The organism is Flavihumibacter profundi (assembly GCF_020076305.1).
GTDB classification, from domain to species: Bacteria; Bacteroidota; Bacteroidia; order Chitinophagales; family Chitinophagaceae; genus Flavihumibacter; species Flavihumibacter profundi.
On record NZ_JAIQXE010000001.1, the window covers coordinates 1 to 57671 of the forward strand.

The following is a 57671-nucleotide window of genomic DNA, read 5'->3' on the forward strand; positions in this document are numbered from 1 at the left end:
GAGCGACTTACCGGTTCGTAATTGCTCCAGCGCCTTTTTCTGAAGGCGTTCATAATCAGGGTGTTGTTTGTCTAGCATAAAAAACTGCATTAAAGTTAACCTTTGACACAGTTCATTTTACAGCCTCGGTATCCGGGAAAAACGGAGATGAAAGACCATTTGATGCCACAAACCTTGTCGTTGGCGCAGGTATAGTGTTGCAGTTGGCGCAGTTTTGACTAGGTTTTTTAGCACTTTTCAGGCACTTTCTACTAGGTTTTGCGTAGGTCTGCAGGCTTATTGCGGCGCTTTGTTATCAGTTTTTAGGCAAATTCCCGGCACTATCCCGGCTCTTTCCCGGCTCTTACCCTATGGTTACCTTGCTGAATGGATCGTTCCCCATTTGCAGTATTGAAGAATACCTCATGTTAATTCTGTGCTGGGCGCTTTTTTCTTTGAATAGTACGTAGTTATTTTTCATAAACAATTTTGCTATAATTATACCTCCCCGAAAATTAGCCACCAAGTTTTTTTAACAATCTGGCAAAAGAGGGTAATAATCTGCATTGATCAGGTAATAATCTGCATTTCTCCCCCTTAAGATTTTTCAAAGCCAAACTGGTCCGCCTCGCTTCTATCCCGACCACTTATACCAGTAAGTTTTTTAAGAAGGAGGTTGTTAAAAAACAAGGTTATATAAGTTTAATTTATTTCAACAAGCCTGCAGCCCATTCCATACTATATTTTGCCTTATATAGCTTAACGGAAAGTTCAATCTGTTTTTGCATAAGTTCTACAAGTTTTGTTTCCCGGCTATTGACCAGGAAAAGGGAACTTTCCCCTTGTGCATATTTCAGTTCTTCATTGCGTAATAATTGCTGATAATTACTATACATAAGTTGGATTGTTGCTAATTGTTGTTTTAGCGCATTGTATTGATTGAAATAAGTTCGAATCTTATTTTCTATTTGCTGCCGTTTAAATTGTAATTCCAACGTCGTCTCTTTGGCTTTGAGTTGAACAAGTTTATAGCTACCCCGGGCTTCACGCAAAAACAAAGGCATTTTAAATTCTATCCCCCATTTATTATTATTTTGCAAAAATCCGTTGTTCACATTTTTAAATACATTATAGTCCTTATTGAGCAGGTTTGCTTTTACAGAAAAATAGGGAAGCATATCCTGGTATTTAAGTTTCCTTTCAACTTCAAGACTATTCAATTTATAATCATATACTTTAAATAAAGGATTATGAACTGTTGATTGCTGAATGAGATAATCAGGGTCTTTAAAATCTGTATCAATAGATGCCGATAATTTTTCCGGGATGTGATTTTCCTGTAAAATGAACGGAGTGTCATTTTGCTGCCACAAATAATTTGATAATTCCAGTGCATCGTTTTTCCATTTCAAAAAGGACTCTGACTGCAATAATTGATAATTTTGGAATTGGGTATAAGCTTCTGTTGTATCCATTAGCGACCTGTCACCATTCATAAAAGCAATGCGTACCAGCCGCAATCTTTTTTCTGCTATATCAACAAATTTTGAATAAGTTTCATACAACTGGTAGGCGCCGGCCCAATTCCAATAAGCCATATAAGAATCGAAAAGAAGATTATTTATGATCACTAAACGCTCCTCAGCGCTTTGTTTTGAAAATAATTTCGCCTGTTGTAAAACTGCTCTCCTTTTATCCAGCACCAGGCCTTTTGCCAATGGTAATTCTACACCCAGGTAGCTCGATTTTCCCATTGTTGTTTCCGGGGATAAATTATCTCCGCCATTGTTTTCAAGGCCTGTCCTGATATTACCAATGGGCAAGGGAACCATTAACTCCGGATTATTATAATAATAATAATTTTTGCCATCGAATGTTTTATTGGAAGCATCCATCCCAAAAAATGGATCAAAATTCCCCCTTGCCATCATTAACCTGGCATTGCCTAAATCAATCTGGATATTTGCCTGTTTTGCTATGGGATGATTAATTCTTATCAGGTTGATAAAGCTATCCACCAGAAATACCTGCTGATTGGCTGATTGCCCGAAAACAGGGGAAAAGAAAATAAAGACGAGCGAGGCAACACCAATGATTTTTTTCATGATATGTGCTTTATTCAATTTTCTTTCCGCCATTATTTTCGGGTGAATAATACTCGGGTGGGAAGCCATTAATGTTACGCCAGATTTCATAATAAATGCTTACGTTTTTAAGTAAGGAAATACCATTAGCACCGCTGCCCATTTTTAATTGTTGGGGCCATTTTCTTTCAGCGGGATCCTCAGCTACCAATACCCTGAATTTGCCATTAGTGCTGACAGAAGTTTCAATGGCAGATACCCTGCCACCAAAAGTGCCATAACTGCTACTGGGCCAGCCGCTAAAAACAATGGCCGGGAAACCATCAAAAACAAACCTCACTTTCTGACCTGTACTGATCAATGGCAGATCCATGGGCTCGACAAACATTTCAACGGCATATTGTATGACTGTTGGCACGATTTCCACGATCATTTCCCCTTCCTTAAGCATTTCATTAATACCCGCCTTCTTAGCTTTAATTACCTGGCCGTCTTGTGGTGCCAGCACATAGTATAATTGATTTCTTGCATCATAATTAGCATAGAGGTTCCGTAATTTGGCAACCTCGGCTTCCGTAGCTGCAGCATTGGACAATGCAGAATATTTATCACCCTCCGTTTTTGAGATTTTTTCGGAATAATCCTGTATAGCGCTATTCTTTTCAATCCTTAAATTGATCAGTTCCTGCTTGCTTTGTAATAACTTATTTTCAGCACTGGTTCGTTTAGCCAGGCCCGTTTGAAAGTTTACCTTTCTTTTTTCAAAATCAACCAAAGAAATAACGCCGCTATCCAACATTAGCCTGGCGGCTTCAATCTGCCGCTTGTAAATGAATAGCTCATTATCGATCGCAACGAGGTCTGCGCTGTCACTTGAAACCTTCAATTGCTGTTGTTGGATTTTATTATCCAGGGATTGCAGTTTTAAACCTCTTCCTTCTGCTAAGGCCCCCGCCTGTTTTTCGGTAGTGGCCGCTTTCTTCAAATAGCTTTCGGCACTTTGCTCTTTAGCAATAATCTGCTGCCGGGTCCTGTTCAGTAACTCAGGGTCAAAATAATCCATCTTTACTTCCCCTAACTGTAAAATAGTGTCGCCTTTACTGACATAATCGCCCTCCTTAATATACCATTTTATAATGCGGCCTGGAATAATGGTATTCATTTCCTGTGGTCGTTGCTCCTGCCTCAGGGTGGTTACTTTTCCCTTGGCCCTGATATTTTGTGTCCATGGTAAAAAAAGTATGACAAGCATTGCAGCAAATATTCCCCAAAGCCATCTGGCTATATTCCTTTTTTTATCAACGCCGTATACTTTCCTGAATGAAAGTAATGCACTGGTTTTTGCCTGTTCTTCTATATTGGCAGTTATAAACTTTTCCATGGGTAAATCTGGTTATAGTTCATTTTTTAGCGATAAAATGGAATTGCATCCGGGGAGTAATCTTTCCTTTTCAGTGGCAATAAGGACTGTGGTGCTTCGCTTGCCCTTTAAACAGGCCACCAACGCATTAGTTTCTTTTTCTGTTAAATACTTAAATGGTTCTTCAAGTAATAGCAACCGGTTATTGCCAATTAATGCGCGCAATAACAATATCTTTTGCCTGATATGCTTTGGCAGTTTCTTACCCGTTGCATCCAGTTGCCTGTCAAAACCCATCGGATCTGCATGGACAAAATGGAGTAGTCCAATTTTATCGGCATAATCTGTCACTTCCTGCAGTGATACCTGATCATTCCCTATATTAATGTTCTCCCAAACTGTTCCTTCAAAAATATCCTGGCTGCTTAACAAAATACCTGTTAATGACCTTAAGCTTTCCAGGTTATAAGAACCGATAGGCTGGTTGTCAATCAGGATGCTTCCACGGAAATTTTTGTAAGCACCGGTAAGTAGTCTCAGCATTGTAGATTTGCCTGTTCCTGATGGTCCGCTTATTTGAAGCCAATGCCCGGGTTCAATAGAAATATTTATGTTATCAAGTATTTCACTGCCGTTGGGGTATGCATAGCCAGTATTGCTGAATTGAACAGCGACACCTTTATCAGATCCCGGTAAAATAAAATTTCCGCCATTTTCGATCCTGGCTTCAGTTACTTTGCCTAATTTCTCAACAGAAACCATGGCATCATACACTTTATCAAGGCTCAAAATCAGTTTCTCAACTGAACCAATAATAGAAATGATGACAATATCGGCAGCTATAAACTGGCCAACATTTATTTGCTGTTCTATGAGCAGGTATGTGCCCACAATAAGCATTGATGCAGTAATGATAACTTTAAAACTGATAAGGCTCCAAAATTGCACCAACAGCACATTGAAATAGCTGGTCCGGGCTTCCAGGTGGTTACCAATTAGTTTATCAGTTCGGGTAACATGGAAAGAACTGTTCGCATATTTAAACGACTTAACTAAACGGGCAGTTTCCTGCAACCAGGCTACCAATTTGTATTTTTCATCACTCGACCGCATGGCAGCTGACAGGCCATTGGCTGAAGTGGTGCGAATAATCAGGATAATGATCGTCAGGAGTGCAATTCCAAAACCAATAAATACAGGATGATAAAAAGATAACAATAATAGGCCTAAAAAAATCTGTATAACAGCCGTTGGCAGGTCTAATAATAATTTTTCCAAGCCTTTTTGCAAGGAAATAGTATCAAAGAAACGGTTCACTAATTCAGGTAAATGATAGTTGTCTAATTCCTCGATGTCCAGCCTGGGAAGACGGTCGCTGAATTCAAGGCCATGCCTGAGGAATATTTTTTGCTTTAATTTTTCAATTACACTTAATTGTTTAACCTGCAACAAGCCAAATAAAAAAGTACCAGTAACAACCAAAGCAATTAAAACCACAATTGATGTAGATACAGAACCGGCCATTACAAAACCAATAACACTCTGAATGCCCAGCGGTAAAGATAACTGCACCATTCCTGCCAGTATAGCAAACATATATATTGCTGAAATGTCCTTCCGGTCAAGTTGCAGTAGTTGATATATTTTACTTAATGATCCCCCGATCGATATGTTCTTTTTTTCAGTCATTTTTATTTTTTCAATAATTAAAATATATTCCAAACGCGCGGTATAGCCTGGTCAGGCAACTTATTAATTTCCTTAAATACTATTTATTATCACTGAACTTTTTGGATGTCAATAGCCCGAATTGGTGAAACAAAGTAAAGATTGCCAGTGCTCTTATAAGATGAGCAATGATAATATCGACGACATAAAAGGAAAGGGAAAAAACTGAAACCAACTGAAGCGAATTCAGCAAAAACTTTAGTGAAAATGGCATCTCTTAAATAATTATATAGTTATTGAAATCAGAACCTATTTAAGATGAATTAATGACGCCAGATCAATAGAATTCCCATTGTTTCATATGGACCCAATGGCGCCCTCTATGAGTTGTATAATCATGATATTGTTGTTTGTATTCTATCGCCCCTGCCCGGGTGAAAATACGGGTTTGCCTTCTGTAAATTATCCAATATGTGGCTTTTTTTGAAATCATCTCCATTTTTCTTTGTAAACCGGCATCGGCAATGATCAGTACAAAAAATTTTTTCAACACCCTCCCGCCGGGAAGATGCTTACTGTGGCAACCATAATTTCAGGTCCTGGGCCATCTCCCTTTGCGACTGTTATTCTTTTCACAGATGATTATTTAGTGTTGCAAAATTGGCACAACTTATTCATATACTATTATTTATCTTTATTATAATATACATAAATATAATTTATGAATTTCACCCTGCATCAACTGAAGGTTTTTATGACTGTGGTTGAAAATGAAAGCATCACCAAAGCCTCGGAAGAATTACACATGACCCAACCTGCAGTATCTATACAGCTTAAAAACCTGCAGGCGCAGTTTGATATCGCAATTACAGAAGTGATTGGAAGAAAACTTTATGTTACAGATTTTGGCAGGCAACTTTACCAGGCTGCAGAAAGAATCTTAAATGAAGTTTCAGGAATTAGTTACCAAACGCAGAGTTTCAAAGGAATGCTTTCAGGGAGGCTTAAATTATCAGTCGCTTCAACCGGAAAATATGTAATGCCGTATTACCTTAAAGTCTTCCTTAAAGAAAACCCTGCTATAGACCTGGTCATGGATGTAACCAATAAAACAAAAGTGGTAAAAAGCCTGGAAAATAATGAGGTGGATTTTTCCCTGGTTTCCATATTGCCCGAAACACTGGAGATTGACCAGGAAATCTTACTGCCCAATAAATTATTTCTTACCGGGCCGGCAGACAATTCCTTTAAAATAAATAAGCATGCTTCAAAAACCATTTTTGAAAGTATCCCATTAATTTACCGGGAAGAAGGATCCGGTACAAGGGTTACCATGCAACGGTATTTCCAGAAAGCTAATATTGTGCCGCATGTGAAACTGGAATTAACATCGAGCGAAGCTGTTAAACAGGCTGTATTAGCCGGACTTGGATTTTCCATACAATCTCTGCTGAGCATTAAGAATGAATTAAAGCAAAATGAAATTAAGATTATTCCGGTTGCCGGTTTGCCACTCACGGAAAACTGGCGGTTGATATGGCTTAAAAAGAAAAAAATGTCGGAAGTAGCAAAGGCTTTTTTACTTTTTATAAGGGAACATAAGCAATCCATTTATAAAGAAAACTTTGCCTGGATAGAACAGTATGATAAATAGGCATATTCCTTATGCCATAAATGTAAGCTCCCCAATACCCGGTCATTGAGTTTGGAGTTGCCCGGTGTTTTTCAGGAAATTGTGAAATACAGTAAAAGCTTTGGGGAAAGTCGGATTTGTTATCAATATTTAATGTGTCGCTTGTTCCATATTTATGATAAGTCTTTCTGAACGCTAATGTTTTAAAGTTGTGATTCTGTTTCGATCCATCCGGTGGTTAAGGTATTTTGGTACGTATTACCTCACCACCACAATTGTCTTCCTTAGAATCCTGTTCTCTTCCACCCAAACCAACTGGTAAATACCGGCTGATAATTCACCCAAATGCATTGTTTCCTTAGTTGCCATTTTGGGTACATCCATTTGCCTGACAACCCTGCCTGTGGCATCTATTATTTGGATATGACTGATTTTCACAGCAGCAGGATGCTTCACGGTAATCTGGTCGTTTGCCGGATTTGGATAAACATGCAATAGCCTCTCGGATTCACTCTGGATATCTCCGACAGCAGTTATGGCATCGAAGGTGAACCCGTTAAGTGCTGCGGTACCGTCGGCGTTTGTTACTTTAACCTCACCTGTAGCTCCATCACCCACAACTGCCGTAACCTGGTTATATGAATCAATGGTGAAAGATGAAGCGGGGCTACCGCCAAAGCTAACAGCCTGGGTATTGTGCAGGTTGGTTCCGGTGATAACGATTTTGCTGCCTTTCTTGCCGGACTGGGGGCTAAAAGAAACTATACCAGGTATTTTGGTGAAGGTGAACCATTCGGATACAGCTCCACTGGTTATGCCAGCTAAAGCAATAGGGCCATCATTGCCTGTTTTTGCCTTAACCATTATAGTCGTGCTGTCTATAAGAATAATTGAATCAGCGGCCATGTCACCAAAGTATGCAGCAACCACTTCATTTAAATACCGTCCCTTCAAAGTGACCCAGGTGCCTGCCGGGCCGGTTTTGGGCGTGAAGCTGGTGATGATGGGTGTTTGATGATATATAAAGCCGCCAAGGCTTCCTTTGCCGTATAAGTTGGTTACTTCTACCGTTCCAGATGCACCTGCTGCCCCAGGTTTTGCTACAATAGTGGTGGGTGACTCCACAGTAAAACTTTCGGCATCAATCCCACCGAAACTCACATTACTGATGTCTATGAAATTTTGGCCTGAGATAGTTACCAGGTCTCCCGGGTAAGCTACAGGTGGATTAAAATAGTTTATCACTGGAGCCTGATAAGGTATAAAGCTAAAACCACCCAGCGAATCTTCCCCGCCAGGATTAGACAAACTGATATTACCACTGTTACCGTTACCAATGATGGCCACTATACTGTCATCAGAAATGATGTTGAAATGTTGGGCGGGAATACCTCCAATGAGAACACTTGTTACCTGGGAGAAATACTGTCCCTTGATGCCAATTATATCATTCAGGGTTCCTGATTTTGGATTGAATGAATTGATCCTGGGTGCTGCAGGCATGGGTTCCCCGACCCGGTTCCTCAGGATCCGGAGCATCTTCGCCGCTGGATCAATATAGCAGATCTCTGGTTTTCCATCTCCATCATAATCGCCCGAGATAATTTTACGGCCGTACTGGTTGAGTTTGTATTCCGGGGCGAAGCTTACTGTTGATCCATTGGAAGTATTCCTGGCAACATTGATCAGGTTAGTAATGAAATCGCTTCCAATAATTTCCGGTTTCCCATCACCATTGAGGTCCGAAACCACAGATACAGCCGTACTATTCGTACGGGCAACTTCATTATAACCGAAATTTCCCATCCTGTAAATAAAGCGGCTGGCCAGGACTTCGGTTTGTTTTTCCGAAGCAAGGTTGGCAACCTGGGGCGTTAGGCTGGAATAACCGTTAAAGGTTGATATATCTCCAATGGCACTATTATTGAAAGTAGCAAAGCCTCCCTGGTTGGTCGTGTTTTTCATTAAGATTACCGCCGAACCAGACCATAATCCCACCAATATGTCGGAAATGCCATCCCCATTGAAGTCGGTGACAGTCATTCCGCTTGAGATTCCGACCGGGTTCTGGAAGTTGAAATTGCTTAACCTGGGACTTTCGAAGGAGATGTTTCCGGTACTGCTGTTATTTATTGCTATGAAAACACCGCTGTTTTGCAAGCCGCAATTTGTACACAACATAAGCAGGTCTGGTTTTCCATCGAAATTGATATCTGCGGTTTCAATGGCACCTATATTGGCTAAGAAGCCATATAAGGTGCTGGCCATTTCGAATTTTGGGTTTCCCGTACTGCTTTTGTTTTTGTAGACCCAGACAAGTGAATTGCTATTAGCACTGCCATTAATGTCGTTTGAAAGAAGCAGGTCCAGTTTCCCGTCCCCGTCTACATCTGCCAGGTTTAGACTATTGAGTTGATCCTGCAGGGGATAGTCTATTCGGGGCGCGAAGTTCAATTGTCCAGGGCTGCTCCTGTTAAGGTAAATGGAATAAAATTTGCCGGAATGGTGGATAACGACCAGGTCGAGTTTTCCATCCCCATCAATGTCTCCTTGTTTTACATCATATGGTTCATTGCCAAGGGTATATTCAAGTTTGCCTGCAAAGGAACTGTCATTAAAGGCGTTATCACCACCCGGAAAGGTGACATTGAACCGAAAGTCAGATGTGGCGGTTAGTCCGTTTGAAAGGCAGGTGACTGATACCGGCTGGTAAGTCGCACCTGGTGGAACCAATACCTGGATCTGGTTACTTGTTGCAGATAGTACACTGGCAGTAACGCCACCGAACCGAACGATACTGCTTGCTGTTCCGGGTTGGAAATTTGCGCCTTTTATGGTTATAGTGGATCCTATCGGTCCGGAGCGCGGCGACATTTCTGTAATAACAGGCGCCTTGCTTGATATGAACCAGCTGCCGCTGCCTTTACCGGCAACAGTTGTGACGCTGACACTACCAGTTGCGCCTCCACCCACCACTGCCATTATGCTATCATCTGAAATTACGGTGAAAGACCTTGCGGCTGAATCACCGAACATTACTTGTAAGGCATTAGTTAAGCTTAACCCGGTAATGATTACTTCCGTACCTGGTCCTCCGATATGAGGTGTGCAGTCGGTGACCTGGGGCTTCCAGATAAAGACAAAACCATCCAGGCTGCTGCTTCCCCCGGGGGTAGTAACCGTAACAGCTCCGCTTGAGCCTGAACCGGTCCTGGCTTCAATCGTATCAGAACTGACCACTCTGAAAGATATGGCTTCCGTACCCCCAAACTTCACACTGGAAACGTTGTTGAAATTTTTCCCGGTAATTATAATAGTTGCATCCTGCGGTGCAGAAGCAGGTGAAAATGAACTGACTGCAGGCGGTGGAATATAAATGAATCCACTTGCCGAATTGCTGCCAAAACTATTGCTCAGTTTCACATTGCCAGTTGCGCCATTACCAACAACAGCCTGAACCGTATTAGGATCCACAACAATAAAAGAAGCAGCCGGAACGCCACCAAAACTGACACTGGTGGTACCTGTTAAGTTTAATCCATGGATGGTCACGGTTGCTCCGGTAGGAGCCTCAGCAGGTGTGAAGGATTGAATAACTGGCACAGGAAAATAGACAAAACCAGTTTTGCTACCCATCCCATATGGTGAAATAACTTCTACATTGCCTGATACTCCTGATGGTGTATAAGCCTCAATGGTGTAGGGGTCAAGTAAACTAAAAGAAAGGGCGTCAACGCCACCAAAGCGAACAGCAGTTACGCCAATAAAATTTTGTCCCTTTATGATTACGCGGGTACCCATGAAACCAGTATCCGGACTGAATGAATTGATTACCGGTGGCCCCTGGAATATAAAAGTTGAAAGCGTATCGAAGCCAATGTTATTGGTCAGTTTCAATTCACCAGAAGCGCCAGGCCCAACAATTGCTTCAAGGCTATTCGGGCCCGTGATGTTAAAGGAGGCTGCAGGTATCCCTCCGAAGCTAACGGCATTTATTGCTGAAAAGTTTTTACCGTTGACCAATACCTTTGTTCCTGTAACTCCGGTATTCGGTGAAAAGGAAAGGATATCAGGAGCGCCGCAGTTATTCGGAAATACCTGCACTTTGTCTGAGCTAAAGAAACTGCTGATCAATTCAGGTTTCCCATCATTATCCAGGTCAGAAAGGTTGATGGCATATGGTGAGTTTGCATAAAGTTGTCCTGCAACCGAAAAATTGAAACTTCCGGATGTGCTGTTATTCTGGAAAATTTGTACCTGGTTGTTGGTGGTATTGGCCATCACGAGGTCAAGTTTCCCATCACCATTAATATCGCCGGTAGCTGCATGGTAGGCATAGTTAGTGCCACCAGGAAGTGTATTTTGCATTATGAAATTAAGGGCACCCGGATTTGATGTATTCCTGAAAAGTTGCAGGCTGGTTGTTGCATTTATACCTGATTGAATAACGGTCACAATATCAAGCCTGCCATCCTCATCAAGGTCGGCAACCAATACGCCGCTGCCGCTTTGTGCAGTGCCCAGGTTAAGGTCCATACGGTTTTCCATAACCAGGTTGCCTACGGTGCTTTTGTTACGAAACAGGGAGATGGTGTTGTCGGATTCATTAGCCACAACGAGGTCGGGCTTGCCATCCTTATCAAAGTCGCCAATAGCTACACTGTTGGGCAAAAGGCCAGTGTTGAAACTTATCCTGTTTGCGAAGGAAATATTACCCGGACCGGTACTTTTGTTGAGATAAATGGCAAGGGTATTCTCAAGCGCATTCACCACAACAATGTCGGAAAGGCCATCACCATCAATATCCCTGATGGCAATCGCATACATACTACCCGAGCCCGTAAGTTCGCTTTTGGCGGCAAAGCTGATATTGCCTTGCATACCTGTATTCCTGAAAATGGAAAGCGTCTTGTCTGCGATGCTACTGGAAACCAGGTCGATCATGCCATCGCCGTCGAGGTCGCCTGCTGCGATTGCATAAGTGAGCACGCCAGTGCTAATGTCTTGCTTATTTGTGAAAACTGGTTTTCCTGGAGTACTTGTGTTGCGGAATAAAGAAATAGAGGCAGGGGAACCTGAGGTGCTGTAATTATTGGCAGTAGCAAGATCGCTCTTGCCGTCGCCATCCAGGTCCGCAACAATAAGATCGTTGGGGTGCAGGTCGCTGGTGAGGGATACCGGATCAGCAAAAGAGTTGTTGCTGATGTCGCCACCGCCGGAAAAAGTGGGGATATAAGGTTTGAATGAAAATGCGGTTTTACCAGATGTGGTGACTGTTATGGGTTGTTGGTTGGCCCCTTTGGGAACTGTTACTACCAGGTTATTTGCGCTGGCAGTATTAACAGTTGCCCTGGTTGCCCCGAAGTACACAAAGTTGCTGGTTGTGGATGTACTGAAATTGCTTCCAGTAATGGTGACCTGATTTCCAACCGGTCCGGCTCCCGGGGAAAAGGAACTGATTACGGGCTGTGCCTTTAGATAATGGACTGTTAATATAACGAGGAAAGTAAAGATCGTTTTTGTAAGACTTCTCATAGTGTTCATTGCCCTGAGTTATTTTGTATACTTTAATACCCTGCCATCAGCTATACAGGCTCAGCCATGATTGGCATCCACAAAATGAATTTTAATGATTTGGGATTTAACAAGGCCAACTACTGTTGTCTCGCTCCATCCGTTGGTTAAGGTATCCTGGGACGTATTATTGTTGTTGTTATCCTTGTTGGGTGCGCTGCTTGTTTTACCGAAGGAAATACAGGTTGAGAGGATAATAAAAAGTGTTGCCGTTGTGAGAATTTTTATCATAAAAGGAAAAGGTTAAATTATATAGTCTTTACATTGCTATTTTATACATGTCATACTACAATGAATAGTGGACAAATAAATTAGTTTGATAGTCCATATTGTTTAAAACTTTCTGCTGCTAAATATCCTGAAACCAAAGTTCGGTCAATTAATGTCCCTGCATAAATTGCCAGCATCCTTACCAACCAGTTTCGATACCACGAATTAGCATATGAAACAATCGAAAACAGGCAGTTGAAGAACAGGGATATGCAGCCCGGTCACATATAGCCGAAGTTTATTTCCTTAAACATATAAATTATTATTCAATTATTTAAGCGGGGAATCGCGTTACCATAAACAATTTAGTTTTTACCACCAGTGCTAATGGAATCAGGAGATTCCAGCCTGCTATCACTTTCACCTATGTTCCCGTCGGGGTGCAACCGGATTGGATAACGGGTCGCCTGGTGGTAGGGGAGCTGCAGTGAGTGATTGAGGAGAACATAACGGTGGGCGGATACTCGCTTTTTTCAAAAAATATATTTATGTTATTCCCCGTCTTTCCGCTGGATGGAAACCTTATTTTAGGTACCCGGTTCATCCTTAAATAACCCAAATGAAAAACAGCATTTTACTGGTTGTTATATCTTTTATTTCGATTGTATCCTTTGCGGAGCAAAAGCAGGCGCCGCTTCCAAATGCCAAAAACAAGTTTGTTGTAATTGCGCATCGAGGGAATCATGTACAGGTACCCGAAAACGCCGTGGTACATTTCCTTATGTTTTTACGGAATATGGCGTCCTGCTGATAGCCAATTTGTTAAAGAGTGAGCCACCTCAGGTGCCGCGGACCCGCATTGGTTTTAAAAGAAAGGGAGATGTTTAAAAGGATACAATACTGAATTTGTTGTATTGACCCCCCTAAATAGCTGGATTACTTTGACTCTTATTAAAAGATTATTTTTTTTACAAGACGAGTAATGATATAAGTGGATATGAAAGCTGGCAAACTAACCCATCAGGATTTTGGCCAGATGGATTTTAATGTCTGTTGGCTAAGTATAGTTTGTTGAATGATAGCAAACAGATATTTGCTTCTAAGTGCAAATTGTACCTGCCGACTGAAGAAGAGTTGCAGCGGGAATTGCATAAGGAACGGGATCTTTTGGATCGGGAGATAAGACTTTAAGCCTGGCAACTGCCCCATAATTTATCCGCTTACTGATGCCTGGATATTCAGTTAACTTATGTCAGGCACAGTTTTTTAATTTCGGATACAGCAATATCTTTTTGTTCCGCAGCAAGAATATCTTTCTGGAAACGAACCGCATTTTGTTTGAAAACAGGATCCTGCAACAAACGAACGATAGCCTTCCTGATTGTTGAGGCACCTGATTTTCGGCCCAGATTGATCCCGCATTGATGGTACGCCACTTTAACCGCATTATCAAACTGGTCCCTACCCATAGGCAGACAAATTAATGGTAAACCGTTTGCGAGAGCGCGCATGATGGTTCCATGGCCGGCATGTGTAATCACCAGGTCGGCCAATGGAAACACCTGGGAATGGGGTGCCGACTTTACAATGACTACATTATCCGGGGCATCAAAAATGGCATCCTCCATGGCCATGCCCAGGGTGACAAGTCCCCTTACCTCAAGGCCACGCAGGGCATCGATGATTTCTTGAATGGTCTTCGCCTGGTTCTGAAAAGTGGATGACAGTGAAACCACCACCAATGGACGTTTATCATTTTCCGGCCATGGATTGGTCCAGGCCGTGGTCCAGTCCGGATCATCCAGTACAGGACCGGTATATCTCACGTTGGCAGGTGCTGGCTCAATGGGGAAATCAAAACGCCCCAATGTCTGTATCAACCTCAGATCAGCCTGGTGGATCAAATCCGTAACCGAATGCAACGGGGGTAACGCATAGGCATTCCTGATCTGATTCAGCTTTGATAGATTTTTATTCAGCACCTTGTTAAATACTTTGCTCAGCAATTTGTCCCTGAGCTTTCCGAACAATCCCTTTCCGGGCAAAAGGCCCATTACTCCCGGCGGCCTGTTGGGCCCGGGTAGGTATTCCGGAAAATGAAATACAACAACCCTGGGAATCTTTAAAACTTCAGCCGCCATAAGTGCGGGTAGCAGTAAACAATCTACCACCAGGAGACCGATATTATTTTTATTGAGGGCTTCAAGTGTTCCTTCAACCACTACTTCAGCCGGACCAAAAACAATTTTGTCCAGCGTGGGATTCGATAAGGCGGAGGAATTCCAGTCGTTGAAAAAATCTTCTTTCCGGTTACTCCTGGTAAAATATTTTTTGAAGGGGGTAAATCCAAAACCATAAGCACTTACCATTTCTTCCATACAGGGTTCACTAAGTACGTGTATGTTGAATCCCTGTTTTGCCAGCCGCCTGGCTAAACCCATCACGGCAGGAATATTTCCACCTCCGTCAATGGTTACGAACAATACATGGGTTGGCTGAATCATGATGGTCCTATTTTGTTTTTGTTTTTTTTTGGATCAAGCCCTCAAGAAGATTTTGAATGACTGCCTGCGCCTGTGGATAAGAAAGCTTCAAGTCCCTCCGGAGTAATTTCCATAGGTAGACATCTGTAGCGGCGACAAAGGCCATGAGTTTTATTGGATGATCCTTAGCCCTTGGGCCCGGCAAAAAATCTTTGAATACCCTGGCACACCATGTTTTGTGATAAGACCGGCCGGTTGCAAGCAGCTCCCTGGCAATTGCCATTTCATTTTCAACTACAAGTGTCCGGATCACCGCATCTCCAGTTTCTTCGTACTCCGCGAAGAGGTCTTCCAGTATTTTGGGGATATCACCTGCGGGTGTCTGGTCACGTGTTTTCATCATGTTGCCGGATTCCTGTTCAATACAGGCCTGGAACAGTCCTTCCTTACTGCCAAATTTCCGCAGGATGGTGCGTACGGTTACGCCCGACAACTCCGCTATTTTTTCAAGAGAAATCTCGCTGATGGACAAGTCTTTCCACAAGGCTACCGTGGCTTCAAGGATATTCTGATCGTTTTGCGCAACGAGCTTCGAACGGTTCGTGGAAATATAGGACCTTTTTTGACCTTTTGATTTCATGTCATAAATATAGACATTAAATTGATTAATGTCAATATGAGTGACATTAAATATTTTAAGCTCCCCATTTTTCTGTGTATAATAAAGTATAATAGTGCGATGTAACAGGAGATTACCAGCTGATCTTAATCCCGGCCCCGGCGCTTTAAAATAATTGTAAATCACAAATCATTCCATTAAATTAGTCCTATGGTAGTCATAAAAAGTCATGCAGAATTCGAATCGTATTTAGGCAAGGAAATCGGCGTATCACCCTGGCACAAAATAACCCAGGAACAGATCAACAATTTCGCAGATGCCACTCTCGACCATCAGTGGATACATGTGGATGCAGAAAGGGCCAAAACTGAAAGCCCTTTTAAAACAACCATAGCACACGGCTATCTCACCCTCTCCCTTGTGCCGTTTTTCTGGAAACAGATTGTTGAGATGCAAAACCTTAAGATGGAAGTGAATTACGGCATCGAGCAGCTCAGGTTCGGGCAGGCCGTTCTTGTAAACAACGAAGTACGCTGCAGGGTTTCGCTCAAAACCATCATTAATCTCAGGGGCACCACCAAGGCAACGCTCTACATTCAACTGGAAATAAAAGACCAACCAAAGCACGCCTTTGCCGGCGACGTTGTATTTCTCTACCATTTTATTTAAGGAGATTATTTCCCCCCAATGGTCAAAGCATATATAACTGTCAATTGGCGCAAGTATGCGGTAAGTCTGTAAAGCAAATGGCAGAGAATAATAAGGCCCAAACTCGCCAATACCGGGTTAGCGCGTAAGATGATCATTTTTAAAAGGTCTTCTAAACCTGTGGCAATCCATTTTTAGCTGCTGCCTATCTTGGTTGAACTAAAGAAGCCTTTTTTTGTTGCAAATACGTGCGAAAAATAAATGGTTTTTCGACCATAAAATAAAATAAAAAAACAAGCATTTGATTCACTACTCCAAAGATGATTCCATAAATAGAATTATAATAAATAGCGATTCCATAAATTTGAAGTTGCCCGATACCATACATGGGATTATTGAAATATTTATACGGTCCGGTTACAGAGAAATCGCAAACTTTTTTTCCTAAAAACATATCTTTCCAGTAATATATTGGAATGCCCACCACATAAGCTGACCAAATTTTAATACCCCAGCCTGTCGTAAATAAAACAACAGCCAATACCATAGTTACTTCCACCGGAATATTTACAAAGAAACTGCTGCCTGCTGAAGTCTGGCTGATAAAACTAGATCCAATACCGTTGTGAAAAAAGGCAAATGCAAGGAATGCTTCATATTTTAAATATGCTCCTTCCTCTCCAAATTTTTCAATAAGTTTTAAACGAAAACCTCGTTCAGGAAGAACAAAAAATAAGAAGCCGATGTATAAAATCGTACTGCATACATAATAGGCAATGGCATAATCCAATTTTTTATACATTGGAAGCAGGAAAACTGATGCCAAAACAGAGCCTAGCATAAAAAATAATCTCGTCGGTGTCATATGTTCAGGAACAAACCCTGAAATGGACAGTGCGATATGAATTATTTTTTTAAATTCTTTCTTAATACGTTTCATGTACTTCCTGTTTCAGTTCTTTTGTGATAAAACAAAACTCCGGGTTAATGAGTCCCATTAAGTACGGTCAACATTTGTCTGCAGCTAAAGATTTGCAGCCAGGGGAAGGCAGGGAATAAATATTTTTTTGCCTGGCTACATCAGGGTGTCCAATAATTATGGGACAGGATAATTAGATTCAGCATTTTTATACTGTTGTCGTAATAATCGAACTCTTTTAGTTTGAAGTTAACTATGTAATCCCATAATTTATTCAGCCATTCCTGGTTCCTGGTGTCTACCATTGCGGCTATTGAAAAAGGGCAAATAAAACTCAACGCCTCAAAATTTCTTGTTTTCAGGTCTTCCCCTGATAAGGTATAGCCTGCTGAAATATTATCTGGATTATTTTCAGTAGTCTCCCTTATCCATTTGTTTATAGGTTCGACAAATTGTTTTGCACGTTTATCTCCACTTACAATATAATCCGTCGCAATACGCCAGGGAACCCTGCAGGCATTGTAGTTATAGACGCCGTCGTATTTGCCTTCTAAATAGAATTTCTTTGCTGGCTTTGGTTTAGTACGGATGTCCTGGATAAAATCAGGAACCAGTCCTGCTTCTTTACTGTAAGTTTTTTGTAAATAGCTGAATAGCTTGTAACTGTTATCAAGTACGCTGCCCCAGGTTTTATCACCAGTATGCATAAATGCCCTTATTTCAGAAGGCATGAAGTCGGATGAACGCATATCAAAATAATCCTTGCTATCATATTCTATTGAATTACTCTGCAAAATGGTAAAAGTCTTCCCGTTAACTTCCTGGTTTTTTATGGCATTGATAATATTATTTGCCTCCTGGATATAATTTATCTTTTCATTACTTGTCCATTGGGCGTTAGCCAGCAATAGAGAAAAGGCGATATCAATATCTCCATCAGCAGCAGAACTTTCTTCAAATTTTAAGCAGTCTTTGCCTTGGGCCCAGGACATCAGGTACTTACTTCTTTTACTGGGATGCGCCCTGTAATACCTGAACAAGCCATCAAAAATATTTTGTGCGGCGGTATCATTTCCAGCCATCAAGGCAACTATAATCATTCCGTACCCTTGTCCTTCGGAAACACATTGATAGTTACCGGCATTATTTTCAGCCCAGATATAGTAGCCGTCGGAGCAATTGCTTTTTTTAAGGTATGTCCTTTTCCATTGGTTATAAAAAGACCCAACACTGTCATCTGCTTCCTTTTGTGAAAGATGGCTTGGTGTTATTACCCCGTCAGCATATTTAGCATGCTGGGGAAATGGCCGCAAGGGAATTTGCGAAAAAACTGAAGTGGAAACAAACAGTATGATGAATGAAAATATTACTTTCAAATTTTACTTTCTTTGTTGAAGCGTCTAAAGAGGCCGACAGCTAACAATCGGGTATTTGCCAGGGTGGGGACCCAATTGTAAAATTGTTTTTGAAGTTAAGGCTAAATGCTGAAGTTATATTGTCAATCCCTGAGACAACGTACCGAAATCCCCATTTGCTTATTGAGTGGGTCCCTGTTGACGTCGCCCAGGTTGTAGTGCAGGTCGCAGATCCAGGCGGAAGTAGCATCGATCTCTGTAGAACTCCACCAGTAGCCGTTGGTGCCAGCTTCACCGAATACTCCATTCCAGCCAAAGATGCCACCTGGACGGGCTGTGAAATGGCTGCTATTGGTGGCTCCGGTGTTTGGTGCTAACCAATATGTGGTACCGGTTTCTTTCATTGCACCACCGGCAACGGCATCCCCACCTAAACCCGTTGAAAGTGTAGTCCATTCTGCATTAGTAGGTACATGCCAGCCTGTGGGAGCTAAACCTCTGGGATCATTAACAGCATACCAATTGTATAACCTGCCGTATACAGCAGCATAATGAGCAGAATCATTATTATACCAACACCATGCACCTGTAGTTAATCTGGACCAGGCATTTGGGTTGGTTACGTTTGGTATAAGGTCCCCATTTCTGTAATGAGCGGACTTCAAATTTTGTTTCATCCAGAATTGGGTGCCGATTTTTACAGTATCATAATCATTTCCATCAATATCAGTTAAAGGTGGAACTGGAACAGGGGCAGGTGTTGAACTTTTATTACATGCAACGATTGATATAATCACGGCAAGCAGGGCAATTATCTTGTTCATGTTGTTTAATTTATTTTCTTGTGAGCGTATACTTCTTTTATGTTTATGAAGATGTTACCTCATTAATGTCACTGTTCCTTTCATAACTATGTTCTGGGGATTATTTGATTTTTTAAAGGTACAATACCAGACATAAACTCCGGTTGGCTGTACTTGTCCTTTAAAATTTCCAGGCCAGCCTTTTGTATAATCGGTGGTTTCAAATAGGGCCTGCCCCAACCGATTAAAAACAACAAGGTGGAAGTCCTTTACGTTATATGCTCCCAGTACTTTGAACAAATCATTCTTGCCATCATTATTCGGTGTAAAAGCAGACGGGAAATGTATATCGCATATACCATCTGTGATTACAATTTCATCCCTTGCAGAGCCGCAATCATTTGTTACCACCACTGAATATAATCCCGGTTGCTTAACTTTAATACTATCTTGCGTAGAACCATCCTGCCATAGGTAAGTACTAAATTGCCCGGGGTAAAGGGTCAGCCCGTCGCCGGGACATATTTTTTTGTCTCCTCCTAAATCCGGAGCAGGTTTTTGCTGCACTGAAAGCTCCAGTGTTCTTATACTATCGCATCCATTTGCCGCTATCAGTGTGTCAATGTAAGTGCCACTTTTGGTATAACCTGAATAAGACTGTCCTGAGCAAATGGCCTGGTTGATATTGCTAAAAGATTTTGGGAGTATTGTCAGATGCAGTGTAACAATACTATCGCATCCATTCGAAGCAATCAGTGTATCAGGATAATTGCCACTTATTGCTAAGGTTTGGCCGTTCCACAAATAACTACTACAGGCTGTTTGATTAACAGTAACTGCTGATTTTGCGCTGGTGATAGTTAAATTAAGTGTTACAATACTGTCGCAACCAACAGCATTTGAAAGTATTTGTGTGTATACCCCGCTGGAAGTGTAGGTTTTACAACCTGATGTATAGGAACCGCAAGCTGATACGGTTATTATTGAAGAAGTGCTATTTGCACAGGGGCTCATTTTATGTACAAAAATATCATAATCTCCAAGCGAACTGAGGTTGTAAATACCTTTTCCCGGATCAAAATCAGCTGTACCGGAAAAGTTCCCTGTTGTATAAACATTTCCTGGACCGTCTACTGCAATGGAACGCCCTTCATCTCTTGTGGTTCCTCCCATTTGCTTGACCCAGGCAAAATTTCCCGCTGCATCTAATTTGATGATAAAAATATCATCATCACCAAAAGAATTAAAGTTGTATGTGCATACTCCCGGGTCAAAATTAACTGAGTTGTTAAAATAACCTGTGGTATAAACATTGCCTTGGGCGTCTACCGTTAAAGAGAGTCCCTCATCGTTTTCAATTCCGCCGATTTGTTTTGCCCAGTCGAAATTGCCGGCCGCATCTAATTTGGATACAAAAATATCCTCTTTGCCAGCAGAACTAAGGTTGAACACGCTGGCACCCGGATCAAAATCAGCCGTTCCGGAAAAGTTCCCGGTTGTATACACATTTCCTGAACCATCTACTGCGATGGAAAGCCCCCCTTCAGCGCCAGTTCCATCGCCCATTTGTTTTGCCCATACCAGGTTGCCAGCCGCGTTTAATTTGGAGACAAAAATACCACCTGGGCTAAGGTAGGATACGCCTGCGCCCGGATCAAAATCAACTGTACCACTAAAAGCTCCCGTGGTATAAACATTTCCTGAACCGTCTACTGCGATCGAGTAACCACTTGCATCGTCTGCAGGTCCTAGTCCTCCCATTTGCTTTGCCCAAACAAAGTTACCAGTCGCATCTAATTTGGAAATAAACGCATCCATGGATTGGCCATTGTTACCAGAAGTCATGTTGAATACTCCCGTGCCCGGATCAAAATCAGCTGTACCGGAAAAAGTCCCTGTCGTATAAACATTTCCTGAGGCGTCTACTGCTATTAAACGATTTTGTTCAATTGCAGCAACAGTTAGCATTTGCTTTGCCCAGACAAAATTGCCAGCCGCATCTAATTTGGAGATAAAGGTAGCAGCGGAACTGTTGAGGTTATATGAGCCTGGCCCGGGGTCAAAATCAACTGTACCAGTAAAATACCCTGTAGTATAAACATTTCCTGAGGCATCTACTGCTATTGAAAAACTATCCCCACTACCGGTGCCAGTTCCAGCGCCCATTTGCTTGGCCCAAATTAAATTGCCTGCAGCATTTAGTTTGGAGATAAATACATCTGGATATAAACCATTGCTGCCAGAAACCAGGTTGAAAACACCCGGCCCCGGGTCAAAATCAATTGTTCCAGTAAAAAAACCCGTAGTATAAACATTTCCTGAGGCATCTACAGTTACTGAATAGGCTCCATTCCCCATTCCGGTTCCAGTGCCCATTTGCTTTGCCCAAACAAAATTTACATTTTGCGCAAGGAGTATTTTTGCGTGAACTATGACGAGTATTATGAATAATATCCTCTTCATATTTTATCACCTATAGGTTGATATGCACTTTCAAAGTGCAATATGAATGGCCTTGATAAGAATATATAAATTAACCTATTTCCAGGCAATATCAAAATCAATCATGCTGAGGCTTACAACTGCCAATTATTATTATGAGAATCAAAATTTTACTTTCATGATATTAGCTGCATAACCTTTAATCACATGCTTGTAATTCTATGAGGTAAACAAGAGGTATATCAATGCAATTGCGGCAATTGTCATTAGTATTAGCGTAATAAACCCAAGGATATTCGAAAGTTTTGAATTTGTATGCTCTTGCATTATTTTTTTGTTATTGCCAATATGAAGTATAATGGCAATCAGTACAGGGGCTGTAAGTCCATAAGATATGGCTGTGTAAAGCAATGCTTTTATAGGGCTAACCCCTAAAAAATCAAGGGACAGTCCTATTAATAAAGAAATAATTATAGCAACATAAAAGGCTTTAGCCTGGGGGAATTTTTTGTCTAAGCCGGCATCCCAGCCAAAAGTTTCTGCTAGCATATATGATTGTGCACCTGCCAGTACAGGTATGGCTAAAAGCCCGGTTCCCATTACCCCGATCGCAAAAATAAAATAAGTCAGTTTGCCTGTCAGCGGTTCCAATGCCTTTGCCGCCTGGTCAACAGTATTTATTTGTTTTATGCCGGCAGGAAATAAAACACTTCCAGCAGTAAGTATGATAAAAAACATTACCACATTGGATAAAAACATACCAATGTTTACGTCTGTCTTCATATCGCCCAACACCTGTTTATTCACAATTACGGTTGGTTTGCTGTGTGCTATATCTTCTGCTTCCATGGTGGCCTGCCAAAAAAACAGGTAAGGCGAAATGGTTGTTCCAAGTAAGGCTACTAATATTGAAAGAAAATCTTTATTAAATTTTATTGTTGGGATAAAAGTGTTTTTTACTATCAAGCCCCAATCCTGTTTAACCATAAACGGGACAACCATATAAAGTAATAAAGAAAGGCAAAGCCACTTTAAAATCATGGCTATTTTCTGGTAAGGATATTTTATGATTGCGAACATTAATATGCCTGTAAATCCTATACAAAAGACCGGAACTGGTATTGCAGGGAAAATCATATTTGCTACAGCTCCCATGCCTTGAATGTCTGCACCAATGTTTAAGGTAATTGCAGGGAAGCTGAACAATAGCATTACGTAAAGTAATGGTTTGGAATAATATTGCTTTAAGGTTACGGTCAAACCCTGTGAAGTAACAAGGCCTATTCTTGCACACATACCCTGAATGGCTGCCATTAAAGGAAAGGTGAGCAAAGCCGTCCATAAAGTAGAAAGTCCAAATTGAGCACCTGCCTGCGAATAAGTTGCAATACCAGAAGGGTCATCGTCACTGGCACCGGTTACAAGACCTGGTCCTAAAATGCCAAGAAATTTTTTAATCCTGGCTGAATATTTTACAGATCTGGCCATTTATTTTTTAAGAGTTTCCACTTTCTTTTGGTAATAGTCAGTAAATATATCATTATTATCAGGTAGCATAGTCTCAATCGTATGCTTTTGTTTATTGTTGCAACAAATCAGTATTGTCTTGCACCATAAATTAATATGAAAGGGCATCAGCTGCATTTTCCGGTTCCGGTAAATAGAAATTACCAATTCATTTGTTTATAATAATTTCCAGTATGACAAAACTTATCACGATTCCCATCGTGCTGGCAATCATTATTGTATTCATAAACACTTCCGTTACAGCGCAAAAGCAGCCTTTGGTTATAGCTGTTGATGCCACTGTAAAAGGGTCTTTTATTTCCCCACTTTTGTTTGGGCATAACCTTGAAATGACCCGCCGTGGTTCATGGAGTGGCCTGAGTGCTGAAATGATTGCCAATAGAAAATTTGCCGCCACCTCCAACCAGTTCCCAAAGCATTGGAAAATCCTGGGTGATCCTCACAATGTGCGCATGGATACAACCATCGGCTTTGCCGGAAAACAATCAGTCCGAATCAACTCGCCTAAAAATGGTATACCTGCCGGTATCTCGCAAAAGCAGCCCATGCTGGCGTTTACAAAAGGTAAATCTTATGCCTTCAAAGTTTGGTTGAAATCAACGGCCAAACGCAGCATACGTTTGCAATTGTTCGATCAGCGATCAAAACCGGTTTTTGACAAAACGCTTGTGGTGGAACCAGGATCCTGGTTTTTAGAAACAGCGGAATTTAAGGCAAAGTCGACCCTCACCAATGCTGAATTCAGGATAACAACAAAAGATCAGGGCAGTGTGTGGATTGGAGCCATATCATCGATGCCCAATAATGCTTTTCACGGCATGCGGCGCGACGTGGTTGACCTGCTAAAGTCCCTCCAACCTGGCTGTCTCCGTTTCCCGGGCGGGTGTTACGCTGAGTTTTACCAGTGGAAGGATGGCCTTTTACCGCGGGACCAGCGGCCACCTATTTACAGTACAGGACTCGACTTCCTGTTGCGGGATACAGACGATACCGACAACCACGAAATCGGTATTGATGAGTTCATGGCACTTTGCGAGGAACTCGGTGCAGCGCCTGTGATTACGGCAAGGCTGAGTGAAAATACACCCGGTAATGTAGCCGACTGGATTGAATATTGTAACGGGGATGCTTCCACGCCCTGGGGCAGGCAGAGAACAGACCGCGGACATGCAAAGCCCTACCAGGTTCGTTGGTGGTTTGTGGGCAATGAATTGTATTATTTCGGGCGTGGGGAAGCTACGGGTGCTGCCAATGCTGCCAGTCTAAGTGCTATATACAGTCGGGCCATGAAAAAAGCAGACAGTTCCATTCAATTAGTAGCCACCACCAAATTCGGTAACGGGGAATTATCCCGCGACTGGAATGAACCTTTACTGACAGCAACAGCAAATTCCCTATCTGCGGTTTCTACGCATCAATACCTGGACGATCAAATAAGCCTGGACCAGTTAACTGATCTCTCCACTTTGATTAGTGCCCCTATGCGCAATACCCTGCCCATGCTAAGCCATGTGCGTCGCTATATCGATAGCCTGCTTCCCGCTAAACAACGGACAGCCATCATCTACGACGAGTGGAATACCCGTTGGGGTATTCCAGGCAATGTCCCCATGGGATTATATACCGCCAGTATACTGAATATGCTTTGCCGGGAGGCCGGACCACTGGGGGTGGAGATGGCCTGTTATTTTATGCCGGTCAATGAAGGAGCAATCACCGTGAAACCATTGTCTGCTAGCCTGGATGCTGCCGGCTACGTATTTGAGTTGTACAAAGTACACCAGGGCAATTACGGACTGCCAATAGCACAACCGAAAGACCTGGATGTATTTGCTTCGGTTACGCCTGACCGCCATGCCGTTTATATAACCCTTGTTAACAATATAGCGCAGCCACACAAGATAGTATTGTCTTTAACCAGTGGTATGCCCGATTCTGCCACTGCCATAGTAAAGAGGATGATTCCGCGATCCTTAAAGCTTAAGGAAAAGCGATTTAATAGGATGGAGGAAAAGCTGCACATTTCGGAGGGAAATTTATTGGTTTTCACTGTTCAGCCTGGTGAAATCACAAGGGTAGCCATTAGTGGGCTTTAAACCTGCCGTGGCTTCAGATAAATCGGATGGATTTTAAAGACCATCCTTATTTCGTCTGGCAACATTGTCGCAAACCGAATGTTGGCGTTTTGTATTTATCGCAATCAGTTAATTTTATTTCTTTGTCCACATTGGTTTTGCTTTCAGGATTTTTTTATGAACAGAACAGCTTTCGGAATGGGCTCCAGGCAAATAGCCAACACTCATTAAAAACTCATGTACAATTTCCCCACCTGTAAAACGGAAAGTTTTTTTGAACAGCTTTACCCATTCCTCCCTGGTTTTCGGATGATGCTGATCCAGCCATTTTTCAAATGAGCCGAATTCTTTTTGCAGGAGAAGAATGGTTTTTGCGTTCTCGATTGCCGCATTTACCTTTAATTTATTCCTTATTACTCCAGCGTCTGCTAAAAGCCGGTCCCTGTCTTTTTCTGTATATGCTGCAACTTTTTTTATATTGAAATTGCTATAAGCTTTTCTGAATGTGGATTCCTTTTTCAATATAGTTTCCCAACTCAATCCTGCCTGGTTGATTTCCATAACCAGCCTGCCAAATAACTCGTTATCATCGTGAATCGGGAAGCCGTAATGATTATCGTGATAATTTTTGTGCAGCAGCTTTCTTTCTTCCGGTTGCATTGTTTCTATATAAAAACAATATGACATAATGCTTGGTTTACTTTGAAATAATTAAGCGGGGGATCCCAATGCTAATCAGGTTGTAATTTTTCAGGAGTTTCCCAATTTGAATTTCTGCTTAAACGAAGCGCTTTTTGTCATGTCAGCCCTGGCTTCCGGGGTCATACTTCCATATTTTCCCTGCCCTCCGCCCATTCCTCCATATCCACCATGGCCACCATGACCTCCATGTTCACCGTAACCGCCATGTCCTCCTTCCTGGGGCCTGCCGCCTGCTGACGAAGCTTCCATGGCATTTACTGTGACACTTAAAGTAAGTTCCTCGTTGAGTTTAAGCGCGTCCTTATCAAAAAGCTCTTTGAAAGGTATGGCTATTTCGTAAATGATACCCTGAATACTGTCAGTGCCTATGCCCATTTGTATTCCTGAGGTATCAAAAACAGGCAGCATTCCGTTTTTTGTCTTGAAGCCATCTGCCACAATATTGGTACACATTAATTTGTATGTTCTTACCAGGCTGCCCAAATCGTTTTGGTAGTGCCAGTCGGTTTTCGGGGCAGTTTTATTTTCGGAGCTTTGTGCCTGGCGCTCCGGAATAGCAAGCCTGGCGCTGAACTTTTTGTGTTTCTCTTTGGAAGAAAGCTCGAATTTCCAGCCTGCACGCATCATCTTTCGCATTTTCATTTCGTCATTGCACGTGAAGCTTAAATAAAGGTTGGAGCTGTCGTTGGCAATAGCAAACATGAAGCCAGTGGAACCGTCAAAAAAATTAAAGGGCTTTGCCCACTCGCTGTTGCTGCCGTCAATTACCGTTTGTTTAGCATGCCATTTTGCTTCCGGTACATAGTCCTGTGCAGAGGCAGATGTTAGTGAAATGATGAGCAGGGCTGCGCTAAGAATGCTTTTAAACATGAGCTTGGGTTATTTGGGATGCCAGGCTATAAAAGGAATAATTAGTTTAATGCAAACATGTTAACTGCTCGTTATACTGGAAATTATAACAATTTGTATGCTTATTGTTAGCGGGAATTGAGGTTAGGATGGCCTGCCCCTCATTACTAAATTCATGCCTTTTGGGATGCTTTACCAATGAACTCTTTTAAAAATAATTTGACTGCTTCCCAGTCGGTATATTCATAATCCTGCGAAGTGTCAGTAACACGACCTTCCCGCTTTGAAATCATTTTCATAATCATGCGCTTGAAAAAGTCATACTGCGTGTATTTCAGTGCGCCGGCAATTTGTGAAGTCATCAAAGGCTTCCACCCGGTTTGCAGTAAAAAGTCGTTTGCTATCTTTTGCGCTTCATCATGTTCTTCCTTTATATCTGAAGCTACTGCAAGACATACCGAAAAATAGGCCCCCGGCATTTTATTTAATAAGGAAACATTAGCAGTGATATAATGCGCCACCGCGGACTGGTATTTATGCATATGGATTGAGCCGCCAATCAAAATGGCTTCGTAACCATCCGGCGCAGGGGGATTATCTGCAGCATCGGCAATTGTCACAATATGACCAGCATCTTTCAGGACATCTTCCATATATCGCGCAATCTTGCGGGTATGGCCTTCAGTAGTGCCGTAAATAATGAGGATTTTCATGCTTTCTTTTGGTCCAAAAATAGCTATTATACCTGTCAGGATAAATGACGAAAATCATGCTGTATGCAGCGTTAGGGCCGGATTGCCCATGCAAGTCCGTCAGGCACTCCACCTACATCAATGTGTTGGGTAACTTCTAAAGTTTTAAGGTCAATAACAGCCACATAATTATCAGCCGAACAGGCAACAAACGCCCGTGAACCATTAGGATCCATAAGGATTCCCGCTGCTCCATGGCCTAATTTCAGTCGTTTGATCTCCTTATGCGATTTGGCATCATAAATAGCCAGGTCACCGCTTTGAAGGCTTGAAATGAAAACCAGCTTTCCATCCGGTGTAAACTTCAGCCGGTTAGCACCAAAAACTTTCGCATCAATTTTCGCTGCCAGTTTTTTTGCACTCAGGTCAACAATGGCAATAGTCCCATCTTCACTTGCTGCGGTCCATAACTCACTGCCATCGGGCGATACATCAAATCCCTCTGAACCCCTGGAAACCGGCACAACAGTTTGCACCCAATCCTCGTGGGGCTTAGCACCGGGAGGCGCCATTTTTCCGGGTTGTATAATTGTATAATCAAGAATGCTCACAGTTCCGGAAGAGACATTTGTCGTGTATATCTTTTTGCCGTCGGCAGTAACGTGGATCATATGTGTCCTGTCCTGGCCCGTACCCATACTCCAGTCAAGTTTTCCTGTTGCAGGGTCATAGCGGCCAACAGCTTTGGAACCTTCAGCAGTAAACCATGCCTTGCCATTTACAAATGTTATATCGTGCGGGCCGAACAGTGGCCTTGTATCAATGTTTTGCAAAGGTTTTTGTGCAACAAGGTCAATGATATTTATTTCATGAAAGCTACCCCCTCCATAAATGCAGACGTAAGCAGTCTTTCCGTCTGCAGAGGCAACCACTTCATGCGGGTCTTCGCCAACAGGAATGCGGGCAATAACATTTAAGGAAACGGGATCCACAATAGCCAGGGTATGGTTGGCTTTAGAAAGCGCCAGCAATGACTGGTGGGGACCCTGTTGGGCATTGCAATCCACAGTAGCGCAAGCAAATGTTACCAGGAAAACATGCAAAGCAATCAGCCTGAACATATGGCATTTTGAATTTTTCATGGCCAAAATATTTTATGGTAAGAATCAATCCAGGATCATCCTATACAGAAGGTAAGAATAATAAATCACCCAACAAATTCCAGCCAGGGTTAAAAATTTGTGACCAGGGGAATTGTAGCAGATTTCAACTTAAATTTGCCGCCTGGCCAGAATGGCCGCCAGTCTTTGTTGATTTCCCGGGAAATTTAAAAGTATAAATGCGCCCTATGCGACTTCTGTTCCTTTTGCTGGCATGGTTTTCCGTTGCTACTAACGCAATTGCTCAAACGATAGAAGAATATCCTGCTACCGCAGTTCCCGACCGGATACTGTTATCCATTGCGGAGGATCCTGCAACGGCAATGTCGGTTTCCTGGCGCATGGACTCAACCGTGCAGGAAGCTTATGCCGAACTGGCAATTGCCGGGCCTTCACCTGATGCAGTGGGTGCTCTGACCTTTAAGTCCGCCCCGGAACCCCTGGTGTTGCAGGGTATTCGTTCACACTATTTCGGGGTGAAATTCAGGCAGCTGCAACCGGGCACTGTATATATGTACCGCGTGGGGGATGCAAAACACCGGTCTGAATGGATCCAGTTCCGTACTGCCGAAAAAGGGTTTAAACCTTTCTCTTTTCTTTATATGGGCGATTCGCAGAATGACCATAAAACGTGGTGGTCGCGTACCATCCGCCAGGCCTATAAGCAGGAATCCGGCGCCGCTTTCCTGATGCATGCCGGCGACCTGATCAACCGCGCCAATTCGGATAGGGAATGGGGTGAATGGTTCTATGCCGGGGGCTGGATGCATGCCATGGTGCCTTCCTTTGCCACACCAGGGAATCACGAGTTTTACCTGGATGACAATAAGCATGAGACCCTCACCAAACACTGGCGGCCGACATTCAACCTTCCGGAAAATGGCCCTGCGGGACTTGAAGAGCAGGTGTATGCTGTCGATTACCAGGATGTAAAACTAATATCCCTCAGCAGCGAGCTGATCCTGGAATATGCATCTGATAGCGCCCTCCAGGTGCAATGGCTTGAAAAAGTGTTGAAAGAAAATAAAAGCAGGTGGACCATTATCACTATGCACCATCCCATATTTTCGGCCGGGGTAGGTCGCGATAACAACAGTTTGCGCGATGCCCTTGAACCCTTGTTCAGGAAGTATAAGGTGGACCTGGTGTTGACTGGCCATGACCATACCTACGGCCGGGGTGTTGCGGAAACTTCACCCCAAACCAAAAGACAGCCACTCAAAGGGCCGGTTTATGTGGTTTCGGTAAGCGGGCCGAAAATGTATCGACCGGCACTTACACCCTGGGTGCAGCGCGCGGCTGCCAATACCCAGTTGTACCAGCGGGTAGTGGTGGAAAAGAATAAGATCAGGGTGAAAGCCTATACTGCTAATGGCGAGCTCTATGATAAATTTGATATCAGGAAGAACAGAAGGGGAGAGAATAAGCTGATAGATTGGGCACCGGGACTTGAAAAGGAAAGATTGGACCTGCCGCCGAATTATGAAATGACGATGACCCCTGAAGAAAAAGTAGCTTATGAAGAGCTAAAAAAGAAATACTTCGGACGTAAGCAAAACCAGTAAGCAGTGCCGGCCAAACTAATTTTAACGGCACAGGTTACCCATTAATAACCTGCGAACCCAGGTTCATAGTTTCAGGATAAAATGTTACTATACCTGTTGTAATATCGTGAGAACCGCCAATAATTCCGATTTGCCCGCTTTCAATCATCTCTTTCAGGATTGGGCTTCTTTCCATGATTGATTTAACCGTCCGCTTAACATTAATAGTTGCTACATTTTCCACGAAGATTGGATTATTCGAATTACGGTTTTCTTTCGTCTGCGTTTCATCGTCAACCGCAGGTCTTATTTTGGTGAGCAACGCGGTCAGGTTACCCATTTCCATGTGATCGCAGGCACCTTTTACTGCGCCACATTTAGTGTGGCCCAACACAACTATAATTTTTGCCCCCGCTACCTTGCAGCCAAATTCCATACTGCCTAATACATCTTCATTAATAATGTTGCCGGCAATCCGGATACTGAAGATATCACCAAGTCCCTGGTCAAAAATTAATTCGGCTGATGTCCGGCTGTCAATACAGCTAAGAATTACTGCGAAAGGATGTTGCGCGTCAGAGGTTTCATTTACCTGTTGCAAAAGATTCCGGTTAATCTTCAGGTTGTTTACAAACCGTTTGTTCCCCTCCTTTAATAATTCCAAAGCCATTGCTGGTGTTATGGCTTCCTGCATTTCTTTTGTTAACAGTTTCATTTTGGTGGTATGTATTTTCTACAGTCTTATTTTTCCTCATTCGCTTTTAATACCCTTAAAAAATTACCTCCGAGAATTTTAGTTATGTCCTTTTTACTATAGCCTTTCTCAACAAGCGCTTTTGTTATTAGCGGATAAGTGGTAACATCATCCAGTTGAAGCGGTGTAAGATTAATGCCATCAAAGTCGGAGCCAAGGCCTACATAATCAACACCTACCAGTTTGATGATGTATTCAATATGCCGGATCACCATAGATAAAGGTGGCCGCATCGTGTTTGCCTCATCTGCATATTTACCATACAGGTAATCAACGGCATAATAGTCTGTCAAGCCGCTTTTCAGCAGGGAATCATTTTCTGCAGCGTGCTTTTTAAGAAAGGCAGTTTCTTTTTTGTCATAACTGCTGTCGATAAACCCGGGATTAAAGTTTACCTGGATCACACCACCATTTTTTGCGATAGCTTTTATCTGATCGTCTTTTAAATTTCGCCGGTGTGGCACAAGGCTGTATACTGAGCTGTGCGAAGCAATAATTGGTTTTTTTGTAGTCTCAATTACATCCCGGAAAGTCTGGTCACCCGCATGACTCACATCTATAATCATTCCGAGCTCGTTCATATGCTGCACTACCTGCCTGCCAAAATCCGTAAGTCCTTTGTGCGGCAGGGCTGGTTTAGTCGTTTCATCCGCAGCACTGGTAGCCCATGAAGGTGCTATATTATGTGTTAAGGTTAAATATCTTGCCCCACGTTTATAGAGTGCGTCTAATTTATTGAGATCATCTTCTATCATATGTCCGCCCTCCACACCAAACATAGCAGCAATTTTATGTTGCTTCACTGCTTTTACCAGTTCTGCATAACCGGCGACTTTTACAATCTTATCCGGGTTGCGTGCTACTACAGCATCGAGGCTGTCCATTTCCCTGTTCGCATAGTCATATGGGTTTTTCAAATCACCATCGCAATACACAGAAAATACCTGGACATCCAGCCCGCCTTTTTTCCACCGGGCTAAATCACTGTTTGTTTTCCCGGTGAGGTCCTGGTCAAACACTATTCCCTTATCAGCAGCCTTCATCAATATGTCGTTGTGTGTATCCACAACAATTGCTTTACGATGAATTTTTTCATAGGATTGAGCAAATAACTGACTGGTTAAGGTTATGCTGAGTAATAGTAATTTTATTTTCATTTTACAGGCCAGATTTTTAGGTAATTTAATTGGGTTTGACATTTACAAATAACTCAACCACCATTTTTCTTTGTGCATTTGTTTATACCTGTCAAACATTTTACATAATGGATATAACAGGATAATGATCGCGATCCAAACGGCGTAAACGACCCAGAGACTGAAGCCATATCCTTTCATGCCCGGTTCAAAAGCAATGAAAGTAGAAAGTATCATTTTTTGCCAGCCAAAACCGGTCAGCTGGGCAAATAGCATTGCCATGATGTGCAGCAGGTAAAGGTGAAGGATATAATAAAAGAACGGAACCCTGCCGAATGTGCAAAAGAAATTCACCATTTTTCCTTTAAGTTTTTCAGTATTTGCCAAAAAGAGGAACGCAGCTCCTAAAGTCATTAATAAATACAATAGTGATGGTGGGTACTTAGTGGGATTGAAAAAAGAAATAAGGCATTTAGACAGGGTATCGTAGTGTTCAAATGGCTTTGGGTCACCATACAGATTTGTGAACCTTAAAATTAAAAATAGCACTATGGCAGCAACCCCAATCCTGTTAAATGTAATTTTTCTATTGTAACTGTCGACTGATTGGTCATAAAATGAACCGAAAAAATATCCTAATGGCATTACTGCAATCCAGGGAACTACCGGGTAAATAATTGCCAACATGGTATGATCCGATAATTTTAAAAATAGTTGTTCATGCATTAACGCCCATAAAATGTTTCCTGGAAAATGGATGTTGTTAAAAAGGTTATGACCAAAAATAAGAAGCAGGCTGAAGAAGAGTATATAGTTTCTGGGGAAGTGGATAACAGCAGCTAAAATAATCATACTGATACCCAATGACCATATGGTACCCAGAAAGAAAGTCCTGAATTGAATATCAAATGTCCAGGCAAAACCTACGATTGTCAACTCGATAAACACCAGCCATAGTCCCCGTTTTACTAAAAATAGGGACAGTTCATTTTTTGTTTTCCTTTTACCAACCATGTAAGCAGATAAGCCTGCCAGAAAACTAAAAGTTGGTGCACAAAAATGTGTTATCCATCTTGTAAAAAAAATGGGCAAGTTGCTTTGTACCGGGTCTGCCGGGTCAAACATAAAAGCAGCATAATGAAAATAATCCCGGACATGGTCAAGCGCCATCACGACCATCACCAACCCTTTTAACAAATCAATCGATTCTATCCTGGTTTTAGTGATTGCTGTCATATTTAAGGCTTATTTTGGTTGTCGGGGCGAAACCAATGCCTGAATTTACTTGTTTAATCGTTTCACCTGCTATACATAGCGTGAAATCATTTTCTTCAAAAGTTTAATGTCAATGTCCCCGGGTTGTTTTATATAAAATATGCTTTCCTGAAGGGAATAATTAAAAAATCACTCAACAATGACCCATTTGTTTACGGTATTACCAGGGGCTTCCATAACAATTTTGTAAAAGGAGGATGGCATGTTTTTAACAGGAACCAGTGCATGTCCATCTTTAATATTTACTTCGGCCAGTAACTGGTAGTTATCTGCTTTGCCTTCCCTGAAGTTGTTGGTGGTTGCGATCCAAACCTTTGCCTTGCCATTTTCATCCAGTGCTTTCCAGGACAAATCAAGCAAGCCCTGGAAGTAATTTGCCTGGAAACCGGCAATAGATATATTCCCAAAAATGGGTTGCCCGTCAATTTCGCGCAACTGTTCCGTTGGGATCCTGACATTCATAAACCTTGCAATTGAAGGCGTAATATCAACAATGCCCGGGGTAAAATACTTCGCATATGCATTTACCCGGGCCTGGTTGGTAACCATCCAGGTGCTGCGCTGGCGTGCTGATTGGCCTCCATGGTTTTTACCGTTTTGTTCTCCTCGTCCATGATCTGTAGTGATGAAAATAAGCCACTCTTCATTAAAATGCTGTTGCCTGTATTGCAAGGCTTTCCAGACACGGCCCACCTGCTGGTCCATTTTTTCGATGGCACTGTAATACTGGGGACTATCGCCATAGCGATGTCCCATGTCATCTGTATATTCCAGGTATATCCAGCTCAGGTCCGGTCCTTTCTCTTTTATACATGCGGCAGCTGCATTCACAACCTGCTCATCTATGAGGGACATATAGTTGCTTTCTTTATCATGCGGGAATTTCACAGTGTCCAGTTCATATCCATCATATACATAATCAATTTTCAGGTTGCCTGTTTGGGGCAAACCTTCTCCCAGCAACTTTGTCCGGTTATCCGTCCAGCTGGAAAATATAGCTGTCTTTTTTTTGGGGTCAGCATTTTTAATTATCCGGAAAATACTGTAATAATTGTAATTGGGTGCTTTAATATCATTGTCCCAAACATTGTGTTTATTCACCCAGGTGCCAGTCAGCAAACTATTGTAACCATTTGCGGATATAGTGGGAGTTTGGGAGTAGCCTCCTTTTTCACCACCCACATAAGCCCTTATATATTTACCTTTACCTGCAATTATTTCCAGGTTCGGGGTATTTAATTTTTCTATAACATCCGCAGGTATTCCATCGGCGATAATAAATACTGCTTTTTTAATTTTGCTTTGCGCAAATCCAATATTGCTTACGAGTAATAGAAAGAAAATCAATCCTCTTATCTGCATAACATTAATTTTTGTTGCCGGCTTTTAACCGGTTTTTTTAAAAGTATAGTAATAATTACACATCAATTTAAAACTATAATATATGTGGTGGATTTATGCTTTGTTATCCGCTTTATTCGCTTCACTTACTGCCATTTTTGCCAAGGTTGGAATAACAGGGGTAAATTCAAACCTGGCAACTGCCATACGTACTATTATTATCCTGATCGTGGCATGGGGCATCGTTATAGCGAAGGGCGAAACCAAAGGAATTTCAACACTGTCAAAGCAAAATCTCTTCTTTTTAATTATCTCCGGTATAGCGACCGGCCTTTCCTGGATATTTTATTTTAAAGCCTTGCAGATGGGCAAAGTATCCCAGGTAGCTCCGGTTGATAAACTGAGTGTGGCATTAACGATTGTGTTATCTGTTATTTTTTTGGGAGAAGCATTAAGCATAAAAACCGCCATTGGTGCAGTGTTGATTATTGCCGGAACTGTTGTTTTGATCATTTAAGCCTGTGCGCCTTTACACCCACTCATATCCGTCTTTCTTCAATGGCAGGCGGTAGGGCCTGTGACCCGCTGCGGCCAGGGCATTGCAGAGTGCAGGGGCAACTGTGGGCATACCTACTTCGCCGATACCACCGCAGGGTTCTGTGCTGTTAACTACATGCACTTCAACGGGTGGCATTTCAGGATAACGCAGCAATTCGTAATTGAAGAAACTATCCTGCTCAACGCGGCCATTTTTTACTGTGATCTCGCCTTTCAATGCCTGTGTAAGTGCAAAGGCAAGTCCACCCTGCAGCTGGTTTTGCAATCCATCGGGATTTACTACAATGCCACAGTCAACCGCTGCAACTACTTTAACTATCCTGAATTTTTTAGGTGCAAACATTTCAATTTCTATTGCATGTGCAACATAAGTAGGGCAGAAGGAGAAATGGTGAGTGGCGACACCTATAAAATGATTGGGTTTTAGTGGTTGTGCGTAGCCGATTTTTTCCGCAACCAGTTTCAGTACGCCTGCAATGCGCTGCGGGTCCTGGAAAGGAAATTCAGTCATGCGCTTTGGCATCGTGGATAACAGGTCGAGGCGGAACTGGACCGGGTCCTTTTTCAGTTTGCGGGCCAATTCGTCAATAAATGATTCAATTGGAAAAACATTGATATTAATTTCCACGGCACGCAGCCATCCGCGGCTGAGGTTAAAGTCAACATGTGTGAACCCGGTTTTTACATTTGGAATATCGTACCAGAAATCAGACATGGCGCCACCGGTCATGTCCCCGACAACTTTAGCGCCGGGTCCTTCCAGCATCAGGTTGATAGAGCAGCCAACATAATGGTGCTGCCATGATAAAATTTTGCCGGCATCATCCCATGATGCTTTCATACGGTGATAGTTGGCTGGCCTGAATGCATCGTTGCGGATATCGTCAACCCTGTCCCAGATGACTTTTACCGGCTTGTCATATTGCTTTGCAATCTTTGCAGCTTCAAGGATATAATCGAAAAACAGCCTTCTTCCAAATCCACCGCCGATATAGGCCAGGTTGATCTTTATATTTTTTTCGTCTATGCCCAGTTCGGTTGCAAGGGTTGGTGGGGCAAATTCTGGCCACTGGTTACCACACCAGAATTCGGCTTTCCCCTTCTGCACATGACCGATGCAATTGATGGGTTCCATGGTTCCGTGTGCAAGAAATGGCGCAGCAAATGCCGACTCTAATGTATTCCCAGCAGAAGCTTTCACTTTACCCGGGTCGCCTTTCTTGTAAACTTCTATTAAAGGGGTATTCTTCGACTTTAATTCAAAGGTTTTAAACAGTTCCTCTGTTGATTCATTGCCATGTCCGGCTTCATCCCATTCCACTTTCAAAACTTTCCTCGCCTTCATGGCGCTCCATACATTCGTTGCAAGCACAGCCACGCCAGCATGGATATGCATGGGCATACCCGAACCTTCGAATTGTATTGCTTTAATATAACCGCCTATATTTTTACAGGCGCTGTCATCGAATGATTTCACTTTTCCATTCAGTACGGGGCAGCGTTCAACAACTGCATAAACCATCCCGTCAACTTTAACATCGATGCCATATTTCGTTTTGCCGGTGATAATGCTTCCCAGGTTTTTCTTTGGTGCTGCATTGCCTATGAGGGTAAAATCTTTGGTCTCTTTTAGTTTCACTTCTTTTGGAATGGGCAACTTTATGGCATCGCAAACGAGTTCAGCATAAGTAAAGCCTTCCTTTGTTTTTGTATTATACACAACACTGTTGGCTGTATTGCATTTGGATTCGGGAATATTCCACCTTTTTGCCGCAGCGCTTACCAGCATTGCTTTTGCGGTGGCACCCACCCTGCGCATTTCGTTCCAGTCGGTTATAACACTCTGGCTGCCACCAGTGGTGTAGTAGCCACCAGATGAAGGTTTGTCGGGCCTGTCAATCGTTACGCCGAATGGCAGCAAGTCTGTTTTCACCTTGCTCCAGTCTGCATCTAGTTCCTCCGCCAGGATCATGGGCAGCGATGTATTCACGCCCTGTCCCATTTCTGCGCGGGCAAAATATATAGTGATATAACCTGTTGATTCAATCTTCAGGTAGGGCATGGGCTGCAGCGGGTCGCATACTTCCGCTTTGGTGCCTGTTTTACAAGCCTGTGGCAGGAGCATGCCAAGGATAAGGCTGCCGCCGGCGGCTGAACTGATTTTGATAAACTGGCGTCTTTGCAATTTGGTGTTCATATAAAATATTAAGGCCCCATCCACTTTGGGGAATGATGGCTTTATTTTGCTATAGCTTCCAGTATTGCTGCTTTGATCCTGTGGTAGGTTCCGCACCTGCAGAGATTGCCCGACATCGCGGAATTGATCTGTTCTTCTGTTGGCTGCTTATTCGAATTGAGTAAGCCTGCAACAGTCATCATTTGTCCTGGCTGGCAATAGCCGCATTGTGGCACCCCGACTTTCTCCCAGGCTTTTTGTACCGGGTGTGATCCATCTTCACTAAGCCCTTCAATCGTGGTGATCTTTGCATAACCAACTTCCTGGATTTGCAACTGGCAGCTGCGGACAGCCTTGCCATTGAAAAGCACTGTGCATGCGCCACAGCTTCCGACACCACAGCCAAACTTGGTTCCGGTAAGATCGAGTATGTCACGCAACACCCAGAGCAAAGGTGTATCGGGATCCGCAGGTACCCCTTTGTATGGCTTGTTATTGATGTTTAAATTATAGGTAGGCATAAGCATTGGTTAATATGAAGTACAAAGGAGAACTGTCTTAAAGTTATAAAACCTTAAGTAATAAATAGTGTATTTCTAAGGATTACCTGTCGAATTAATAGTTGCATCCTGCTCAAGTTTCTTCAGCTTTTTTTAAGTTTAGATACACGTATGAATAGTATGATTGAGATTATTATGAGTATATTATAACCAAGGTAATATCCTATAAGCTCAGATTGTTCCGCAACTGGTTCAGGCGATTTACCCATTTGGCCTAAATAGCTCAATATTTGCAATACCAAAAGGGAAATAGCAATGATATTGAAAACCTTTATTTTTCGTTGAATGGTCATACAAACAAAATGTTCAATTTATACTAATTTAAATGCCCGCTATTGTTGCCTGGATTCTTATTTTAGAAAGCATGTCATCCGTTTTGTATATAGCCCTTTTGTTTAAGCCTGCTAATAACCCGTTCACTTAATTTCTTGCCCCAATCCTGTCCAACACTAAATGAGTCCTGCGAGATAAGGGGCATATACTCAATAACCTTTTTACCAAGTGGTGATTTGTAAAATTCAATTAATGACAATATCTCCTGTTCGGTATAATATTTGGCATAAATTGGTATAACCAATTCTGTTATTTCTTCTGCTTTAACTTCTTTCATTACTTCATCCCAGAACTCAGCCGGAACATTGGGTAATTGCTTTTTGTAAGCATCAAACATATTACCCATCAACTGAATACCCACCTTTGAGGCTCCGGTAAGATTCAGTAATTCCCTTATGTTTTCATCTTTCTTATTTGATTGGCAAAAACAAGTGGCACTTAATAAAAGTGCAGTGGTTATAATTACAACTTTTTTCATTTTTATAATGGGTTATTGATTTTTAATATTTCTGAATTTTTTGAGTGCCTGGATATGGATTTCATGGAATTTGTTATTTAAGCCTGCGCCTTCGCCAGCTCTGTCACATATAAGCGAAGTTTATTTTGCTTTTAAACATATACATTATTATTCAATTATTTAAACGGGGAAATGCCCTGCTCCAAAAACAATATCGTTTTTACTATAATCGCCAAAGGGAACAAGTAATTCCCGCCTGGGCTGCACCTTCATGATCAAACGCTTTACCATGGCTATTTATATTATTAGCTGTTTATATGATTTTCGTCAGTTTTCGCCTTGTTTGATTTGCCTAATTTGCAGAAGCATAAGTTATGAAAGCCCTGCGTTTCAAAATATTATTCCTGCTTGTTTTAAGTTGTAGTACCGGTTATTTATTTGCCCAGACGATAGAGGAGCAAATGACTAAAAGCCATCCTGATTGCCAGACAATGCTCATGAATGCAATGGATGTACTGCCGAAATTGTACAGGGAAAAATCGCTCGATTCCCTGGACAGGGCTGTTGACCTATGGGAAAGATCATGCTCAGGTATGCCAGAGTTAAGTATTACCCGGATGTTACTTGATATTGAAGAAAGGAAATTCACCTTAGGAAAGGATATTGATGGTTCTACACTTGTATTGTTAAATGATTATGCCAGGTATTTTCCATCTCCCGCCCGGTATGAAGTACCTAAAAATGCATTTTACAGGTTTAGTTCAGCATGGGCATTGCTTTTACTAAAAAACAGGAAGCTGGGTGATAATGAAAAATTTATTTGCAAAGTCCTGAGCGGCGAAATCAGCAATCCCCAGAAAGAAATTGAAATGAACCCCCAGGCTTATCCTGAATTTTCAGCAATGGTAGAAAAAATGTATGAGCGGGAACGAAACCAGCCAAGGACGAATCTAGCTTTAAGCACCGGCGTATGGATTCCTACCGGCCACCTGACAACATTAGGTGTCCATCCTTCTTTTGGTTTACAGGTTGGCATGAGGAATTTGCATCATCAGCTGGATTTAACCTTGCAATTCCGCTATTTGCACAGTGCCAATCCATACGCAGTTAAAGTAAATGGCTACCTTGATTCAACTGATTATTATTTCGGGGGGTACATAGGCCTGGATTATGCTTATTACCTGGTTTCAGAAAAAAGGTATGATTTCGGGCTCATGGCTGGTATGGGGTACGACGGTTTTGATTTTTCCCCGGATCCTTATAATTATTATTATTACGATCCCTACTATAGCAGTAACCTGACCATCGGCTCCTTTAATGCAAATTTGGGATTACGTTTCAATTATTATATCAGCCACCATTTTTATATTGGTCTCCAGGCCCGTTATAACGCTATAAATTACACCACTCATGGTGGTTCAAATCTTAGCGGTGATGCTTTTTCAATAGACCTGATTTTTGGGTCAAATAGTTCCAAGTATTGGAAATGATTAATTACCTGCCCGTCTCAATAAATTTATGCCAATAAAATAGGGCATAACAAATGGAATGGCAGGAATGGATAATGCAAAACCTGCCTGGGCAAATGGTTCGCGACCGAAGGCTGATAATACAATGATTATAAAAGCCGATAAACTCATTATTATATAAATCAGTGATGGTATTTTGCCGAACCAGCCGGTCAATTTAAGTGATGCAGCAAGGGCCGCTATTGCAAGATAGGTTAGTGAAACTTCAACTATTGATATCAAGCCAAAAAAGCTTCTGACGGGCATGAACCATTCAGGCGTCTTATCCGATGTTGATGCGACTAATATCCTGAATGTTTCTGTTAAAAAAAATCCCCAGAATAACATATTAATGATAAAGAGGGGAATTGCAATGATTATAGAAAGGAAGCCCAAAAGGGAATAAAAAAATTCCCCTTTATTTTTTAATCTTTCCCTGACCACAGCAAATCCAAAAGCGATAAAGACTCCGGCAATTACCAGTATAGAATATCTTACCTGTTGTTCAGTAGCTGTCGCTACCCATTCTTTTGCATTTCCAGGAGGTGGGCCGAACCCAAAAAAAATGGAAACAAGTATCCAGGGAATAACCAGGAAAAATGCACCAAAAGCAAGATGCTTCTTTTCAAGGTCATTTTTCCTGATTACATTAAGACCTAGAAACCATGCGGCCGTAACCATCAGGCATACATTTAGAATCCAGCATGGCAAGTAAATTCTATAATTGATGTGACCAATGCCAAAACCTAATATGGCAGTTATAACTGGGACTAATGATAGATATACCAGGCCCAGGTTGCCTTTATAGATTCTTGGTTGCATATATTAGGTTGTTTAGGTGTGAAAGCAGGTTGAAATAAATGTTACCTATCGAAGTAATATATCAGCAGCTTTTTCAGCTATCATAATTACAGCGGCATTTGTATTGCCTGCCACTATAGTCGGCATAATGGATGCATCTGCCACCCTCAATCCTTCTATGCCATGGACCTGCAACTGATCATCCACCACGGACATGGTATCATTACCCATTTTGCAGGTACCAACCGGGTGGTATACCGTTTCTACTGATTTTTTGATATGCTCAATAATACCCGCTTCCGATTGATCCATAGGGGCGGAGATAGAATGCAGATAGGGGCTGAAAGCATTTGCATTCAATACCTCTAATGCCTTTTTTGCCCCGGCTACAAGTGTCTTGAGGTCATCTTCTTCGGAAAGGAAATTAGGTTGAATTAAGGGGGCATCCCCCGGATATGCAGATTTCAGCCCAATATACCCCCTGCTTTTAGGTTTTATAAGCGTGGGCAAAATGGAGAACCCATCTCTTTTTGGATAGGTTGCAGGATTATAAACATCTGCTTTATAGTCATTCCCAACGTGAAGCGGTACAAAATGAAACTGGAGGTTTACGTTTGAGTCGCCATTAATGCCCAAAAAAGCAACAGCTTCAAGCGGACTGCAGGTCAGCACGCCCTTATGACTGACCATATATTTTACTAAATCAGCAACCTGGTTTAATGGTTTTAGATGGTGGTTGAACCCTTCCTGTTGCTTTGAAATACCTGAAACAAAAAAGAAGAGGTGGTCCTGGAGATTCTTACCAACCCCGGGCAATTCCTTTTTAATGGTAATGCCCTGTCTTTTTAATGTTTCGGCATCACCAATACCGGAAAGCATAAGTAATTGCGGTGACTGGAAAGCCCCGGCCGATAATATTATTTCTTTGGATGCATATACTTTCCGGGAATTGTTATTTGAGGTGATATATTCCAAACCTGTTGCCCTGTTGCCATCGATCAGGATTTCCTTTACCATTGCTTTTGTGATGACCGTAAGGTTTGTGCGGTTGAGCACAGGCTTGAGAAAAGCAGTAGCCGTACTATGCCGTTTGCCATTTTTGATGCTAAATTGGAATAAACCGGCGCCTTCCTGTTTTGCTCCGTTATAGTCATTGTTTTCCGGAATGCCGAGCTCAATACAGGCATCTACAAACGCGTGTGCAAAAGGTGTTTGGAAATATTTTGCAAAAGTAATATTTAGCGCGCCATCTTTCCCGTGATAGTCATTGGTAATATCTTCATTGTGTTCAGATTTTTTGAAATAGGGCAACACATCTTTATAGCCCCATCCCTTATTACCCAGTGATTCCCATTCATCGTAATCAGCATGATTGCCCCTGACATAAGCCATGGCGTTAGTTGAACTACATCCACCTAAGGTTTTCCCACGCGGCAGGTAGATTCTCCGGTTATTAATATGGCTCTGGGGTTCTGTTGAGAATCCCCAGTCAACTTCAGACCGGTGCAGGTTTCCATAGGCAGCCGGAATACCAATCTCCATTTTTTTATCCGGTCCGCCGGCTTCAAGCAACAGTACTTTATTTGCGGGATTTTCAGAAAGCCTGTTTGCAAGTACACACCCCGCAGAACCTGCCCCAATGATAATATAGTCAAATCTTTCCCTGTTACTTTCCGCCATGAAATTTATATTTAAAGCAATCCAGGTCTAAGGAACCATTGTTTCACTTTTGCCGGCAGCAATTTTATAGCTCAATTTTTGCCCCCATAATTTTCAGGAACTCCCTGATGAAAGCTGGATGGGCTGGCCATGCAGGAGAAGTAACAAGGTTGCCGTCTACAAATGCCCCATCTACCGGAATTGCCTGGAATTCCCCGCCAGCCAAGATTACTTCCGGACCAACGGCGGGATAAGCAGTTAACTTTCTGCCATTCACAACACCAGCAGCAGTTAAAATTTGTATGCCGTGGCAGATTGCGGCAACAGGCTTATTCGTTGTGAAAAAGTGTTTTACAATTTCAATTACTTTTTCGTTTAACCTCAGGTATTCCGGTGCACGTCCGCCGGCAATTACAAGCCCGGCATATTCGCTGACATTAATATCAGTAAAACTATAATTCAATTTGAAATTGTGCCCTGGTTTTTCAGTATATGTCTGATCACCTTCAAAGTCATGGATGGCTGTTTTAATGATTTCGCCTTTTTTCTTGTCAGGACAAACAGTATGAACAGTGTAACCGACCATTTCAAGCATCTGGAACGGAACCATGGTTTCATAATCTTCTGTAAAATCGCCGGTTAAGAATAATACCTTTTTCATTTTTTAAAGTTTAAAATTTATAAATAGTTTACCTTGGATCATCTTCAACAATTGCATAGTGGTAGTTGTCCATCCATTTGCCCCTGACAGGAAGTATTTTTCTTCTTAAGCCTTCCCGAATCATGCCTGCCTTTTCAAGGACCTTTATTGACCTTGTATTTCCAGTGGCAACGCCAGCCTCCACTTTGTGTAAATGGAAATATTCAAATCCCTGTTTTATTAATGTTTTAGCAGTCTCTGTTGCATATCCCTTGTACCAGTAACCTGGAATTAACTTGTAATAAATTTCCCCCAACCTGAATTTGTCACAGGAAAGTTTCATGCCTGCCAATCCGATAAATTCATTTGTTTCTTTATTAACTATTTTCCAGGTATACGATTTACGGGGAGTTTCAGTTTGCCCTTCAATTAAGGTACGGATAATTTCTTTTGTGTCTTCTATGTTTCCTGGTATTCCAAGTGTATTAAACTCATCAACTTCGGGCAATGAATGGAGTCTATGGATATCCTCCAGGTCATCCCATGAGATTTCAACGAATTTTAATCTTGATGATTCAAGGTCCATAAAATCTTTTTGTTAAGGCCGCTTCCTGCAATACGTTCAGGTCCTCCCTCATTTTAAGTATGAGGCTATTAGGTGAGTATAAATCTAACTGAAATAAGTGGACTATCGCCATCGCCTTTCAGCCAGAATTGGTAATATTCTGGTAACATTAAAGTGGCATTGTAGTGAAATAACTGATACCTCGAACGCCCTGCTGTATTCCCTGGGATCAATGGCGGGAGCAAAGTGGTTATCGTAGATTTCAACTTGCCTTTTGAATTACCTTCATCTTAGGAGAAGTGTTGAACCAGAATGAGGATGTGCCGCATAACTCAATAAATACGATTCATGCTTTTTTGTTTCGGGATTACCTGCAGATAAAAACTACTGGATTACGGGTGGGTGGATAGGCATAGAATGGCCATGCTCTGCATGGTAGATGGCAGTTAATTCATTGAAAGCATTTTTGAGCGTTTCACCTTCCAGCTTTCCTTTTGTTGCAAACATTTCGCGATCGATCAGCGCCCGCAAGTACAGGATCCGCCAACGCCAGGATTTACGTACCCGGGGTGTTAATTTTTGCTCCGCATCTTCGATCAGGCGGAACGCCTCTTTTGCGCTGGTGTTAATATGCTCCCTGTCGTGATTGGATTCAAATATTTCTAATGCTTTGGCAACCTGGTCCACCACATCGGGCGAAAATTCAAACGCTATATATTCCCGCACGATGTCTGCTGTAAAACGTTGTCCATTCCAATAGAGCTGGCTGCAGATGACCTTGTTGATATCCTCATAAATACCTTCAGAATAGGGGAAGCCGCCGGACAGTTTATTTTCAGTTTCATTCCAGAGATGTTGCAGCCGGTCGGTTAAGGGGTTGGCACCATATCCGCCCCAGGGGGCCTGTCCCCACATGCTGATCTCCGGAAAGTTCAGGAGTGGCAAGCCACCCGGTACTCCCTTATCCAGCGGGTAGCGTGGAAAATCTTCGTGTGCATCAGCCATAATATAGTTTACCAAGCCTTTATCTTTTTGCAGGTATTTTGAAAGACCTTCCCATTCCCCGGCCTCCGGCGTATCGAATACCCATGTTGAAAGCACCACCTGTATTCCAGGATATTTGTCACGTGATATTTTTGATAGGTCATTACTCAACTTAGGAAAGCCGCGGGAACCCCATGGCCAGCATTCGCTGCAGCCACAGCCACCCTCATCGTATGGCCAATAGACAATAACATCCAGTCCCACATCCTTGAATTGATCCATGAGTAAGGCCCATTGCCGGGTGAGTGCCGTATGTGCCTCCGGGATAGCCGGGTTTAGATTGACCCCAAAGTCTCCGCGCCGGTGTAATTGATCCGGCACAGGAATATTCAATAGTTCTTTTGGTGTGGATTTAAAACTGCCATTGGCCACCTGGAGGAGCCCTACTTTCATGCCATTGGCTTTGGCAACATGCATGATTGACTTCAGGCGTGTGAGTAATTGCTGTGCAGCAACATCGTCAAATCCTGTGAATTGGAATTCCGGAAAATAAAGAACCAGGTAGTTGACACCCCATAAAGCCAGTTCATCTACATACTGGCTAACTTCATCAATTGGTGCAGCTTCGTAGAAATTACCGAAGTGTGAAGCGAAATACATGCCACGTGCTTTACCTGCAGGTGCTGAGCTGCCACGCCAGGTACCTGGTGTAAATCCACCCTGGTCGAAGCGCGATGACCTGAGGAATTTGCCAATGCCATAAATCAATCCATTTTCATCACTACCTGTAATCCTGATATTTGGTTTCCCGTCACCAGTAATTCTAAACGATTCGGAAGTGGCTGTTGTTTCCGTAACCAATTCAATATTCAGTTCAGCAGTTTTTCCGTCAACAATTTTGGCATCGCAGCGGTTCGTGATTTGATTTGCAAGTACCTGCCTTGCATGCTCCGTAATCATTCCTGCATTTTTTGGCAATGTGATACGAACAGTATGTACCTGGGCAGAAGCCAGCTGCGCCGTAAAAAACAGGGAAAGTACAAGGACAAAATGATTACTGATACTTTTCATAATTCAAGATAGAAGCCTTATTTGAATTTATGATAATTATTGTTCCAGTATTTTTCCAGGAAGTCCCACTTGTCTTCCTTATGGGGAATGAATTTCCGATAAGGAAGTTTTTCGATAATTGTTTCTGTTTGTTCATTGTTACCATTGGTTTTATATATGCCAATCAGCTGTGGATTTTCAAGTACGTTAAAGTCACAACCTTTCCCATACATATGCCCGATTTTACAGGTCCTGAAATTTGTAATCCGGAAGAGGTCACTTCCCCAATTCAGGTCGCTGCATCCTTCACTTTGGTAAGAGTAATAATAAAGTGGATTAGATTTTAGCTGGATAGCGTTTGGATAGTTAATGAAGCCGTCAACGCTTATTAATTTATTTGTCTTCGGGTCAAACAGGTATAGAAAGTAAGTATTGTTTTTACCCGTGTAGGTTAGCAGGATATCCGGATGCCCGTCCTTGTTGAAGTCAGGGAATTCGGGGTTAGCCAGTCCGATGCCGGAAACCGTATCATTTAAAGCGGGAAAAGTACCGGTTGTTGCGGTCAGGCAAACAAGGTTATTATTAATTGGTTTAGCCTGAATATGTAAGGTCTGCTTTCCGGATGTGAATATTGTATCAAGTGAAAGACCTTCGATGGAGTCGTGCAGTTTAATATCAGCTATGGATAGTGTTTCAGTTGGGCGGGTAGTAGGATACTGTTTTGGATTTCTTTGGCAGCCTGCCAGTAAAAGGATTGCCGTTGTTAACAGGAAAGTAAATTTCATGGGGTTGGCGTAAATCTTCATCGAAAAGTGTACCTCTAAATTAGGACTTTAAGAGATATGCCTTGCTCATGGTTACTGTTTGATAAATTCCACCCGCCTGTTTTTTGCTTTATTAACGGCATTATCATTGGGAGCGATGGGCTGGGTTTCGCCCTTTCCATCTGTTTCCATCCTGCTGTTGTCAATGGCAAAACTGCTGTTTAGCATCGTTTTTACAGAAGCTGCACGTCGTTTTGAGAGATCAAGATTGGACACATCATCCCCATCACTATCGGTATGTCCGACGATTTTTATTTTCACCGAAGCATTATCTTTCAGGATCTGTGCAATGTCTTTGAGCGTAGCGTATGATTCAGGTTTTATTTTATCTGAGTTTACGTCAAACTGGATTCCATAAGTGACCAGTTTCCCTTCTGTGAGTAATTTGTTCCTTGTATCAGGAAGACCTGCTGCGATCCTGAAATTGCTGATGATCGGGTTCACCTCATCCGTTGTTTCTATCCTGAAAATGTTATAAGTATATCCCGCAATTAACCCGCGGGGCAGATCAAGTATCTTGTTTTGATTGGCGTACATCCTCAGCCTTTGTTTCTGTGCCCAGAAAGCAATATGGAATTTTTCCCCGATCTTAAACTGGAAAGCACCGCCCCCTTTATCCTTGTACCCGCCATCATTTTCTGAATAGTTGGTCCAGTAAACCTGGTCATATTCCGCTGTTATTTTTGTGCCAGCCTTGCCTGGAATAGCACCACCTTCATTTGGATTGTCCAGGGTGCCGGACACAAGTAAAAAATCAATGCCAAACATATATTCTGAATTGCCGGTAGCCATAGGTACAAAATCAAATTCCACTGTAAAATTGTCCGTAAATTTTTCCGTAGCTTCTGGAATAAAAAAGCCGCCCTTACTCAATTGTAACCACCTGCCCGGGTATTTGGCAATGGTAACAATTTCCCCGCTTGACGAGGTGTTCCAGGAGGGTGGGAAGTCGCCGATGTTTGCTGACGTGAAATCGTCATAAAAAATAATTTTCTCACCCGGGATAAAATCAAACTTTGAAACTACAGCATTTTCATCCTGTGCATGGATTTGTGTTGTCAATAGCACCAGGGCAGGTATAAGGAAACGAATAGTTTTCATTTTTTTTCTAGTTGGGGTGGAAATGTTTTTGCATCTGCATTCACATCACCGGAAAGTGCATCCAGGAAGGAAACGATTTGTTTTACTTCTTCGGTTGATAAATTTTTATTTAGCTGGGCTTTGCCCATAATGATCACTGCAGAATCTAAAGAGGCTATGCTGCCATCATGGAAATATGGATATGTGCCGGCAACATTGCGCAATCCGGCAACTTTAAATTTATCTTTATCTTCTTTTTTGCTGGATACTTTTTTAAGGCCCTCATCTTCAGTTTTGCTCCTGGTTAGTGTTCGGTAATCAGTTACCACGCCAAATCGTTGAAGTGATCCGCCGCCAATTCCCACGCCGTTGTGGCAAGCAATGCATCCCGATGAAATGAAAACATTCATCCCGGCTTTTTCTTCAGCTGTAATCGCATTTTTGTCGCCGTTCATATATTTATCAAACCTTGAAGGTGTAAGCAGCGTGCGTTCAAAAGCCCCAATTGCTTTTTGCAGGTTGCCATATGTAATGGGTTTGTCCTCGCCGGGGAAAGCTTCTTTAAACATATCCTGGTACAGCTTAACTCCGCTGAGGCGGTCAACCAAAAATCCTTTGTGTGGAATAGCCATTTCAACAGGATTTAAAATTGGCATGCCAGCCTGCTCTTCCACATCCTTGGCACGGCCATCCCAGAATTGCATGTTGTGCAGTGCTGCATTAAAGACAGTAGGTGAATTACGGGTGCCGGGTTTGCCTGCATCCCCTGGTGAAACTGCTTTGTTATCCACGCCAGCCGTATTGAGGTTATGGCATGAGTTGCAACTGATATTTCCCGCTTTGGAAAGCCGTGTGTCATAGTAGAGCAGCTTGCCCAGCTTAACTTTCGGCTCAGTGATTGCATTTTCCTTATTTTCTGCAACAGCAGGAAGGGATTTGAAAATATTACGGGCGGTAATAAGTGTTGAGTCTTCTGCCTCTACGGGAACTGCTGCATTTTGTTCATGTTCTTTCTTGCCGGGTTGATTGCATGAAAGTAAAGCAGCCAACATTAATAATGCTAACATTTGCTTTTTCATATTACAGGTCATTAGGTTCACAAATTAACCTAACAACTGCAAAAAAATGCTGACAGTGCTCACCCAATAATATGCTTCTGGTTAGTCCACTTTCTTATGACCTGAAGTATAAAACGGCTGCTGCACTAATAAGTTTTTCACCAGTTCTGTGTAACCAGCGGGTGATACCATTTTTATTGAGTAATTCAAGTTCCTTATCTATTTGAACCTGCAGTTTTTTTATGGATTCCATACTTTGGTCCAGCCCGCTTTTTTTGTTACGGTTCATCCATAAGCGTTCATGTTCCTGCAGAATAGCAGGACAAAGCAGTTTCATTTCTGTCAATATGATTTTATTAATTGAATCAGCCTGCTGAAGGTGATAATTATTGTATTGCTTAAGTCTTGCTCCCAACTTAACCATTCGAAGACCATTTTTATATTCATCCAGAACCAGGTTACTTTCAGGCGTTTGCAGGTGCGTTACTAAAAGTTGTTGCTCAAGCGTATCAACAAAATTCAGTATCGCACTGGCGTTATATACTTTCGGGTTCTTAAACCCTTTAAGGTAAAATTGTTTATAATCCACATCAGTAATAAATTCAAAAATTCCTTTTTGCATTTTCCTGCTGATAGCATCCATCATGGTTTTATCCATAAATCCGAACAAATATGACATACCTGTTGTAGTCATCGCCAGCATCGGATATTCTTCAAACTGGTTGTAACGGCCTGCCTCTAATACTAGGTTACCCATCCTGCCTGTAGTATCCTTAAAAACAGCTTTGCTTAAATAGTCGCCTAATGCTACCTGGTTCTTACTTTCAAAATTCCAGCTGAGTGCAGCAGCGTAGGCCAGACCCGCATAACTTACCGTTAAATATTGCAAATGGGGCGTATTACCCCAATCGGTCATCAACATACCGGTTGCCCCATATTTTATTCCATTGCCTACTGCATTTTCCACATTACCCATCATATCGTTGGTACGGCCTGTAAAGGAGGTCCATGTATTGGTACCCGGGCATACCATGTATTTAAATCCGGCTTTTTGATTCCTGGCGCAGTATTTATTAAAGGGGTGTACCGCTTCATAACCCCATTCCAGCAAGGTTATATTTTTAGGTATCTCAGGGATGATCTCAGGGTTATTGGTCAATACATCGCCCCACATCATCATTGTTTTGCCCTTGCTATTCACATAACTGTTGAGTTGCTTAACATAATTCAGGTACATTTTGCCCACTTCCTGAGGGCTGGCGGGATGTTCTTTGCTTTTGCCTAATTCAAAAGGCTCATCGAGATTAACATTAAACTGCGTGGAAGTGAAATTGGGAAGCAGGTCCTCACTCATTTTTTTAACCAGTTCCAGGCTCTTTGGATTGGTAGGGGATAGCGTTGATTTTGTTTCAATCAGGCCCAGTAATTTATAGCCCTCGGGACATTCTGCTAAACTTCTATATTCCTCTTTTGCCAGCCAGGCATCCATATGACCAAGTGAATTTTGGTTAGGAACAAGTTCTATAAAACGGTCTCTGCAATAGGCATCCAATTGCCTGATTTCCTCCGGAGTCAATGGTGTTTCTGTTTTCTCCCATAAATTTTTAAAGGAAGGATAAGCAAAAGGAAAACCTTCGATGTATAACTGCAGCTGGTTGTACTTTAAGTCAGACAGGAAATCAACTATACTGTACAATGTTTGCAGGGTTGGTATTTTTCCGCGGCTGATGTCCAGTAAGGCACCTCTTACCTGCAGGTCTGGTTTGTCTTTTATTTCTACGCAAGGCAATTGGTTATTGGATTGTTTAGCTAACTGCTTCAAAGTGGTAAGGGCGTAAAACAACCCTTCCTGGCTATTGTATTCAATTTTTATTTGTCCGGGTTGGACAGAAAGGTAATAGGCCTGCGTTTCAAGTGCTTTATTTTTAATAAATTTTATCGAACCTGAAGTGTTGGCTTCAGCATTTGTGTTCAAATGGTTCATACAGATTTTCCTGATTATTTCCACATCTTCAGCCGGAGCATTAAAACGAATGATGGCAGGAAATGTGAAATGCTTATCAGTCCATTCCACGCTTTGTGGTACAGGCAATAAAATCGGTTTATCCGATTTGTAAGAAGTGTTAAGGGTTACTTTTGACACTGTTTTGGGAGGCAATGGTGTTTCCGTATAAATGGATTGGTAGAAGAGGAGCAGGCCGATGGCGGAAAGTAATAACAAGGCAAGTATACTAAGTGCTATAATTTTTAATACTTTAAGCAGTCGTTTCATCTTGTTGGGAATAATTAGTTAATTATGGCGGGAGCCGTATTGTGCTAAAATATATTTATAAAAGATTTCCAGTATTGGTATTTGTCAGGCCAGTCAACCAATTGTTGTCATATAGGTTAACAGGATTAATAAAGAAAAAATAATTAAAACAGCTAATTTCAAAAACCTCAGCATCCTTGTAGCGGTACTATAATGTTTTTGTGCATTGTCCACAGTAATTTTTGTCATGTAATTAAAAATGTGTGGATACTTGTTCAGTTGTGTTAAACCCAAATAAAATAGTGTTCCAAGAAAAGGCAGCAATAAGAGCGTTGCTTTGCTTCCGAAATTGTCTGCTTTTCCGGAAGCATTAAAATGTATTGGAATTGTTTCTGGAAGTTTTACATATGTAAAAAGTGTCAAAGCCCACAATACAACAAGGAGGACTTTGCTTGTCAACTCTAAAATATTGTCGAGGTTAGATAGGTTAAGTTTTATTTTGGGTCTGTTTTCCATATTTTAAACGGGTGAATGCCAGGTGTTTTATTTAATTGTTCTTTTGAAGCTTTGCTACACGTATGACAATCAACGTAAGAATGCGGATCTGATGAAACTGCTAAACAGTAGGTGGTGGCGGAGTGCCACCAGGGGAATGGCTTTTTAGAAGGTTCGTGACACACCAGGCCGCCATAGCACCATGAAGCCCAACCGTTGGCCAAAGGCCAATACCTGACAGTCCAAGGTTTATTCCACCATACGCAAGTACTACGATGATGCCTGCATTGTAAAGTGCTACTGCGCTGACTAAGCCTCTCACAGTGTGGCCCTGGCCATCATTGCGTACAAGCCAGCAGACGGCTGCCAGGGCGAAAATCGCTACTCCTGCTGCACGCGCAACAGTCAACGCAACAGGTGTATCGGTTGGTGTACCTAGCAGGATTGTTGCCATGGGCGATGGAAATGCAATTAGCGCAAGGCCTGTACCAGCTTCAATTGCCGCTGTCGTAGTAAGAAGGTGTTTCATGTCTTATCGGTTATGATATCCTATTGGTTTTTTAGCGAATTTTCAATTCGCCTGTCAGGGATAAACCATAATGCTGCAACAATTATATAAATAATAATGCCAATTATGGGTTGAACGAATGACATAACAACTCCTGTAGCATACAGAAGCATAGAGACTTTCGTTTTAGTATCTTTTTTGTAGGCCCTTCCAATTTTTGAATTTTCACCCTCTTCAATAATTATGATCCTTGCCAGTATATACCACGCTATGCTTGCCATCAATAAAATGAATCCATATAAAGCAACAGGGATGGTCGAAAAATGATTTTCGCCCATCCAGCCTGTGGTAAAGGGGAATAAGGAAAGCCAAAAAAGTAAATGCAAATTGGCCCATAAAATTTTGCCGTTAACATTGCCGACTGCCTGCCACAAGTGATGGTGGTTATTCCAATATATAGCTACATAAATAAAGCTAAGCAAGTAGGTCATAAATTTTGGCAGGATAGGCACCAGGTCCTTTAGGGTATTGCCAAGCGGAACTTTTATTTCCAATATCATAATGGTTATTATAATTGCCAATACCCCATCACTAAAGGCTTCTGTGCGACTTGTTTTCATGTATTACCCGTTAAGTTCTCTGCTAAGCCTGTTTATTTTGCCAGGAAGTTTATTGTCCATCAATTGAAATTCTGTATTTATTTCATTATAACAAAAAGTACATTTTCAACAGCCCGCGGTTCTTTACTTCAATTTCCCCCCGGTATTCGCAGGGGAATTCATCCTTTATTTCCCGCCAGGTGGTTTCGGAAAGATTGATCCTTCCCGGTTTTGACATCGATTCCATGCGGGATGCAATATTTACTGTATCTCCCCAGATGTCGTACTGCCATTTCTTTATCCCGACAATACCCGCCACAACAGGTCCCGTGTGTATACCAATCCTGGTTTCAAAATGGCTTATACCATCCCGTGCATTAAGCTCATTACTGACCAGTCCGATCATTTCCTTTGCTGCCATGATTATATTCCTTGCATGGGCTTTATTTGCTGTCGGGAGGCCACATGCACACATGTAAGAATCACCAATGGTTTTAATTTTCTCCAGGCCATATTTAGTGGTGATTTCATCAAATCCTTTGAAGTAGAAATCAATACTCCTTACCAATTGTTCCGGTTCTACGTTTTCTGCCAATCTTGAAAACTGTACAAAGTCGGTAAACAATACAGTAACCTGGGCAAATTTGACTGCATCCACTTTCCCCTTTACCTTTAATTCCCTGGCAATCTCCCCTGGTAAGATATTAAGTAATAGTCCCTCTGACCTTTTCTTCTCTTTGGATATAGTCCTGTAATACCAATATAAAGTAACCAGTATTACAATAACCAACACAAGAATGACGAAAAGGGAAATAACCACTAACCGTTGGTTCTGTTTTTGCTGGTTCAGGAGGTTCACTTCCACCTGCTTTTTCGCTACTTCATAATCAGTGCGCAGGTCAGCCATTTTCTGCACCGATTTAATATTATTAATGCTGTCGCGGTAGGCAATATAGCCCTTGTAATATTTATAGGATTCCCCAAGGTTCCCTGCTTTTTCATACAGTTCCGAAAGCTTGAGGTTGGCATTACTGATCTGTTCCTTCAGGCCATATTGTTGTGCAAGCTGCAGGCTTCTTTTGGCATAGTCGAGGGCTGTGGCTTCATCCCCTTTTTGAAAGTAGATATCAGACATGGAGATAAGATAAACACAGATCGGATAATAATCCTCTAACCCTTCCAGTATATGGATCGCTTCACTGATGTTTGTTTCGGCAAGGTTTTTTTTTCCGGTATTTGCATAAACCATGCCGATATTGCCCAAACTATAGGCCTTTCCAATTAAGTAATTAACCTTATCAAAAATGGATGTTGATTCCCTGAAATAGGAAAGAGCAGAGTCATAGACCTTATTGGTAAGGAATTCATCACCGGCATTTAAAATAGCAGATGCCAGGTTAACTGAGTCTTTGGCCTGTCGCAGTGTAGAGATCGCTTTATGGTAATAAAGCATCGCATTCCTGTGGTTGTTGGAGATAGTATAAACATCTGCAATTGCACTATAAGCAGTTCCTTCCCCCTTTAAATAATTTGCTTTCGCGGCGGCTTCGCTACTCTTAAAATAAGCATCTAAAGCTTCATCCAGGTTGCCCAGTAATCTTTCTTTATTTCCCTTTTGCAAATAGCCGCTATGCAGGTATAAATTGTTGCCGTTTATTGATGCCAGGCTGATTAGCTCCTCTGCATACTTTAAGGCAAGGTTGAGGTCTTTTATTTCATTAAAAGACAAATCCCTGAGTAAGGCCAGCTTTGCAGTATCCTTAAGTGTGTCTTGCTGGTAAATAATGGCCAGGCTATCCGCCACTTTCTGGTCCTGACCGGAAACCGCGGTGATAGTAAGGATAAGAAAGCCGATCAGGAAATAATAAGCTTTCTTTATAAGGGGCATTGTATACAGGTTATGATTTCATTTGAATCTTTGGGTCATCCCAATACGTATTAGTGTCGCCAGGCACTGTAAAACCGATCATATAATTTTGAAACTTGCCTTTGCCGGGAGAAGGAGATTTTACAAACCCTGTCCACACTCCGTTCACCAATGTTGGGTCCCCGGTGAGTACCTCGATGGAGTCTTTATACTTTGGAATAGCCGGGTCAGATTTTTTGATACCTGTAATTGCGGTTAATCCGCTATCGGTATCTAAAACCCATGTTATTTCATTTCCAGGATCCGCATCGGTTGTAAGATTATTATTTCCGGGATTGTGCCCCTGGCTATCACGAAGTTTCAGGTTGAAGGATTGCCCATTTCGACTTACATAAATTGTTGGCATAGTATAAGGTTGTAAGTGAATAAATCAGGGTACGCAACTTCCTGTATTGAATTTACCGATATAATTGCACAGTACCAATTTTCCGGAAAATGGATTCAGCTGTACTATTTGGATATTAACTGCAAGTCAACGCGCCTGAAATATATTTCAGCACCTTCTGATTGGATTTGGATGCGACCCTTGTCTGGCCTTACCTCATAAGCATGGTTCACCAGGACACCATTGAGGTAAATGGATATCTCGCCACCATTTGCAAGGCATTCCAATGTATTCCACTCACCTAAGGGGTTTTCGGCATCTTTTTCCCCGCGGAAGTTTTTGGTGTCCTTCCAATTGGGATCGCGGCCATACCAATTGATCCGGTCCTTATGTATTGTCGCTGGAATTCCGCCTGGTTCAAATACATAAGAATCCTCTTGTTTTTCCTTAGCCACAGGGCAGGTAATACTGAACTTTTCTGTCCCATCACCAACTACAATAAAATCCCCGGTGCCACCTTCTATAATCTGGCATTCAATAGAGCGCATCCATATTCCTTCAGACCCGCCGTCTTCCCCAATTGAGTGAAGTAATATTCCACAATCACGAGCATTGTCCACCCGTGGGGTAAATGTCTTTTCCCCCCATTTGAATTCAACAATAAGACGATAATTCTCAAATTCCTTTTTTGTCGTAATGCATCCCCATTCTTCACCTGAGACACGGATCATCCCATTACTTACTGTAAAAACCTTTTTCGGGTCATTGTCCCGCCCTCTTTTTTGAAGGAATGGGTACCAGCCCTTAAGGTTTCGTCCGTTAAATAGGCGGACCGTCTTATGCACTGTTGGTTCATCAGCATTTAATGGTTTATTTGATGGCTGGGAGAATACCTGTAGTGAGATAAACAGAGCTAGTGATAAGTATAAAAATGGTTTCATTGGAAAAATATGTTGAACATTATTGATTTTCAATTATTGGATTAAGTGCGGTGGTTTCGCCGGCGGATGTCCTGAATGAAATCCTTGACCCTCCAACTACCGTTTCTTTTACACCATTCCTTATAAGCTGCACTTTTCTACCGGGCCAGGGATTGACAATACTGCACGGCCTTCCTTTTTCACTGAAAATGCTGACGCCGGATACTTTCCCATTTATATGCCGTGCGGATACAAGGAAAGCGCCCCAAGCCCTGATGTTTTTGAAAGCCGCATTTTTACCTGTAGGAAAATTGCCAAACAGCCTAATCACATTCCCTGCGCTCATGCAGGCCATTTCATTCAGTGCATTGGTAACGGTACAACTGTTTTCAATACCATGTGGATTGTCCAGCTGGAACCCGTTTGAGTATGTATGCAATGCATACCTGTGTAATTCATCAAGTATTTTAACAGGATCATAACCAACACGAATAGCTGCTACAAAAAAACTGCTGCTGGTATTATTATCCTGCCATCGCTGCATTTCATCAATGGTATTGCGGGCTATTACCAAATCCCTCTCCTTACTGTCAGGTGTGATGGCATTGGCTGGATATATATGCTGGATACCCAGACCGTTGTCGTCCCACCAATCAACCCCTTCCTCGGTATAGCGGAAAACTTCCCTGCCATTACGCACCTGGACCGGTAAATCGCTCAGCTTTAAAAGGAAGTCTTTCCATTTTTCCTGCCTGTCTTTATCTTTGCCCAGAGCATTACTTAAATCGATAATCAGTTCAAAAGCATTCCTGATCAGTCCGAGTGACAAGATAGGATTCTTGTCCATACCAGACCCTTCGTGGATTGCATCGCCATAAATAACATACCTGCCATTCTCATACTTCAGGTAATCCTCCCAGAAATCAACAACGCCCAGTGCATAAGGGTAAATCCTTTTTCCATATTCCGGATCATAAGTGCATCGCCAGTACTGGGCCATATTTATAAGTCCGTAGGCAGCATTGGAACGCTGGCCGTAAAACAGTCCCTCTTCTTCAATATCTCCGGGCTTCTGGTAGCCACCGACTGCAAAATTCCTTGTGGGCTCGATACCTAAGGGTCCGATACCTACCGGTAAAAGTATACCCCTGGTTTTTGTCGCATGTTCTGCATACCACCTGCCCCTGTCAAGGAATGCAAGCAGGGGGGCATCATGCGGCAGCGCTTGCTCGAGCCTGTTAGAAGATTGCAGCGCATAAAAGGGAGCCTCGAAATTGTAATTCAGGTGGTAATCCCCGTTCCATGCAGGCGTATCCGTAGTTGTCCACCCGAATAAGCCTGGCGGGAATCGGGGATCGCGGCTGCAGGCTGCCATGGTATAAAGTCCCTGGTACCAGGCTTTCATGAGCACAGAGTCGTCTATAAACATGGAGGATTTCTTCCAGTACCCGGCCCACCATTTATTATGGGCTTGTTCCATTTTTATTACCGATTCCGGACTGGTCTTTCCTAAACGGTTAAGGACATGCGCCAATGGGTCTTTTTGGTTGAATTTACTACC

Annotated in this window: 45 protein-coding genes and 1 pseudogene (1 of these 46 running past the window's edge); 6 read left to right on the forward strand and 40 right to left on the reverse strand. The window is 42.2% G+C overall.

Annotated elements, in window-relative coordinates; translation table 11 throughout:
* Positions 1-686 precede the first annotated feature (686 nt).
* The 4 genes and pseudogenes from LAQ65_RS00005 to LAQ65_RS21140 form a co-directional block, all read right to left on the reverse strand.
* Positions 687-2084: a TolC family protein gene (locus LAQ65_RS00005; protein ID WP_224114868.1), complete on the reverse strand. Its 1398-nt coding sequence runs from the start codon at positions 2082-2084 to the stop codon at positions 687-689.
* Positions 2085-2094: 10 nt separating this feature from the next.
* Positions 2095-3444 (reverse strand): HlyD family secretion protein, encoded by a 1350-nt coding sequence (locus LAQ65_RS00010; protein WP_224114869.1) that lies wholly within the window; start codon positions 3442-3444, stop codon positions 2095-2097.
* A gap of 12 nt (positions 3445-3456) precedes the next feature.
* Complete coding sequence (locus LAQ65_RS00015; RefSeq protein WP_224114870.1) at positions 3457-5112, reverse strand: peptidase domain-containing ABC transporter; 1656 nt, start codon at positions 5110-5112, stop codon at positions 3457-3459.
* Between the two features lie 374 nt (positions 5113-5486).
* Positions 5487-5636 (reverse strand): annotated as a pseudogene (locus LAQ65_RS21140) (hypothetical protein); the annotation flags it as partial.
* Between the two features lie 176 nt (positions 5637-5812).
* Here LAQ65_RS21140 and LAQ65_RS00025 point away from each other — a divergent pair.
* The gene (locus tag LAQ65_RS00025) at positions 5813-6745 is read left to right on the forward strand and encodes a LysR family transcriptional regulator (protein ID WP_224114871.1); all 933 of its coding nucleotides are present in this window, start codon (positions 5813-5815) and stop codon (positions 6743-6745) included.
* A 237-nt stretch (positions 6746-6982) separates the two neighbouring features.
* Here LAQ65_RS00025 and LAQ65_RS00030 read toward each other — a convergent pair whose 3' ends face one another.
* From LAQ65_RS00030 to LAQ65_RS00045, 4 genes are all read right to left on the reverse strand, one after another.
* On the reverse strand, positions 6983-12268 hold the full coding sequence (locus tag LAQ65_RS00030; RefSeq protein WP_224114872.1) for an IPT/TIG domain-containing protein: 5286 nt from the start codon (positions 12266-12268) through the stop codon (positions 6983-6985).
* Between the two features lie 51 nt (positions 12269-12319).
* Entirely contained in the window at positions 12320-12529 is a 210-nt protein-coding gene (locus LAQ65_RS00035) for a hypothetical protein (RefSeq protein ID WP_224114873.1), read from the reverse strand.
* 1226 nt (positions 12530-13755) lie between these two features.
* Complete coding sequence (locus LAQ65_RS00040) at positions 13756-15012, reverse strand: glycosyltransferase (RefSeq protein WP_224114874.1); 1257 nt, start codon at positions 15010-15012, stop codon at positions 13756-13758.
* Between the two features lie 7 nt (positions 15013-15019).
* Positions 15020-15631 (reverse strand): TetR/AcrR family transcriptional regulator, encoded by a 612-nt coding sequence (locus LAQ65_RS00045; RefSeq protein WP_224114875.1) that lies wholly within the window; start codon positions 15629-15631, stop codon positions 15020-15022.
* A 189-nt stretch (positions 15632-15820) separates the two neighbouring features.
* Here LAQ65_RS00045 and LAQ65_RS00050 point away from each other — a divergent pair, with 189 nt between their 5' ends.
* Positions 15821-16279, forward strand: coding sequence for a MaoC family dehydratase (locus LAQ65_RS00050; RefSeq protein WP_224114876.1), 459 nt, complete (start codon positions 15821-15823; stop codon positions 16277-16279).
* A gap of 184 nt (positions 16280-16463) precedes the next feature.
* Here the strand turns inward: LAQ65_RS00050 and LAQ65_RS00055 are convergent, their stop codons facing one another.
* The 5 genes from LAQ65_RS00055 to LAQ65_RS00075 all read right to left on the reverse strand — a co-directional run bounded on the left by LAQ65_RS00055 (position 16464) and on the right by LAQ65_RS00075 (position 23265).
* Entirely contained in the window at positions 16464-17198 is a 735-nt protein-coding gene (locus tag LAQ65_RS00055; protein WP_224114877.1) for a phosphatidylethanolamine N-methyltransferase family protein, read from the reverse strand.
* Positions 17199-17338: 140 nt separating this feature from the next.
* Positions 17339-18553: a glycosyl hydrolase family 8 gene (locus LAQ65_RS00060; protein ID WP_224114878.1), complete on the reverse strand. Its 1215-nt coding sequence runs from the start codon at positions 18551-18553 to the stop codon at positions 17339-17341.
* 122 nt (positions 18554-18675) lie between these two features.
* A complete protein-coding gene (locus LAQ65_RS00065) occupies positions 18676-19356 on the reverse strand; it encodes a fibrobacter succinogenes major paralogous domain-containing protein (RefSeq protein WP_224114879.1) in 681 nt (226 codons plus the stop codon).
* Positions 19357-19410: 54 nt separating this feature from the next.
* Positions 19411-21798 carry an SBBP repeat-containing protein gene (locus LAQ65_RS00070; RefSeq protein WP_224114880.1) on the reverse strand — a complete coding sequence of 796 codons (2388 nt, stop codon included), beginning with the start codon at positions 21796-21798 and terminating at the stop codon, positions 19411-19413.
* 198 nt (positions 21799-21996) lie between these two features.
* Positions 21997-23265: an NRAMP family divalent metal transporter gene (locus tag LAQ65_RS00075; protein ID WP_224114881.1), complete on the reverse strand. Its 1269-nt coding sequence runs from the start codon at positions 23263-23265 to the stop codon at positions 21997-21999.
* Between the two features lie 212 nt (positions 23266-23477).
* On the opposite strand from LAQ65_RS00075, the gene LAQ65_RS00080 reads away from it, so the two are divergent.
* The gene (locus LAQ65_RS00080; RefSeq protein ID WP_224114882.1) at positions 23478-25400 is read left to right on the forward strand and encodes a carbohydrate binding domain-containing protein; all 1923 of its coding nucleotides are present in this window, start codon (positions 23478-23480) and stop codon (positions 25398-25400) included.
* 114 nt (positions 25401-25514) lie between these two features.
* On the opposite strand, the gene LAQ65_RS00085 is transcribed toward LAQ65_RS00080, so the two are convergent.
* From LAQ65_RS00085 to LAQ65_RS00100, 4 genes are all read right to left on the reverse strand, one after another.
* Positions 25515-26066 carry a DNA-3-methyladenine glycosylase I gene (locus LAQ65_RS00085; protein ID WP_224114883.1) on the reverse strand — a complete coding sequence of 184 codons (552 nt, stop codon included), beginning with the start codon at positions 26064-26066 and terminating at the stop codon, positions 25515-25517.
* A 63-nt stretch (positions 26067-26129) separates the two neighbouring features.
* Entirely contained in the window at positions 26130-26951 is an 822-nt protein-coding gene (locus LAQ65_RS00090) for a hypothetical protein (RefSeq protein ID WP_224114884.1), read from the reverse strand.
* A 152-nt stretch (positions 26952-27103) separates the two neighbouring features.
* A complete protein-coding gene (locus LAQ65_RS00095; RefSeq protein ID WP_224114885.1) occupies positions 27104-27643 on the reverse strand; it encodes a flavodoxin domain-containing protein in 540 nt (179 codons plus the stop codon).
* 71 nt (positions 27644-27714) lie between these two features.
* A complete protein-coding gene (locus tag LAQ65_RS00100; RefSeq protein ID WP_224114886.1) occupies positions 27715-28764 on the reverse strand; it encodes a beta-propeller fold lactonase family protein in 1050 nt (349 codons plus the stop codon).
* A 206-nt stretch (positions 28765-28970) separates the two neighbouring features.
* Here LAQ65_RS00100 and LAQ65_RS00105 point away from each other — a divergent pair, with 206 nt between their 5' ends.
* Positions 28971-30347, forward strand: coding sequence for a purple acid phosphatase family protein (locus LAQ65_RS00105; RefSeq protein ID WP_224114887.1), 1377 nt, complete (start codon positions 28971-28973; stop codon positions 30345-30347).
* Positions 30348-30381: 34 nt separating this feature from the next.
* On the opposite strand, the gene LAQ65_RS00110 is transcribed toward LAQ65_RS00105, so the two are convergent.
* The 4 genes from LAQ65_RS00110 to LAQ65_RS00125 form a co-directional block, all read right to left on the reverse strand.
* Positions 30382-31041: a carbonic anhydrase family protein gene (locus LAQ65_RS00110; RefSeq protein ID WP_224114888.1), complete on the reverse strand. Its 660-nt coding sequence runs from the start codon at positions 31039-31041 to the stop codon at positions 30382-30384.
* A gap of 26 nt (positions 31042-31067) precedes the next feature.
* Complete coding sequence (locus LAQ65_RS00115) at positions 31068-32237, reverse strand: dipeptidase (protein WP_224114889.1); 1170 nt, start codon at positions 32235-32237, stop codon at positions 31068-31070.
* Between the two features lie 42 nt (positions 32238-32279).
* A complete protein-coding gene (locus LAQ65_RS00120) occupies positions 32280-33452 on the reverse strand; it encodes a DUF1624 domain-containing protein (RefSeq protein WP_224114890.1) in 1173 nt (390 codons plus the stop codon).
* A 168-nt stretch (positions 33453-33620) separates the two neighbouring features.
* Positions 33621-34853 (reverse strand): alkaline phosphatase family protein, encoded by a 1233-nt coding sequence (locus LAQ65_RS00125; protein ID WP_224114891.1) that lies wholly within the window; start codon positions 34851-34853, stop codon positions 33621-33623.
* 82 nt (positions 34854-34935) lie between these two features.
* Between LAQ65_RS00125 and LAQ65_RS00130 the strand changes: the two genes are divergently transcribed.
* Positions 34936-35349 (forward strand): EamA family transporter, encoded by a 414-nt coding sequence (locus tag LAQ65_RS00130; RefSeq protein WP_224114892.1) that lies wholly within the window; start codon positions 34936-34938, stop codon positions 35347-35349.
* 12 nt (positions 35350-35361) lie between these two features.
* Here the strand turns inward: LAQ65_RS00130 and LAQ65_RS00135 are convergent, their stop codons facing one another.
* From LAQ65_RS00135 to LAQ65_RS00145, 3 genes are all read right to left on the reverse strand, one after another.
* Positions 35362-37587: a xanthine dehydrogenase family protein molybdopterin-binding subunit gene (locus LAQ65_RS00135; RefSeq protein ID WP_224114893.1), complete on the reverse strand. Its 2226-nt coding sequence runs from the start codon at positions 37585-37587 to the stop codon at positions 35362-35364.
* A 41-nt stretch (positions 37588-37628) separates the two neighbouring features.
* A complete protein-coding gene (locus LAQ65_RS00140; RefSeq protein ID WP_224114894.1) occupies positions 37629-38087 on the reverse strand; it encodes a (2Fe-2S)-binding protein in 459 nt (152 codons plus the stop codon).
* Between the two features lie 406 nt (positions 38088-38493).
* On the reverse strand, positions 38494-38937 hold the full coding sequence (locus LAQ65_RS00145; RefSeq protein ID WP_224114895.1) for a DUF2059 domain-containing protein: 444 nt from the start codon (positions 38935-38937) through the stop codon (positions 38494-38496).
* A gap of 353 nt (positions 38938-39290) precedes the next feature.
* Here LAQ65_RS00145 and LAQ65_RS00150 point away from each other — a divergent pair, with 353 nt between their 5' ends.
* Positions 39291-40406, forward strand: a complete 1116-nt coding sequence (locus tag LAQ65_RS00150; protein ID WP_224114896.1) for a hypothetical protein — start codon at positions 39291-39293, stop codon at positions 40404-40406.
* Here the strand turns inward: LAQ65_RS00150 and LAQ65_RS00155 are convergent, their stop codons facing one another.
* The 16 genes from LAQ65_RS00155 to LAQ65_RS00230 all read right to left on the reverse strand — a co-directional run.
* Positions 40407-41105 carry a hypothetical protein gene (locus tag LAQ65_RS00155; RefSeq protein ID WP_224114897.1) on the reverse strand — a complete coding sequence of 233 codons (699 nt, stop codon included), beginning with the start codon at positions 41103-41105 and terminating at the stop codon, positions 40407-40409. It lies immediately after the preceding gene.
* 186 nt (positions 41106-41291) lie between these two features.
* Complete coding sequence (locus tag LAQ65_RS00160) at positions 41292-42905, reverse strand: GMC family oxidoreductase (RefSeq protein ID WP_224114898.1); 1614 nt, start codon at positions 42903-42905, stop codon at positions 41292-41294.
* A 64-nt stretch (positions 42906-42969) separates the two neighbouring features.
* Positions 42970-43545, reverse strand: coding sequence for a DJ-1/PfpI family protein (locus tag LAQ65_RS00165; RefSeq protein ID WP_224114899.1), 576 nt, complete (start codon positions 43543-43545; stop codon positions 42970-42972).
* A 28-nt stretch (positions 43546-43573) separates the two neighbouring features.
* Positions 43574-44110 (reverse strand): GNAT family N-acetyltransferase, encoded by a 537-nt coding sequence (locus LAQ65_RS00170; protein WP_224114900.1) that lies wholly within the window; start codon positions 44108-44110, stop codon positions 43574-43576.
* A 363-nt stretch (positions 44111-44473) separates the two neighbouring features.
* On the reverse strand, positions 44474-46144 hold the full coding sequence (locus LAQ65_RS00175) for a hypothetical protein (RefSeq protein ID WP_224114901.1): 1671 nt from the start codon (positions 46142-46144) through the stop codon (positions 44474-44476).
* A gap of 17 nt (positions 46145-46161) precedes the next feature.
* Complete coding sequence (locus LAQ65_RS00180) at positions 46162-46908, reverse strand: hypothetical protein (RefSeq protein WP_224114902.1); 747 nt, start codon at positions 46906-46908, stop codon at positions 46162-46164.
* A gap of 72 nt (positions 46909-46980) precedes the next feature.
* Positions 46981-48048: an OmpA family protein gene (locus LAQ65_RS00185; protein WP_224114903.1), complete on the reverse strand. Its 1068-nt coding sequence runs from the start codon at positions 48046-48048 to the stop codon at positions 46981-46983.
* The gene (locus tag LAQ65_RS00190; protein ID WP_224114904.1) at positions 48045-49094 is read right to left on the reverse strand and encodes a cytochrome-c peroxidase; all 1050 of its coding nucleotides are present in this window, start codon (positions 49092-49094) and stop codon (positions 48045-48047) included. Before LAQ65_RS00190 ends, LAQ65_RS00185 begins: the two co-directional genes overlap by 4 nt.
* Positions 49095-49200: 106 nt before the next feature.
* On the reverse strand, positions 49201-51357 hold the full coding sequence (locus LAQ65_RS00195; protein WP_224114905.1) for a family 20 glycosylhydrolase: 2157 nt from the start codon (positions 51355-51357) through the stop codon (positions 49201-49203).
* Between the two features lie 93 nt (positions 51358-51450).
* On the reverse strand, positions 51451-51852 hold the full coding sequence (locus LAQ65_RS00200) for a DUF1648 domain-containing protein (protein WP_224114906.1): 402 nt from the start codon (positions 51850-51852) through the stop codon (positions 51451-51453).
* 100 nt (positions 51853-51952) lie between these two features.
* The gene (locus LAQ65_RS00205; protein WP_224114907.1) at positions 51953-52360 is read right to left on the reverse strand and encodes a hypothetical protein; all 408 of its coding nucleotides are present in this window, start codon (positions 52358-52360) and stop codon (positions 51953-51955) included.
* 20 nt (positions 52361-52380) lie between these two features.
* Positions 52381-52959, reverse strand: coding sequence for a TMEM175 family protein (locus tag LAQ65_RS00210; protein ID WP_224114908.1), 579 nt, complete (start codon positions 52957-52959; stop codon positions 52381-52383).
* A gap of 85 nt (positions 52960-53044) precedes the next feature.
* Positions 53045-54826 carry an adenylate/guanylate cyclase domain-containing protein gene (locus LAQ65_RS00215; protein ID WP_224114909.1) on the reverse strand — a complete coding sequence of 594 codons (1782 nt, stop codon included), beginning with the start codon at positions 54824-54826 and terminating at the stop codon, positions 53045-53047.
* A gap of 10 nt (positions 54827-54836) precedes the next feature.
* Positions 54837-55211, reverse strand: a complete 375-nt coding sequence (locus tag LAQ65_RS00220; protein ID WP_224114910.1) for a hypothetical protein — start codon at positions 55209-55211, stop codon at positions 54837-54839.
* Positions 55212-55315: 104 nt separating this feature from the next.
* Positions 55316-56131, reverse strand: coding sequence for a 3-keto-disaccharide hydrolase (locus tag LAQ65_RS00225; protein WP_224114911.1), 816 nt, complete (start codon positions 56129-56131; stop codon positions 55316-55318).
* Positions 56132-56150: 19 nt separating this feature from the next.
* Positions 56151-57671, reverse strand: the 3' portion of a protein-coding gene (locus LAQ65_RS00230; RefSeq protein WP_224114912.1) for a glycosyl hydrolase family 95 catalytic domain-containing protein. 678 nt of this gene lie beyond the right edge of the window; the window shows 1521 of its 2199 coding nt (coding positions 679-2199); its start codon lies beyond the right edge, outside the window — the gene reads right to left on this strand; the stop codon is at positions 56151-56153.

Bases quoted from the DNA above. Each gene is read 5' to 3' on its own strand.
- LAQ65_RS00005 (WP_224114868.1), bottom strand. From the start codon at position 2,084: ATGAAAAAAATCATTGGTGTTGCCTCGCTCGTCTTTATTTTCTTTTCC.
- LAQ65_RS00010 (WP_224114869.1), bottom strand. From the start codon at position 3,444: ATGGAAAAGTTTATAACTGCCAATATAGAAGAACAGGCAAAAACCAGT.
- LAQ65_RS00015 (WP_224114870.1), bottom strand. From the start codon at position 5,112: ATGACTGAAAAAAAGAACATATCGATCGGGGGATCATTAAGTAAAATA.
- LAQ65_RS00025 (WP_224114871.1), top strand. From the start codon at position 5,813: ATGAATTTCACCCTGCATCAACTGAAGGTTTTTATGACTGTGGTTGAA.
- LAQ65_RS00030 (WP_224114872.1), bottom strand. From the start codon at position 12,268: ATGAACACTATGAGAAGTCTTACAAAAACGATCTTTACTTTCCTCGTT.
- LAQ65_RS00035 (WP_224114873.1), bottom strand. From the start codon at position 12,529: ATGATAAAAATTCTCACAACGGCAACACTTTTTATTATCCTCTCAACC.
- LAQ65_RS00040 (WP_224114874.1), bottom strand. From the start codon at position 15,012: ATGATTCAGCCAACCCATGTATTGTTCGTAACCATTGACGGAGGTGGA.
- LAQ65_RS00045 (WP_224114875.1), bottom strand. From the start codon at position 15,631: ATGAAATCAAAAGGTCAAAAAAGGTCCTATATTTCCACGAACCGTTCG.
- LAQ65_RS00050 (WP_224114876.1), top strand. From the start codon at position 15,821: ATGGTAGTCATAAAAAGTCATGCAGAATTCGAATCGTATTTAGGCAAG.
- LAQ65_RS00055 (WP_224114877.1), bottom strand. From the start codon at position 17,198: ATGAAACGTATTAAGAAAGAATTTAAAAAAATAATTCATATCGCACTG.
- LAQ65_RS00065 (WP_224114879.1), bottom strand. From the start codon at position 19,356: ATGAACAAGATAATTGCCCTGCTTGCCGTGATTATATCAATCGTTGCA.
- LAQ65_RS00070 (WP_224114880.1), bottom strand. From the start codon at position 21,798: ATGAAGAGGATATTATTCATAATACTCGTCATAGTTCACGCAAAAATA.
- LAQ65_RS00075 (WP_224114881.1), bottom strand. From the start codon at position 23,265: ATGGCCAGATCTGTAAAATATTCAGCCAGGATTAAAAAATTTCTTGGC.
- LAQ65_RS00080 (WP_224114882.1), top strand. From the start codon at position 23,478: ATGACAAAACTTATCACGATTCCCATCGTGCTGGCAATCATTATTGTA.
- LAQ65_RS00085 (WP_224114883.1), bottom strand. From the start codon at position 26,066: ATGTCATATTGTTTTTATATAGAAACAATGCAACCGGAAGAAAGAAAG.
- LAQ65_RS00090 (WP_224114884.1), bottom strand. From the start codon at position 26,951: ATGTTTAAAAGCATTCTTAGCGCAGCCCTGCTCATCATTTCACTAACA.
- LAQ65_RS00095 (WP_224114885.1), bottom strand. From the start codon at position 27,643: ATGAAAATCCTCATTATTTACGGCACTACTGAAGGCCATACCCGCAAG.
- LAQ65_RS00100 (WP_224114886.1), bottom strand. From the start codon at position 28,764: ATGAAAAATTCAAAATGCCATATGTTCAGGCTGATTGCTTTGCATGTT.
- LAQ65_RS00105 (WP_224114887.1), top strand. From the start codon at position 28,971: ATGCGACTTCTGTTCCTTTTGCTGGCATGGTTTTCCGTTGCTACTAAC.
- LAQ65_RS00110 (WP_224114888.1), bottom strand. From the start codon at position 31,041: ATGAAACTGTTAACAAAAGAAATGCAGGAAGCCATAACACCAGCAATG.
- LAQ65_RS00115 (WP_224114889.1), bottom strand. From the start codon at position 32,237: ATGAAAATAAAATTACTATTACTCAGCATAACCTTAACCAGTCAGTTA.
- LAQ65_RS00120 (WP_224114890.1), bottom strand. From the start codon at position 33,452: ATGACAGCAATCACTAAAACCAGGATAGAATCGATTGATTTGTTAAAA.
- LAQ65_RS00125 (WP_224114891.1), bottom strand. From the start codon at position 34,853: ATGCAGATAAGAGGATTGATTTTCTTTCTATTACTCGTAAGCAATATT.
- LAQ65_RS00130 (WP_224114892.1), top strand. From the start codon at position 34,936: ATGTGGTGGATTTATGCTTTGTTATCCGCTTTATTCGCTTCACTTACT.
- LAQ65_RS00135 (WP_224114893.1), bottom strand. From the start codon at position 37,587: ATGAACACCAAATTGCAAAGACGCCAGTTTATCAAAATCAGTTCAGCC.
- LAQ65_RS00140 (WP_224114894.1), bottom strand. From the start codon at position 38,087: ATGCCTACCTATAATTTAAACATCAATAACAAGCCATACAAAGGGGTA.
- LAQ65_RS00145 (WP_224114895.1), bottom strand. From the start codon at position 38,937: ATGAAAAAAGTTGTAATTATAACCACTGCACTTTTATTAAGTGCCACT.
- LAQ65_RS00150 (WP_224114896.1), top strand. From the start codon at position 39,291: ATGAAAGCCCTGCGTTTCAAAATATTATTCCTGCTTGTTTTAAGTTGT.
- LAQ65_RS00155 (WP_224114897.1), bottom strand. From the start codon at position 41,105: ATGGTTACGGCCGCATGGTTTCTAGGTCTTAATGTAATCAGGAAAAAT.
- LAQ65_RS00160 (WP_224114898.1), bottom strand. From the start codon at position 42,905: ATGGCGGAAAGTAACAGGGAAAGATTTGACTATATTATCATTGGGGCA.
- LAQ65_RS00165 (WP_224114899.1), bottom strand. From the start codon at position 43,545: ATGAAAAAGGTATTATTCTTAACCGGCGATTTTACAGAAGATTATGAA.
- LAQ65_RS00170 (WP_224114900.1), bottom strand. From the start codon at position 44,110: ATGGACCTTGAATCATCAAGATTAAAATTCGTTGAAATCTCATGGGAT.
- LAQ65_RS00175 (WP_224114901.1), bottom strand. From the start codon at position 46,144: ATGAAAAGTATCAGTAATCATTTTGTCCTTGTACTTTCCCTGTTTTTT.
- LAQ65_RS00180 (WP_224114902.1), bottom strand. From the start codon at position 46,908: ATGAAATTTACTTTCCTGTTAACAACGGCAATCCTTTTACTGGCAGGC.
- LAQ65_RS00185 (WP_224114903.1), bottom strand. From the start codon at position 48,048: ATGAAAACTATTCGTTTCCTTATACCTGCCCTGGTGCTATTGACAACA.
- LAQ65_RS00190 (WP_224114904.1), bottom strand. From the start codon at position 49,094: ATGTTAGCATTATTAATGTTGGCTGCTTTACTTTCATGCAATCAACCC.
- LAQ65_RS00195 (WP_224114905.1), bottom strand. From the start codon at position 51,357: ATGAAACGACTGCTTAAAGTATTAAAAATTATAGCACTTAGTATACTT.
- LAQ65_RS00200 (WP_224114906.1), bottom strand. From the start codon at position 51,852: ATGGAAAACAGACCCAAAATAAAACTTAACCTATCTAACCTCGACAAT.
- LAQ65_RS00205 (WP_224114907.1), bottom strand. From the start codon at position 52,360: ATGAAACACCTTCTTACTACGACAGCGGCAATTGAAGCTGGTACAGGC.
- LAQ65_RS00210 (WP_224114908.1), bottom strand. From the start codon at position 52,959: ATGAAAACAAGTCGCACAGAAGCCTTTAGTGATGGGGTATTGGCAATT.
- LAQ65_RS00215 (WP_224114909.1), bottom strand. From the start codon at position 54,826: ATGCCCCTTATAAAGAAAGCTTATTATTTCCTGATCGGCTTTCTTATC.
- LAQ65_RS00220 (WP_224114910.1), bottom strand. From the start codon at position 55,211: ATGCCAACAATTTATGTAAGTCGAAATGGGCAATCCTTCAACCTGAAA.
- LAQ65_RS00225 (WP_224114911.1), bottom strand. From the start codon at position 56,131: ATGAAACCATTTTTATACTTATCACTAGCTCTGTTTATCTCACTACAG.